Source organism: Streptomyces sp. NPDC032745 (genome assembly GCF_055579465.1).
In genome coordinates, this window is record NZ_JBVING010000007.1 from 173015 (window position 1) to 229637 (window position 56623).

The window sequence follows — 56623 nt, forward strand, 5'->3', positions numbered from 1 at the left end:
TCCACCAGATCACGCGCCCGCCACGGCCCGCGACGGCGACGAGCACGCAGGCCACGGCGACGGGGATGCCGTACACGACGGCCCACTGGCCGGCGCCCTCCACCTTCAGCGGCGGGGTCTGCCGGGCCATCAGGTCGGGCATCAGCACGGGGAACGCGAGCAGGATGCCGACGAGCCCCACCACGTTGAGCAGCAGATAGCCCGCACAGCCGACGCCCGCACAGGACGTGTTGTTGCGACGCGCCACCCGCACTCCCCCCAGATCCCCGGCGGCACGCTAACGCACCCGCCACAGGGGCGCCAGTGGCCCGCCGGACACCCCTACGCCCGGTATCAGGACGCTCCTCCGCCTTGCGGTGCACCGCATCTGACGCCGCGCGCTGATCCACCGGGGATTACGGGACAGCCCTTAGGCCACCCGCTTCCACTCCTCCACCGGCAGCCCCAGGACCACCTCGTCGACGAAGGCCCCCGACACCCACGCGGAGCGCCGCAGGGTGCCCTCCAGGGTGAAGCCCGCTCGGGTCGCGGCGCTGATCATGGCGCCGTTGTCGGCGAGGGTGTCCACCTGGAGCCGGTTCAGCCCGCGCACGGTGAACCCGTAGTGGCACAGCAGCTGGACGACCTCCGCGCCGAACCCCCGGCCTCGGCAGGCGGGCAGCAGGGAGATCCCGAGGTGGGCGCTGCGGTTGTGGGCGTCGATGCCCCACAGCAGGGCATCGCCCGCGAGCGATCCGGAGACGGCGTCGAACACCGAGAAGACCGCCACGTTGTCGGACGGGGCGGCGGGCTCGAACGGGGAGTGCCCGGCGCCGGCGGCGATCGGGCGCCACGGCCCGGATCCGGCGCGCGACCGCGTCGCCACGTCCTCGTACAGCTCCGCGTGGAGCACGGCCACGTCATCGGCGTGCCGGGCGCGCAGCCCGGCCAGGGTTCCCTGGATCACGGGGACTTCCTAGCCGTCGGCGGGACCGCCCCGCAACCGGGTTTCCGGCGCCTGTGCCCGCGTACGGGCCCACAGACGGGTCCGCCCCGGTCGGCGACTGCCGACCGGGGCGGAACCCTTCGAAAACGTCCGGACGTTACGCGAGGGTCGCGATCGCCTGGTTGAAGGTCGCGGACGGCCGCATGACCGCCGAGGCCTTGGCGGCGTCGGGCTGGTAGTACCCGCCGATGTCGGCCGGGGAGCCCTGGACGGCGATGAGCTCGCCGACGATGGTCTCCTCCTGCTCGCCCAGCGTCTTGGCGAGCGCCTCGAACGCGGTGGCCAGCGCGGCGTCGTCGGTCTGCTTGGCCAGCTCCTGCGCCCAGTACAGGGCGAGGTAGAAGTGGCTGCCGCGGTTGTCGATGCCGCCCAGCTTGCGGCTCGGCGACTTGTCCTCGTTGAGGAAGGTGCCGGTCGCGCGGTCCAGGGTGTCGGCCAGCACCTGGGCGCGGGCGTTGCCGGTGGTGGTCGCGAGGTGCTCGAAGGAGACGGCCAGCGCGAGGAACTCACCGAGGGAGTCCCAGCGCAGGTAGTTCTCCTTGACCAGCTGCTGGACGTGCTTCGGGGCGGAGCCGCCGGCGCCCGTCTCGAAGAGGCCGCCGCCGTTCATCAGCGGGACGACCGACAGCATCTTGGCGCTGGTGCCCAGCTCCAGGATCGGGAAGAGGTCGGTCAGGTAGTCGCGCAGCACGTTGCCGGTCACCGAGATGGTGTCCTCGCCGCGGCGGATGCGCTCCAGGGAGTACGCGGTGGCCTCGACCGGGGAGAGGATCTCGATGGTGAGACCGTCGGTGTCGTGCTCGGCGAGGTACGTCTTGACCTTGGCGATCAGCTGCGCGTCGTGGGCGCGGCCCTCGTCGAGCCAGAAGACGGCCGGGACGCCGGTGGCGCGGGCACGGGTGACGGCGAGCTTGACCCAGTCCTGGATCGGCGCGTCCTTGGTCTGGCAGGCGCGGAAGATGTCGCCGGCGGCGACCTCCTGCTCCAGGACGGTGCTGCCCGCGGCGTCGACGAGGCGGACGGTGCCCGCGGCGGCGATCTCGAAGGTCTTGTCGTGGCTGCCGTACTCCTCGGCCTTCTGGGCCATGAGGCCGACGTTCGGCACCGAGCCCATGGTGGACGGGTCGAAGGCGCCGTGCGCGCGGCAGTCGTCGATGACGACCTGGTAGACACCGGCGTAGCTGCTGTCCGGCAGGACGGCCAGGGTGTCGGCCTCGTTGCCGTCCGGGCCCCACATGTGGCCGGAGGTGCGGATCATGGCCGGCATGGAGGCGTCGACGATGACGTCGGACGGGACGTGCAGGTTGGTGATGCCCTTGTCCGAGTCGACCATCGCGAGGGCCGGGCCCTCGGCGATCTCGGCCTCGAAGGAGGCCTTGATCTCGGCGCCGATGTGCGGGACGCCGTCGAGGCCGTTCAGGATCGTGCCGAGGCCGTCGTTCGGGGACAGGCCGGCGGCGACCAGGACTTCGCCGTACTTCGCGAAGGTCTTCGGGAAGAAGGCGCGGACCACGTGGCCGAAGACGATCGGGTCGGAGACCTTCATCATCGTGGCCTTGAGGTGCACGGAGAACAGGACGTCCTCGGCCTTGGCGCGGGCGATCTGCGCGTCCAGGAAGGTGCGCAGCGCGTCGACGTGCAGGACGGACGCGTCCACGACCTCGCCGGCCAGGACCGGTACGGACTCGCGCAGGACGGTGGTGGCGCCGTCGGCGGCGACGTGCTCGATGCGGAGCGTGCCGGCCTCGGCGATCACGGCGGACTTCTCGGTGGAGCGGAAGTCGTCGGCGCCCATGGTGGCGACGTTCGTCTTCGACTCGGAGGTCCAGGCACCCATGCGGTGCGGGTGGGCCTTGGCGTAGTTCTTGACCGAGGCGGGGGCGCGGCGGTCGGAGTTGCCCTCACGCAGGACCGGGTTGACGGCGCTGCCCTTGACCTTGTCGTAGCGGGCGCGGATCTCGCGCTCCTCGTCGGTCTTCGGGTCGTCCGGGTAGTCCGGGAGCGCGTAGCCCTGGCCCTGGAGCTCGGCGACCGCGGCCTTCAGCTGCGGGATCGAAGCCGAGATGTTGGGCAGCTTGATGATGTTCGCTTCCGGCGTCTTCGCCAGCTCGCCGAGCTCGGCGAGGGCATCGGCGATCCGCTGGCCCTCCTCGAGGTGCTCGGGGAAGCTGGCGATGATGCGACCGGCCAGGGAGATGTCACGGGTCTCGACATTCACACCGGCCGTCGACGCGTAGGCCTGGATCACAGGCAGGAAGGAATACGTCGCGAGGGCCGGGGCCTCGTCAGTGTGCGTGTAGATGATGGTCGAGTCAGTCACCGGATGCTCCGCTCCACAGTCTGCGTCTCTCGTCTGCAACATTGCTCGACATCAAGATATCTCGTGATCGGGCCGGTCCGGACAGCCCCCCTGCCCGAGTCCCGGAGAGACGCGCGTCACCCCCGGCCCCGCGCGACCCCTGGAACGGCGAAAACGCCGCCTCCGGCTGTTTCCAGCCGGGGGCGGCGCTCAGGCGCTCAGGCTTGCGGGCCTGGTCAGGCCTGGACGGCCTTCGGGTTCTGGCCGTACTCGTTCGGCTGCGGCTGGCCCTCGGTCGCCATGAGGACGAGGAGCCAGATGCCGCCGATCAGCGGGACGAGGGCGATGAGCATCCACCAGCCGGACTTGCCGGTGTCGTGCAGGCGGCGGACGCCGACGGCCAGGCCCGGGAGGAAGACGGCCAGCGCGTAGATCGCGTAGAGGAGCGGGTAGGTGCCGATCGCGTTGTCGAGGACGGCAACGATGATCAGGGCGATCAGGTTGAAGAGGGTGAACATCCAGTACTCCTGCCGGCGGGCGCGGCCGGAGAAGACGGTGTACTTCTTCAGAACGTCGGTGTAGTAGTGCATGGGTCCCCCCAGAGGACGGTTCGTCGGCCCGTCCTGCTGGAGCAAGCCGAGGCAGAACTTATGCCCCGCTTATGTGGTGGTCAAGCCAGTTCCCGAGCCACCGGAACTACCGCTTTCCTTGAGTTCATCAACCAAGAACACCGATACCGGCCGCCACTTGGGACCCACCGGTGGTGTCAGGTCACACGGGGTGACGAAACAGGGGTGCCGGGGCCCTATTTGTGCGGTTGGAGAGCCTCCTGAGCCGCTCGACGCCGGCACGCGCGAGGCACTGCAACTCCCGGAGCGGGCCCGTCCGCGCTCACATCGTTACGGCTCCGCGACCTGAACCCGCCGCTTCACGCACGGACGTCCCACGCCGGGCAGGGAGCCCGGCACGGGACGCCGTGAACGCATCGGCCGGTTCAGCCGATGTGGAACGAGTCCCCGTAGACCTTCCAGTCGAGCGGGGTGTTGAGGTTCAGGTTCCCCTTCTTGAGGAAGACCCGCTGCGCGGTGTCGACACGGCTGGTGTCACTGTGCGCCTCCTCCTGCTTCATCGCCCAGACACGGGCGTCGAGGAAGGCGTTCAGCCAGGTCGTCTCGTTGCCGCCCTGGGCCGGGGGCTTGGCCTTGGACAGGGCCCGCTTGCGGATGTTGCGGAAGCTGGTGGAGTCGGTGCCGTCGCCGTGCATCACGATGGCGTCGTAGTAGATGAACTGGCCGAGCGCGGCGACCCCGTCGGACTTGCCCTGCTTGACGGCCGGGTTGAAGTAGACCCGGTCGCGCTCGTGGTCCTGCGCCTTCTTGAACTCGCCGTCCTGGGCCGCCTTCGCCCAGTCCTTGGTGAAGTTCGGGTCGAGGCCCGCGTGCGAGTCGGTGCCGTCGACCCTGCGGAGGGCCGGGAGGTACTTGGCCAGCACGTTGCCCGGCTTGACGTCGGTGTAGTACTCGACGAGGTCGAGCATGTCGCCGGTGCCGGAGCAGAAGCCGATGATGCCGGCCGTGTAGCCGCGGCCGTCGTCTATGTCCTCTATGTACTTGTACTGCGCCTTCCAGTCCAGCGAGGAGTTCTCCGCACTGGAGACGATCTGCATGGCGATGTCCTTCTTCGCCGGATCGTCGAGCCCGACGGCCGCGGCCGGCACGGCGGCGGCCGCGGGGACGGAAGCGGGGGCGGGTGCCGCGGTGGCGTGGGCGGTCACCGGCACGGCGAGCAGGGCGCCGCCGAGCAGGGCGCCGACGGCCATTCTCTTGCGGTGGGGGGTGAACACAAGGCCTCCATGGGGGAGTTGAGGCTTACCCGACTTCGTTAGGAAACTTTACTACCAGAGCTCGGGACAGCTCAATACCCGTGCACGCCATGTGTGCCGGTGGGGTCGCCGGTCAATCCGCGGCTCAGAGCCAGCCGTTGCGGCGGAAGCCCCGGTGGATGGCGAAGCAGGCGAGGGCCATGACGCCGACCACGATCGGGTAGCCGTAGGTCCAGTGCAGCTCGGGCATGTTGTCGAAGTTCATGCCGTAGATCCCGCAGACCATGGTCGGCACGGCGACGATGGCCGCCCACGCCGTGATCTTGCGCATGTCCTCGTTCTGCGCGACGGTCACCTGCGCGAGGTGCGCCTGCAGGATGGAGTCGAGCAGGCCGTCGTACGCGCCGATCTGGTCGGTGGCCCGGGTCAGGTGGTCGGCGACGTCGCGGAAGTACGCACGGACCTCCGCCGGGATGACCGGTATCGGCTGCGTGGCCAGGTGCTGCAGCGGCCGGCTCAGCGGGGCCACCGCCCGGCGCAGCTCCAGGAGTTCGCGCTTGAGCTGGTAGATGCGGCCCGCGTCGCCGCGGCCGCCGTACTCGCTGAAGACGGCGGTCTCGACGGCGTCTATGTCGTTCTGCACCGCGTCCGTGACGGCCACGTAGTCGTCGACGACGTGGTCGGCGATGGCGTGCAGAACCGACGCCGGGCCCTTGGCCAGTTGCTCCGGTGCCGCTTCCAGGCTCTCGCGGACGGGGCCGAGCGTGCCGTGGCCGCCGTGCCGGATGGTGATGACGAAGTCTTGGCCGGTGAACGCCATCAGCTCGCCGGTCTCCACGACCTCGCTCGTCGCGGTGAGCTCCTCGTGCTCCACGTAGCGGACGGTCTTGAAGACGGAGAACAGTGTGTCGTCGTACCGCTCCACCTTGGGGCGCTGGTGCGCGTTCACGGCGTCCTCGACGGCGAGGGGGTGCAGGCCGAACAGCTCGGCGAGCCCGGCGAGCTCCTCCTTGGCCGGTTCGTGCAGGCCGATCCAGACGAACCCGTCGCCCGTCTTGCGGACCCGCCGCAGCGCCTCCTCGACCTCGGCGCAGCCCTCCTGCCGTGTGCCGTCCACGTAGACCACGCAGTTGACCACGGCGCTGCCGAGCGGGGAACGGGCCGGATGGCTCAGATCGACGGCCCGCCGGTAGCCGCGGCGCACGGCCCGGCGCAAGTTGCTGAACATGGACAACGGGTTACTTCCCTTCGGCGGATCAGCGGCCAGTCTGCCACCGTCGCCGATCGCCCCCGTCAGACCCGGTCGATGAACACGCTCGTCGACTTCACACGGGCCACGGCCCGTGCGCCCACCTCGAGGCCGAGCTCCTCCACCGCCTCCCGCGTCAGCAGCGACACGACGCGGTGGGGCCCGGCCTGGATCTCGACCTGGGCGTCGACGGTACCGAGCTTGACGGCGGTGACGATACCCGGGAAGGCGTTGCGCGCCGAGGTGTACGGGGCGTCCTCGGCGTCGCCGCCCTCCTGGGCGGCCTCCACGCAGAACGCGGCCAGGTCCGGCCCGTCCACCATCCGCCGCGCGCCCTCCCGGCGCGTGGGGAACCGCTCGGCATCCGCCCAGCGCCGGGCGGTGTCGACGCTCACGCCGAGCAGCCGCGCTGCCTGGCCGATCGTGTAGGACTCCATGACCGCAGCTTAGAGGGCCGTCGGACGCTGATCCGCCGGACACCCCTAGGGGTGCCGGACCCCGTCCTGGCGCAGCGCCCCGGCCGCCGCGGCCGCGATCACCTCCGCCACCGCCGACAGTGCCGGGGAGTCGAGTTTCCACTGCTGCCAGTACAGCGGCACGTCCAGCGGCCGCCCCGGCACCAGCAGCACCAGCCCGCCCGCGCGCACCAGCGGCTCCGCCTGCGGCTCGGGCACCAGTCCCCAGCCCAGCCCGGCCGCCACCGCGTCGCAGAACCCCTCCGAGGTCGGCACGTGGTGGCGCAGCGGCCCCGCCCCGGCGTCCTGATCGCCGGTCAGCGACCGTACGAACACGTCCTGGAGCACGTCGCGCCGGTCGAACACGATCACCGGGGCCTCCCGCAGACCGTCCTCGAGCGCCCCGGCCAGGTACCGCGCCACGAACCCGGGGCTCGCCACCGGCAGGTACCGCGCCAGCCCGAGCCTGCGTACGGTGCACCCCGCGACCGGGTCCGGCGAGGAGGTGACCGCCGCCATCACCTGGCCCTCCCGCAGCAGCGCCGTCGTGTGCGACTCGTCCTCCCGGTGCAGTTCGAAGAAGACCGGCGGATCCTGCGGCACCTGCGTGAGCGCCGGCAGGAACCAGGTCGCCAGCGAGTCCGCGTTGACCGCGATCGGCAGCCGCACCGGGCCGCCCGACTCCCGCGCCATCCCGAGCTCGGCGCGCGCGTCCCGCTCCAGGCGGGCCAGCTGCCGGGCGAACCGGACCACCACCTGCCCGGACTCGGTCGCCCGGACCGGCTTCGTCCGCATCAGCAGCACCCGCCCGGTCCGCTGCTCCAGCGCCTTGACCCGCTGGCTGACCGCGGACGGGGTCACGTGCAGGGCTGCGGCCGCCGCGTCGAAGGTGCCCTCGTCCACCACGGCGAGCAGGGTCCGTACCTGGTCCAGGGGAAGCTCATCCATCACAAACGCTAAGGGTACGTAAAAATCTTTAGCTGTACTGAAACCATGCCGCTGCCTACGGTCGGACACATGACACACGGCATCATCGCGGCGGGACTCGCCGGCTTCGGCACCGGACTCTCCCTCATCGTCGCCATCGGCGCGCAGAACGCCTTCGTGCTGCGGCAGGGGGCCCGTCGGCAGGCCGTCCTCGCCGTGGTCGCGATCTGCGCGGTCTCCGACGCGGTCCTCATCGCCCTCGGAGTCGCCGGGGTCGGCGCCTTCGTCACCGCCTGGCCGGCCGCCCTGACCGCAGTCGCCATCGCCGGCGGCGGGTTCCTGATCTGCTACGGATTCCTCGCCGCCCGCCGGGTGCTGCGGCCCACCCCGGGGGCCGCCCTGGACACCGAGGGGGCCACCGCCGGGTCCCGCCGCCGGGCCGTGCTGACCTGCCTGGCCATGACCTGGCTCAACCCCCACGTCTACCTGGACACCGTCCTGCTGCTCGGCTCCCTCGCCGCCGACCGCGGCGACCTGCGCTGGGCCTTCGGCATCGGGGCCGGGCTGGCCAGCCTGATCTGGTTCGGCACGCTCGGCTACGGCGCCCGGCTGCTCGGCGGTCTGCTGGCGCGCCCCTCGGCCTGGCGGGTGCTGGACGGGCTCGTCGCGGCGACCATGGTCACGATGGGCGGGATGCTCCTGGCCCGGGCCTGACCGCGGAGCGCGGCGGCCCGCGCGGGGAACGGATCCGCCCCGTACCGCCGCACGACCACAGGAGTCCGCAGTGCCCGACCGCCCGGCCGACCGGCCCTCCGACCACCCCTCCCCCGATGAGGTGCGCGCCTACTACGCCGACCGGCCCTCCCCGCTCGTCGCCGCCACCGGGATCGTGCTGAACACCGACGGGCGGGTCCTCGTACTGACGCCCTCGTACAAGGCGGACCTGGAACTGCCGGGCGGCACGGTCGAGGACACCGAGACCCCGGAGGAAGGGCTGGCCCGCGAGCTGAAGGAGGAGCTGGACCTCTCCGTACCGGTCGGCCGGCTGCTCGCCGTGGACTCCCGGCGGCCCGGCGCGCTCGGCCGCTCCCTCATCGTCCACGTCCATCTCGTCGGGCCGCTCTCGCCGGAGCAGGCCGCCGCGATCTCCTTCGCGGACGGCGAGGTCGCCGCGGCCCGCTGGCTCCCGCCGGAGGAGGCGTACGAGGCGCTGCCCGCGCGGATCGCGCCCCGGCTGCGCGCCGGCCTGGACGCCCTGTACTCCGGCTCCCTCGCACACCTCGTCGACGGCGTGGCCCAGCCCGGCTCCCCGGCGGGCCTGGACCCGGCGCGGCGTACGGCCCTCGAACACGCCGGTTCGTTCGACGCCGCGAGCCACCGGGCCGCCCGCCCCAAGGCCGTCACCGCGGCGAGCGTCCTGTTCACCGACTCCGCCGGCGGGATCCTGCTGGTGGAGCCCTCGTACGGCAGGCCGGGCCGCTGGAACCTGCCGGGCGGCGGGGTCGACAGCGACCTGGGCGAGACCCCGCGGGCCGCCGCCCGGCGGGAGGTGCACGAGGAACTCGGCCTCGATCTCGAACCGGGCCGGCTGCTCGGCGTCAACTGGGCCCACAAGCCCGGCTATCCGGCCCGCATCCGCTTCCTCTACGACGGCGGGGTCCTGGACGGCGCCACGCTGGCCCGGATCCGGCTCGCCCCGTTCGAACTGCTCCGCTGGCGGGCGGTGCCGGCCGCGGAGCTGCGCCCCCTGGTCAAACCGTCCCTGCGCCGCCAGATCGAGGCCTGTCTGCGGGCCCGCACCGAGGGCACGGGCCCGCTGGAACTCCACGCCGGACGCCCGGCCGGCACCCCCCGCAAGAGGAAGAAGGGCGCCGAAGGGAAGACGAACAGGGGGAAGCGGTAGCAGAAACGAACGCTCCACTGGTCCATCCGGACGGCATCGTGGCGTGGCGCGCGGGTGACGGGGCCGGCTCACGCATCGTCGAACCAGACAGTCCACGCACACGCATACGCGCACGCACTCTCGCCAGCGAGAACGAGCGGAAGCCATGGAGTACCACCATGTCCGCAGAGCCCACCCGTCCCGGAACCAGTACGACTCCCGCCGTCCCCGACGCCGCCGCGCAGCCCGATCCGCGCCGGTGGTGGATCCTCGCCGTCATCGGCCTCGCCCAGCTCATGGTCGTCCTCGACGCCACCATCGTGAACATCGCCCTGCCCTCCGCCCAGACCGACCTCGGGTTCTCCGACGACCAGCGGCAGTGGGTGGTGACCGCGTACGCGCTCACCTTCGGCAGTCTGCTCCTGCTCGGCGGGCGGCTGGCCGACAAGTTCGGGCGGCGGCGGGCCTTCCTCGTCGGGCAGATCGGCTTCGCCGCGGCCTCCGCGCTCGGCGGGGCCGCCGCCACCTTCGGGATCCTCGTCACGGCCCGCGCCCTGCAAGGCGTGTTCGCAGCGCTGCTGGCTCCGGCCGCGCTCTCGCTGCTGACCACCACGTTCTCCGCCCCCGCCGAACGCGGCAAGGCCTTCGGCGTGTTCGGGGCGCTCGCCGCGTCCGGGGGTGCCGTGGGGCTGCTGCTGGGCGGCGTCCTCACCGAGCACCTGAGCTGGCGCTCGACCATGTACGTGAACCTGCTCTTCGCCGCCGTCGCCGTCATCGGCTGTGTACTGCTGCTCAAGCGGTCCGCGCCGACCACCCCTCCCCGGCTGGACCTGCCGGGTACGGTGCTGGCGTCGTCCGGGCTCTTCTGCCTGGTCTACGGCCTCGCCAAGTCCGGCCCCCACGGCTGGCCGCCCGTGCGGATCCTGGCCTGCCTGGCCACCGGCGCCGTCCTGCTCGCCGCGTTCATCTGGTGGCAGCGCCTCAGCGCACACCCGCTGCTGCCGCTGCGGATCGTGCTCGACCGCGTCCGGGGGACGGCGCTGGCGTCCGTGTTCATCACCGGGGTCGGCATGTTCGGGGTGTTCCTGTTCCTCACGTACTACTTCCAGCACGCCCGCGGATACAGCCCGGCCCAGACCGGCCTGGCCTTCATGCCGATGTCCGGCTGCACCATGATCGGCGCGATCGGCAGCAACATGGGGCTGTTCGGCAGGATCGGCGGGCGCCCGCGCATCGTCACCGGCATGGTGCTGTCGGCGTGCGGCATGGCCTGGCTGGCGAACCTGACGGCGACCGGCTCGTACGTCCTCGACGTGCTGCCGGGCCAGGTGGCCACGGGGCTGGGCATGGGCCTGATCACGGCCGCCGCGATGAACCTCGGCACGGCCGGCATCGACCCGCGGGACGCGGGCGTCGGCTCCGCGACGGTCAACGCCATGCGGCAGACGGGCGGCTCCGTCGGCACGGCGCTCATGAGCGCCCTTGGCGCCGGAGCCGTCGCCCGCTCGCTGGCAGGCCGGCAGCCCACGCCGGAACTGCTGGCGCGGGCTGCTCTGGAGGGTTACCACACGGTCTTCACGGCATCGACGGTGCTCTTCGCCGCCGGCGCGGTGCTGACCCTGATCCTGCTTCCCGGCGGCCTGTCCATGGAGCGCGCACACGGCGCGCCCGGGGGCCGCCGCCCGTCAGCGCGGTGAGTGGGCGCCGGGGGCCATGGGAGCCGCCGGCGAGGCCGGCTTGACGGGAGCCGCCGGGGCGGCGGGAGAGGCCGGGGCCGACGGGGTCGACGGGCCCGCTTCGGTGGACGGGCAGTTCGCCAGCGAGCTGCGGACCCGGTCGCCGGTCGAGAAGTGCCTCACCCGGCAGGAGTTGGTCCCGATCCCGCCGTCGACCTGGCCGTAGCCCGGTCCGATCGTCAGGACGGTGTCGTTCAGGCCTCGGACCGTGTCGTTGCCGGGGCCGCCCTGGACGATGCCCGCGGACTCCGCGCCCACCGACTTGGGCTCGATGATGTCGTTCTCGCTGCCGCCGAGGACCCGGCCGCCGAGGTCGACGTTGCCCGTGCGGATCAGGTCGCTGCCGTCGTTGCCGAAGACCTGGCCGCCGCCGCGCTCGTACTCGCCGGGCTGGCCCATGACGCTGCCCGTGGTGATCTTGTCGTCTCCGTGGTCGCCGTAGACGCTGGCCCCGTGCTCCGCGGTGCCCACGACGAGTGCGGTGATGATGGTGTCGTTGCCCGCACCGCCGCGCACCGAGGCGTTGGCGTTGCGCGGGGAGAGGTTGTTGACCTGGAGCGTGTCGTCGCCCTCGCCGCCGAGCACCTGGGAGTCGATGAGCATGCCCTTGACGCGGATGTTGTCGTTGCCGCCACCGCCGTAGATGATCGCGTTCTCGACGTCGTTCTCGCACAGGATCGTGTCGTCGGCCGACGTGCCTCGCACCTCCTGTCCGGGCGGGGCCTCGACACCGTTGACGTAGCACCAGTGGGACGGCAGGGATTGGGCGGCCTGTGCCGGGCCCACGGCGAACGAGGCGGCCACGGCGACCGTGCCGGCCAGGGTGTACGAGGCGGTGCGTAGGGTGCGGCGAGTGCGCAGCATCGATTTTTCTCCCGAGCATGGGGGTGGGTGGGGATGTGGTGCGGTGTTGGTCGTCAGGACAGCTCGTGGCGCAGCGGCGTGAGCTGTTCGATGTCGTAGCGCATCCGCAGTTCGCGGATGGCTGCGGGATCCGGGGTGGCGCTCATGTCGAGCAGCTCGAGGAGCTCCTCGAAGTACCGCTCGTGATCGGGCGGCGGTGAGGCCTGGAAGAACATCCGGGCCGGTTCGCCGGTGGGGTTCGCGAAGGCGTGCGGACAACCGGGCGGAACCACGATGACGGTTCCGGGCGTGGCACGGACGACCTGACGTCCGTCGAGCGCTTCCCAGTGTCTCCAGTCGTCCCCGGAACGCACGCGCGGCTCGAAGGCCATGACGTCGAGTTCACCCTCCAGGACGTAGAACAGCTCTTCGCTCCGGGTGTGCAGGTGTGCCCCGACGTCGAAACCGGGCGGCACGACGACCTCGAAGCTCGAGGCCACCGAGGAGTGCTCCCCGGTGACCTTGAACGTGACCTGCTGGGCGTCGGTGTGCAGCTTGCGGCCGTGACCCGGTGGTACGAGCAGCCCGTCGCGGGCGATGTGCGCGGTCATGACCAGGTCACGGGCAGACCTTCGGGCCCGCGGATGAGGGCACCGGGCCGCCAGCCCAGTTCGCTCGCGGGGACGCTGAAGCGCAGGTCCGCGAAGCGGTCGAGCAGCGCGTCCACGAGCAGTTCGGACTCGAGGCGGGCCAGCATGTTCCCGGGACAGAAGTGGGGTCCGTACCCGAAGGAGACGTGCGGGTTGGGGCTGCGGTCCAACTGCAGCTCGTGGGGGTCGGGGAAGACGTCCGCGTCGCGGTTGGCCGCGAGGTAGGAAACGTAGATCGCTTCGCCCGCCCGGATGAGCTGGCCGGCCACGGTGACGTCCTCGAGGGCGATCCGGGAGAGGCCGACGGCGTTGCGGTGCGGGATGTAGCGCAGCAGCTCGTTGAGTGCCGAGGGCCGCAGGCCGGGCTCGCTCCTCATCCGTTCCATCAGGTCCGGCCGGGTGAGCAGGATGTAGACCATGTTGCCCACGTTGTTGGTGACGGCCTCGCCCCCGATCTGGATGAGCAGGGCGAGTCCGGTGGCCTCCTCGGCGGTGACCTCGCCGGCCTCGACGGCCTTGACGAGGAGCCCGATGACGCTGTCACCGCCGGCCACTTCCCCGTTGCGCATGCGTCCGCCCAGGTAGGCGCACATGTCGTTCTTCGCCTGCTCGCTGCGTTCGGCGCCCTGGGCAGAGGAGAGGATCAGGCTGGTCCATTCGTGGACCATGGGCCGGTCGCTCTCCGGGACGCCCATCAGCTCGCACACGACGGCGAGCGGGAAGGGCGCGAGCAGTCGCTCGGTCAGGTCCACGGGCGGGCCGTCGCGCAGGATCCCGTCGACGAGGGTGTCGAGCATCTCCTTGGCCCGGGTGCGCAGGGCCTCCACCCCGGTGGTGGTGAAGGCCGCGGCGACGGTGCGCCGCAGCCGGGTGTGGTCGGGCGGGTCCTCGAACCCGACCGCGCCCGGCGCGGGGATGAAGTGGGGGGCCAACCGGGTGACATCGTGTTCCGCGACCAGCTTGCGGCTGAACCGGGGATCGTTGGCCACCATGCGCACGTCGTCGAACCGGCAGACGAGCCAGGCCCACCCGCTTCCGTTCGGCAGGCGGATCCGGGTGATCGGACCCGCCTGCATCAGTTCGGCGAGGACGGGGTCGAAGTCGACCCCGTCCAGGGCCGGGGTGGGCCAGTGCGTGATGGGTGGCCTTGCGGTTGCGGGGCCGTCCTTCAGCATTCTTCGGATTCCTCCCTCACCCGGTCCCTCGGTCCGAGGTCCAGCTGCCCAGTGAGATCTCTGCGGTGATGCCCGGGCCGAAACCGGCCAGCAGGCCCCGCGCGGCGTCGGCGGTGCCGTTCTCGTCGAAGAGCCGGCGCAGTGCGTCCAGGACGACGGCGCTGGCGATGTTGCCGTACTCGGTCAGTGTGGCCCGACTGAAGCGGAATGCCTCGGGTGCCACACCGAGGTACTTGCTCAGGTCATCCAGGATGCGGGGCCCACCGGCGTGGATGATGTAGAAATCCAGTGCTGCGGCGTCCCAGCCATGGGCTTTCGCGAGCTCTTTGAGGGACGGCGCGAGCGGTTCCATGGTCCCGGGCACCCGCCGGTCGAGCTTGAAGTGGAACCCGGTGGACTTGACGTCGTACATGATCCAGTCCTCTGTCTGGGGGATGATGTACGAGCTGTTGCGGTGCAGTTCCATGCCGGTGCCGCCCTTGCCGCGGACGACGGCGGCGCCGACGCCGTCGCCGAACAGGCCGTTGGAGAGCAGGTTGCCGACCTCCAGGTCACTGGGCTGGTAGCAGAGCGAGCAGAACTCGCAGGACACGATCAGCGCGTTCGCCTCGGGGTAGGCGGTGCAGAAGTCGTGGGCCCGGTTGACCGCCGCCCCTCCCGCCGCGCAGCCCAGCTGGGCGATGGGGAGCTGTTTGGTGTCCGTCCTGAAGCCCATCGCGTTGATCATCCAGGCGGTCAGCGAGGGCATCATGAAGCCCGTGCACGACACGTAGATGATCATGTCGATGTCCTTCGCACGCAGCTGCGCGTCCTCCAGCGCCTGCCGCACCACCGCCGGGACCCGCTGCTTGGCCTCGGTCTCGTACACCGCGTTGCGCGATTCGAAACCGGGGTGCTTGAGGGTCTCCTCGATGGGGCGCACGATGTGCCGCTTCGCGACGCCGGTGTTGCGGATCAGACGCAGCGCCAGGTCGAGCTGCGGATGGTCCGCGTGCACCGACCGGCACAGATCCAGGGTCTGCTCCATCGTGATCACGTGCTCGGGCACGCACACCGTTGGCCTGCACAGAGTCGCCATGGGTGGCTCTCCTTTCGTGTCTGACACAGCCTCACGGACCTTTGGCCGATGCGCGCGCGGGACTACGGCGTTGGGGACATGAGCCAATCCGGTGACGCTGCGCCGTGGAGGCAGCGGAGCGTGTGACGAGAGGGAAGGGATGGCTGTGCCGATTTCCCGCGGAATCGCGCCTTGGGGGGTGACATCCACGCAGGGAGATGAACCATGACGTCAGACCCGCACACGGCCCTCGAGCCGGAGACCGACCCGGCCTCGGGCGAACCGGTGCACTGCTGGAACCTGGACGACTTCGAGGCGCTCGACTTCGACCCGTTCCTGCACGACCGCCTGCGGGACAAACGGGCCGCCCGGATCCAGCTGCCGTACGGCCAGGGCAGCGCCTGGCTGATGGCGCGCTACGCCGACGTGAAGGCGGCGACCACCGACCCGCGCTTCAGCAGGCAGGAACTGGTCGGCCGTACGATCACCGCCTCCTCCCCGCACGCCATCGCCTCGCAGCAGGCGTCCATGAACTACGCAGACCCGCCGCGCCTCAACGACATGCGCCGCGTGGTCGCACGGGCCTTCACCGGCAAGAGCATGCAGAAGCTGCGGCCGACCGTGCAGAAGACCGCCGACAGCCTGCTGGACGCCATGGAGCGGCACGGCTCGCCGGCGGACCTGGTCGAGCACCTGCACGGCCCGTTCCCCCTCGCGGCCGTCGCCGACCTGCTGGGGATGCCGCAGGACATGCGCAGGAACATGACCTCCTGGGCCAACGTGATCATGACGCCCGGTCCGGCGCCCGACAAGAGCACGGACGCCCTGAAGACGGTGCGCGAGTGCATCGTCGCCCTGCTCGCCATGCGGCGCGAGAAGCAGAGCGACGACCTGGCCGGGGTCCTCGCCGCGGCCGCCGACGCCGGTGAGATCACCGATCCGGAGGCCGTCTCCATCGCCACCGCGATCCTGGTGAGCGGTGCGCACGCGGTACGCAACAACAGCGCGAACATGATCTTCGCACTGCTCACCCATCCGGAGCACCTCGAACGGCTGCGCAGGGAGCCGGAGCTGATCCCCCAGGCCGTCGACGAGCTGCTGCGCTTCATCCCGCACCGCAGCGGGGTGGGCCTCCCGCGGATCGCCACGCGGGACGTGGACATCGCCGGCGTCACGGTCAAGGCCGGCGAGACGGTGTACTCCTCGTACCTGGCGGCCAACCGCGACCCCGAGGTCTTCCCGAACCCCGACACGCTGGACTTCGACCGCGGGCCCATCGCCCACATGGCCTTCGGGAACGGACCCCACCACTGCGTCGGCTCGATGCTGGCCCGGATGGAGTCCGAGATCATCGTCACCACGCTGCTCGACCGCTACCCGCGCCTGGCCCTGGCCGTGCCGCGCGAGCAGATCGAGTGGCAGGCCGGGGCGCTGATCCGCGGGCCCAAGACCCTGCCGGTGTCCTGGTGATACGCCGGCACCGGATAAGGGTGGTCCGGGGCAGCCCGGACCACATAGAACTGGCGGCCCTCACGGCCGCCCTGGTCGTCCTGGCGCGCACGGCCCATGTGCCCCGCGCGCCGCACTCCGCCCGGCACCGGCGTGCCCACTGGGACCGCAACCTGCCGTCGGTGGTGCACCATCCCGCACACTCGTGGCGCGCCCGCCCGGGCTCCCCCTTCGTCTAGCGGGGCCCGTCGACGCCGACGGGCCCGGCCGGCCGGGCCCGTCGGCGGCAGTCCGTCAGGCGCGGACCGGCTTCGGCGCGGCGGGGGCCGGGGTCGCCGAGGCGGCCGGGGCCGCCGGGCCGGTCGCGGTCGCGGAGCCGGCCGAGGGCGTCGGGGCGGCCGGGCTCGCCGAGGCCTGCGGATCGCAGGTGACCTCGTCACGCGGGGTGTAGTGCGTCCGGTAGGTCTCCCGCTTGACCTCCTGCCCGCCCTGGACGAAGACCCGGTCGACGGCGACGTCGAAGCCTTCCAGCGGGGTCTGCACCTCGCAGGTCGGACCGGAGCCCGTGCGCTTGGCCGGCGGGGTGACGTTCGTCCGCGGGCCCTGGGTCGCGCGTATCTCGTCGTACTTCTTCGTGCCGAGCAGGCTGATGGTCACCGAGGTGTCGGTGGACTCGGCCTGGACGTAGATGGCGTGGCCCGAGTCGTTCTTCCAGCGCAGGTCGAGGGTGCCCCAGGCGACGGTGGCCTCACGGCCCTCGGGGTACCGCTCGATGTAGAACGAGTGGGCACCGTGCTCCAGCGGCTTGACGCCCGCGAAGAACATGGCGTTGTACATGGTCGTCGCGACCGCCGAGACACCGCCGCCGGGCGACTTCACGTACTGACCGTCGTTGATCATGATGCCGTCGACGAAGCCGTTCTCCTTCGTCCGCTCGCCGACCGTCTTGTTGAAGCTCCACGTCTCGCCCGGCAGCACGACGGAGCCGTTGATCCGCTCCACGGCCCGGCCGATGTTGGTGGTGCGGTACGGCGCGGCCGGGAACTTGACGGTGAAGGAGGACACCTTCTCCTTGATGCCGAGGCGCTGTGCGTTCTCGGCGGTCAGACGCGGGTGGACCGTCTTCACGGCGACCTCACCGGTACGGGCGGCGCCCGAGCGCGTCAGCAGCGGGACGACGGCGTCGGCGAAGGCCTTATCGGTGACCTGGATCCCGGAGCGCCCGTCCTGTTCGACGACCGCCCGGCCGGCGGAGTCGACGCGGAAGGTGGCCCCGCGGGAGGGGCTGGTGGCCGCGGCCACCTGCCGGGCGACCGCGGGGTCGGCCAGCAGCCCCTTGGAGTCGAGCTTCGGAACCAGCCGGCCGTGGGCGTCGGGCTCGACCGCCAGGTGCCGGCCGAGCACGGCGGGGGTGAGGGTCACGGTCCTTCCGGCCACGGTCAGGGTGATCGGGCCGGACATCGCGGGCTCGGCGAACTCCTTCAGGGCCCGGGCGGTCTCCTGCTGACCCACCGCGGGCGCCTTCTGGTCCACGGGGAGCGTGACCGGACCGCCCTGCGGGCGCAGGTAGGCGGCGCGGACGGTATCGGCAGCCTGTTCGGCGCGCACGGCGAGACCGGTGACGGGGGCGGTCGCCTTTGCCGTGCCGCCCTCGAAGGTGACGTCGCCGTCGCGGGCCTGTCGTCCGGCGGCGGCGATCCGGTCGACCTCGGCCGTGCTCGTCGGGCCGTCCGTACGGATCACGGGCTCGACCTCGCGGTTCTCGGCCGGGGTGAGCAGCCGCCCGATCACGCTGAAGGGGTCCGCTCCGGTCTGCGCGGCGCGGTCGACGGTGGCGGCGGTGTCCAGGGACAGCCCGAAAGCGGCGGGGGCGGCCTTCTCGGTGCGGTCTCCGATCCGCAGCTCCATCGGGGCGGCCGCGGCCGGACCGAGCGCGCGGTCGAGGGCCGCCCGGGCCTCCGCACGGCTCATGCCGCCGATGTCGACCCCGCGTACCTGGGTGCCGTCGGCGATGGCGTCGCCCGCCACGGCCAGACCGGTGAGGTAGAGGCCGCCGAAGCCGAGGACGGCGGCCCCGCCCACGAGGGGGAGGGCCGTCCGCCGGTTGATCGTGAGGCGGTGTACGCGTCGCATGTGTCTCGTCTCTCCCGGTGCCGGTGGCGCTGGTACGTCGGTGTGGACCGGGAACCAGCATTCACCAATTCGGACTAACCGGGGCAAAAATGTGCCTGTTCTCACGAGGGGGACCAGTCCGAGTGCCACCGGAACCAAGGCCACCGAAGTAAGGCCACTTAGGTTGGATTGGCCCTGTCCGGTCGTCCGGGGAATGCCACATCGTGAGGCCTGTCGGTCTTTGGCTCCCTGAAAGGCTCCACCGGTGCCCCTCGCCCCCGCCCGCCCCGCGCGGCGTCTCACGCGTCGACTCCTGCAGCTCTACGTCGGGCTCGCGCTCTACGGCGCGAGCTCGGCGTTCCTGATCCGCGCGGGTCTGGGGCTGGACCCGTGGGACGTCTTCCACCAGGGGCTCGCCGAGCTCACCGGGTGGAGCATCGGCACGATCTCCGTGGCCGTCGGGGCACTGGTCCTGCTGCTGTGGGTGCCCCTGCGGCAGCGGCCGGGGCTGGGCACCGTCTCCAACGTGTTCGCCGTCGGCCTGTCCATCGACGCCACGCTCGCGGTCATGCCGGACGTGCACGGCACGCTCGCGCAGGCCGCCGTACTGACGGCGGGCATCGTCCTCAACGGTGTCGCGACCGGCCTCTACATCGCCGCCCGCTTCGGGCCGGGGCCCCGCGACGGCCTCATGACCGGGCTGCACCGGCGGACCGGGCGGTCGCTGCGGCTGGTGCGGACCGGGATCGAGCTCACGGTCCTCGCGGCCGGGGTCCTGCTGGGCGGGACGGCCGGCGTCGGCACCGTGGCGTACGCGCTGGCCATCGGCCCGCTCTCGCAGGTCTTCCTGCGCGTGTTCGCCCTGCCCGGCGAGGAGGGCTCCCCGGGCGGCGGCCGGGCCGGAGCGCAGTCCCCGGATGCAGCTCGGGCCACGGATCCGGCGCCCGCCGCCGATCCGGCCCGGTCCGCAGCTGCGACACCGGCAGCGGCAGCGGCAGCGGCAGCGGCACAGGCTCCGGCACAGGCACAGGCACAGGCACAGGCCCCGGATTCGGATCCGGCTCCGGCTCCGGCTGCGGCTCCGGCTCCGGCACAGGCACAGGCCCCGGATCCGGCTCCGGCTGCGGCTGCGGCTGCGGCTGCGGCTCGACGGAACTGACCCGGGCGCATCCGGCGCTGGCCAGGCGGCTCGAGGGCCTGCGGGCCGGTCTGGAGCAGGGGGCCGGCCTGGACTCAGACGGCTTCGGGGACGGCGGCGGGGTCTCGGACGACACCCGGCGGCAGCGCCGGCTGGCGCGGGAGTGGGATGCGCTGGTGACGGAGATCCGGCTCCAGCCGGGTTTCACGTACTTCATGCTCCCGCTCCCCTTCGCCGAGCTGTCGCAGGCGACCGCCGCCGGGCCGGTGGTCCTCGTCAACGTCAGCCGCTACCGCTGCGACGCCCTGGTGGTGACCCCGGGCCGGGTCCGGCTCGTCCCGCTGCCCGGTCTGGACGCGGAGGAGGCGCAGCGCCGTACGGAGCGGTACCTGGCCGCCGTGGACCGCATCGGGCGTCCGGGGGCGCCGACCGGTCCCGTGCAGCAGACGGTCCTGGACACCCTGGAGTGGCTGTGGGACACGGTCGCCTCGCCGGTGCTGGACGCCCCGGAGGCGGCGGACCGGCAGGGGAGGCGCCTGTGGTGGTGCGCCACGGGGCCGCTGGCACTGCTGCCGGTGCATGCCGCTGGCTACCACGATCCCGACGACGAGCGGCCGTACGACGCCGTGGTGGAGCGGGTGGTGTCCTCGTACATGCCGACCCTGCGGGCCCTGGCCCGGGCGCGCAGGCCCGCGGCCGCCCCGGACGGGCCGCGCCGGCTGCTGGTCCCGGCGGTGAGCGGGCGGCCCGGCTACGCGCCCTCGCTGGAACCGCTGCCGGGCGTACGGCGGGAGGCGGAGGCGCTGCGGCGGCGCTTCCCCGGGCGGCACACGGTCCTGGCTGACGCCCAGGCCACCCGGGCGGTGGTGCTGGACCTGCTGCGCTCGCACAGCTGCGTCCACTTCGCCTGCCACGGCGGCCAGGACCTCGCCGACCCGGCTCGGGGAGCCCTGTACCTGTGCGACGGTCCGCTGACGGTGACCGCACTCGCCCGGCTCGACCTGGAGTCGGCGGAGCCGGCGGTCCTGTCCGCCTGCCAGACCGCGGTGGGCGGCACGGAGCTGCCGGACGAGGCGATCCACCTGGCCGGCGCCCTGCTGCTGGGCAGCTTCCGGCAGGTCGTCTCGACGCTGTGGACCGTCGGGGACGACACCGCACGGCGGGTCACGGAGATGCTGTACGGGGTCCTCGGCGACTCCGCGGGCACCCTGCACCCGCGCCGCCCACGCCCTGCACGAGGCGGTCGTCCGCATCCGCCGCGAGGATCCGTACCGGCCGATGGCCTGGGCCTCGTACGTCCACTTCGGGCCGTAGATCCGGTCATCCGACCTGACGGCGGACCAGCTCGTGGAACAGGCCCTGGGTATCGGCGAGCAGTTCGGCGGGCGGCCCCTGCTGGGCGACCCGGCCGTCCGACATCACGATCACCCGGTCGGCGTCCATGACGGTGGACAGCCGGTGGGCGATCACGATGCGGGTGGCGCGCAGGGTGCGGGTGGACTCGATGACCACGCGCTGGGCCTCGTTGTCCAGTGCGCTGGTGGCCTCGTCCAGGAAGAGGATGCGCGGTTTGCCGATGAGCGCCTGGGCGATCATCAGCCGCTGGCGCTGGCCGCCCGAGACGGTGCCGCCGCCGTCGGACAGCACGGTGTGCATGCCCATGGGCATGGCCTTGATGTCCTCGGCGAGGCCCGCCAGGGCGGCGGCCTCCGCCGCCTCCTCGAGGGAGTACGCGCCGGAGCCGCGGATGCAGTCGAGGATCGAGCCGGAGAACGGCTGTGCGTTCTGCAGGACGACACCGCACTGGCGGCGCACGGCCGCCTGGTCGAGTGCGGCCAGGTCCTGGCCGTCGTACAGCACGCTGCCGGAGGCGGGCCGGTCGAAACCGATGAGCAGTCGCAGCAGGGTCGACTTGCCGCAGCCGCTGGCCCCGACGACCGCGACGAACTCACCGGGCCGCACCTGGAAGGACACGTCGTCCAGGACGAGCGGGCCGTCGTCGGCGTACCGGTAGGAGAGGTTCTTCACCTCGACGGCGCCGCTGAGCTCGCCCGGCCGGATGCTGGAGCCGCGTACTTCGGGGGTCGCCTGGAGGAGCGGCTTGACCTGCTCGAACATCGGCTGCACGGCGGCGGCCGAGAGGAGGGCGCCGGTCAGCTGGGTGGCCGAGGACAGCATCATCGTCACGGCGGTGCTGAACGTGAGGAACTCGCCGGCGGACATGCTGCCCCGGGCCGGGCCGGCCAGCAGCATGAACATCACGAGCGTGCACAGCGGCAGATAGACCGCGTTGAGCACCGTGACGACGTTCTTGATCCGGCCGATGCGCTGCTGGAGCTCGCGGGTACGGGCGAACTCCCGTGCCCAGGCGGCGTACGCGAAGCTCTCGGCCGCGGCCACGCGCAGTTTGGGCAGCCCGCGCAGGGTCTGGAACGCCTGGTTGTCGAGCTTGTTGCCGATCCTGATCAGCCGGCGCTGGTAGCGGAGCTGCCACAGTCCCAGGCCCAGGAAGACGACGGCGATGGCGAGCAGCATGGCGACCGCGGCCAGTGCCAGCGGCACGCTGTAGACGAGCAGCAGCACGAGGTTGATCGTGCCGACGGTGCCCGCCTGCAGGGAGACCGAGACGATGCCGGACAGCACGGTGCGGATGGAGCTGATGCCCATGGCCGCGGCGGCCAGTTCCCCGGTGGAGCGGCCGGCGAAGAACGTCACCGGCAGCCGGAGCAGCCGGTCCCAGACGGCCGGCTGCAAGGTGGCCTCGATGCGGCCTTCCATGCGCAGGAGGGAGTTGTTCTGCAGCAGCATGAAGGCGGCCGAGACCACGCTGGTCGCGATGAGCGCCAGCGCGGTCTGCACGATGAGGCTCTCCTCGGCGTGCGGGACGTACGCGCCGAGCACGCGGCCGGTGGCCACGGGGACGACCGCGCCGAGGCCGACGGCGCCCAGCCCGCCCACGACGAGGCTGCGCAGGTCCGCGCCGCTGCCGCGGACGCTGAAGCGGAGCAGGTGCAGCAGGCCCGGCTTCCGGTCGGGCAGCGGGCGGTAGAACATGACGGCGTGCGGCTCGAACGCGTCCGCGCTGCCCTGGCCGAGGCGTTCGCGCGCGCCGGTGGCGGGGTCGACGGCCTCGTACCGGCCGCGCCGCCACAGCAGCGCGACGGGGGTCCCGTCGTCCGCGCGCCGGCCGACCAGGGGGCCGCTGTTCTCCCGCCACCACCGTCCGCCGAGCCGGACGGCGCGGGTGCGGATCCGGGAGGCGAGCGCGATGCGTTCGACGGGGTCCGTCCGCTCGGAGGCTGCGGCGCCGCCGCCCGTCGGCTCGGTCAGGGCGATGCCGCCCGCGGCCGCGACCAGGCGGCACGCGGCGAAGGTCGCGTCGTGGCCCGCATCGCGGCGTGAGCCCCTGCGGGAGCGGCCGATGGAGGCGAGCAGGGTGCGGTCCGCCTGGGTACGGGCTGCCTCGCCGGCCTCGATGCCGGCGGCCGTGCGGTCCTCGTGGGCGCGCTCGTCCTGCTCGATCCAGCGGTCCAGGGCGTCCAGCAGCCGGTACTGCTGGTCCACCATGCCCTGCCACACGGCCCCGTCGACGAGGAGCGTGCCGGCGGGCGCGGGCATGCCGGCCGCGGAGTTGTGGGTCTCGTACACGGCGCCGTACTGCACGCTCCCCGGGGGGACCTGCATCCACAGGATGTCCTCGTCGGCCCCGCCGGGGGCGGCCGTGGCTCGGCCCTCCAGCGGCGCCTGGTACAGCACGCGCAGACCGCGGCCGATGCCGCGGGCGAAGGCGTCCTCGAGGGGGCTGGGCACGGCGTCGGCGAACCCGTTCTGCCAGGGATCGGCGTGCCACCCCCAGGCTCCGTCCGCGGGGACCCCCTGGGCTCCGTACTCGGGGCGGTACAGCTCGCGCAGCTCGATGCGGCGCAGTACGCAGCCCTGCAGCGGGCGCCCGGTCAGCGTGTGGGCGGGGCCCTCGGCCGGGCCGAGCAGCAGCGTGCCCGACTCGAGCCGGCCCAGGAAGTGCCAGTGGCCCGCCTGGGCGGCATCGACGGCGAACAGGTCCAGCTCGCCCTGCACGACGAGCCACAGTACGAGCGGGCCTTCCAGCGACAGGCTGCGCAGGCCCGTGCAGTCGACCGGCGTGCCGAGGCCGCCGAGGGCCGCGACGACCGGATCGGGTGCGGTGTGGGCCTGGTGGGGCTCGTAAGTCTGGTGGACCGGGTGGGTTGGATGGGTCTGGTGGGTCTGGTGGGTCTGGTGGGTTGTGTAAGTCATGTGCGTCTGGTGGGTCTCGTGGGACTGGTGAGGGGATGTCACGTCAGTGCTCCTTCACCAGTCGGGCGTACGCGCCCTGCGCGGCGATCAGGTGCTCGTGCCGTCCGCGTTCCACGACCGTGCCCCGGTCGAGCACGACGATCTCGTCGCTGTCGCGCACGGTGCTCAGCCGGTGGGCGATCACCACGCACGCGCAGCCGCGGCGCCGCAGGTTGTCGATGACGATCTGCTCGGTCGCCGCGTCCAGGGCGCTGGTCACCTCGTCCAGGATCATGACGCTGGGGCGGCGCACCAGGGCGCGGGCGATCTCCAGGCGCTGGCGCTGGCCGCCGGAGAAGTTGCGGCCGTCCTGCTCGACGTGGCTGTGGATGCCGCCGGCGCGGCGCCCGACCACGTCGTACACGGCGGCGTCCTGGAGGGCGGCGATGACGGCCTCGTCCGGGATGGAGGGGTCCCACAGCGCGACGTTGTCGCGGACGGTGCCCTCGAAGAGGAAGACGTCCTGGTCCACGAAGGAGACGGAGGCGGCCAGCGCGCCGCGCGGGATGTCCTCCAGCCGCATCCCGTCGATGCGGATGGCGCCCGCCCAGGGGGTGTGGAGGCCGGATATCAGCCGGGAGACGGTGGATTTGCCGCTGCCGGAGCCGCCGACGAGCGCGACCTGCTGCCCGGGGCCGACCGCGAGCGAGACGTCCTTCAGCAGAGGTGCGTCCAGCGGGCTGTACCCGAAGGTGATGCCGTCCAGTTCCACGTGCCCCTTGAGCCGGCGGGTACCGGCGGCGGCCTCGCCCCGCGCGTGCCGCAGGTAGAGCGGGTCGACGGGGAAGTTCTCGACGTCCTTGAGGCGGGCGACGTCGGCGGCGAAGTCCTGGATCCGGCCGGCCACGCCGCCCAGTCGGGTGATCGGCGCGGTGAAGCTGGTGACCAGGGCCTGGAAGGCGACGAGCAGGCCGACCGAGAGGTGCCCCTCCACCGCCCGCAGGCCGCCGATCATCAGGATCAGCGCACTGTTGAGCGCGGCCAGCGTCGGCGCGACGACGGCCAGCCAGGCGCTGGGGACGCCGAGCCGCTGCTGCACGTCGAGGGTGACCGCGTGCTGGCCGGCCCACCGGCGGAAGAAACCGTTCTCCCCGCCGGTGGCCTTCATCGTCTCGATGAGCTGGAGGCCGCTGTACGAGGTGTTGGTGAGCCGGGCGCTCTCGGCGCGCAGCTTCTGGGTGCCGGTGGCCCGTACCCGCATCACGATGCGCACGGCCGCGATGTTGAGCAGCGCGATGAGTACGCCGACGGCGGTGAGCTGCGGGTCGTACGTCCACAGCAGCACCGCGTAGAGCACGACCACCACGGCGTCGACGCCCGCGGCGGCCAGGTCCCGGGCGAGGGTCTCGGCGACCGCGTCGTTGGACTGGAGGCGCTGGACCAGGTCGGCCGGGTTGCGCTGGGTGAAGAAGGTGACCGGAAGCCGGAGCAGGTGCCGCAGAAAGCGGGCGCTGCCGAGCGTCGAGGAGATGATGCGGCCGCGCAGCAGGTTGGCCTGCTGCAGGGAGGTGAGCACGGCCGTGAGCACCAGGGCCGCCGCCATCGAGGCGAAGAGCACGCCCAGCAGGGACGTCTGCTCGCCGATGAGGAACATGTCGATGTACGTACGGCTCAGCGCGGGCACCGTCGCTCCGACGGCCACCAGCAGGAGGCTGGAGACCACGGCGGCGAGCATGGTGCCCGAAGTGCCGCGCAGGCGGGCCGGCAGGGCGCTCATGACGCCTTGCCGGCGGCCGGTGCGGCGGAAGCCCGGACCGGGCTCGAAGACGAGCGCGATGCCGGTGAAGCCGGTGTCGAACTCCTCCATGGGGACGAACCGGCGGCCCTTGCCGGGGTCGTTGATGTACACGCCCCGGCGGCCGAGGCGGCGGCCCATCCCCTCGTAGACGACGTAGTGGTTGAACTCCCAGAAGAGGATGGCCGGCGGGTTCACCCCGGCGAGCGCGGCCAGGTCCATCTGCATGCCCTTGGCCGTCAGTCCGTAACCGCGCGCGGCCTTGAGGAGGTTGCCGGCGCGGGAGCCGTCCCGGGACACCCCGCACGCGATGCGCAGCTCTTCCAGGGGCACGAAGCGGCCGAAGTGGCCGAGCACCATGGCGAGCGCGGCGGCGCCGCACTCCACCGCCTCCATCTGCAGCACGGTGGGCGTGCGTACGGTACGGGGCGTGCGGCCCCGGGGGACGGCCGGACGGCGGCGCCGGCGCCCGCCGGGCGCGACCCGGCCGGCCGGGGGCCCGGAGCGGGGCCGGTTCGGGGAGGTGTGCTGCGGCACGGTCACGGAAGCAGCCAATCGACGGGGCGCTGTGCGGCGAGGTGGACGGCTCCGGTGACCGGTGTCGTGGAGTCGACGGGGTACGGGGGCCCGCCCGCGGAGGACCACCGGTAGCCGGAGGTGGTCGCGGAGGAGCGTTCGAGCTGCACGAGCACGGCGACGGGGTTGCCCTGGCCGGCGAACTGGGCGGCGAGGCGGGAGTCCCCGAGGAAGCCGGTGAGCTGCGCCTGCGTCTGGGGCGCCCGGCCGACTTCCTTGACGCGCCCGCGCAGCACGCCGAACTGCTGCTGGGGGGCGGACTGGACGGTCAGGTCGACCGGGGCGCCCACGCGGATCTGCGCGGCGTTGCCGGCGGGCAGGTAGAGCACGGCCACCAGCGGGTCGTCCGTGTTCTTCACGCGTTCCACGGTCGCGACGTCCGCGCCCGTCGTGACGACCGAGCCGGTCTTCGCGGCCAGGGTCGTCACCCGCCCTCCGGCGACCACGCGTACGGTCCGCTCACCCTGGTCCGTGGCGAGCTGGAGCAGCGGCGCGCCCGGGGGCAGCAGTTGGCCCTCTTTGGCGAGTACGGCGGTGACCTGTCCGGCGAACGGGCTCTGCAGCAGATAACTGCCCTCGGCGTGCGTGAGGATGCCGGGTGCGGTCAGCTTGGAGGAGACGGATCCGGTGAATGCCCAGAAAGCCGCGGCAGCCATGACGACGACGGTGACGGCGAGAACGAACCGGCCCTGCGGGCGTGCGAAACGTACGGGCAGATCAAGTTCTTCGGGCGATTGCAGCTTGGAGAGCGCCTTTTGACGGAACTGCACGAACTATCCTTCGCCTGCATTCTTCATTCTTGAAACGGGCACCCGTGAACCCCGGAACGATGACGTCCCGGGGTTCACGCGCGCTGCTGGCCGGCTCGGCTCAGAGGCCGGCGACACCGGCACGAACGCCGACGATGCCCTCGACCTGGCCGGGCAGGGCCAGCGCGCCGTGGACCGTGTCGAGCGAGGTCACCGTGTTCACGACCTGGAAGACGTCGCCGGTGACGGCGCCGAGGAGGCCACCGGAAATGCTGACACCGCCGGAAACCGCGTCCAGTTCGTCGTCGGCGATCTCACGGGTCTCGATGTCGTTACGCATGATGTGCGCACCCTTCAGTTGTCTGAATGTTTCTCAAATGGCGTGGGCGGTCTGCGACTAGGCGGTCCGACCACTTCCGAACATCACTTCGGTGGGCAGATGTAAGCACGCGAACGGGTCACCCGGCCAACCGCGTTGACGCCCTCTCCCGCGCCAGGTGACCGTTCACCCGGCGGGCTTTCCGATTGATTCGACGGATCGCCACGGGTTCTCCACAAGATCGAGTAACAAAACGAAATGCCCCACCACCCCCACGCCCCGAACCCACCCAAACCCCCACCACCCGCAAAGGCCGCCACCGCATCCCGGGGGAGAGATGTAACGGGAGGCACCCCCTCCACTTTCACCGCGTGAAGATTTGCGGGAGGGGCACTCCGTGACGGGCCGATCACGATGCGTGCCGATCGGGGCCCTCCGGGCGTATGGTCGGCCCATGGAACGAGTGCGCAGCCGAGTGATCGTCCACGGCGTGGTGCAGGGTGTCTTCTTCCGCGACACCTGCCGCCGCACCGCCCTCGATCACGGCGTGGCCGGCTGGGTGCGCAACCTCCCGGACGGGACCGTCGAGGCGGTGTTCGAGGGACCCTCGGCCTCCGTCGCCCGCATGCTCGACTGGGCCCACCGAGGCCCGCGTGGCGCCGACGTGACCCGCGTCCAGCTCCACGAGGAACGGCCCGAGGGCCTGGAAGGCTTCGAGATCCGCGTCTGAACCCACCCACCGGGAACACACGGAGGCCGTCGTCCCACGAATGGGAGAACGGCCCCCGCGGACCGCATTCGTCCGCCATGCTGGGGCGGACTCCTCCGGCGGGTGCGCCGGCCTCGTGACGCTCGACCGCACAAGACGAACGGAACCCTGTGAGCCTTGCCCGCTCCGGCGGGCGGGTGCAGCCCGCCCGCCCCGGCGACCCCAAGCGGGTCGGCACGTACCGGATCATCGGCCGCCTCGGGTCGGGCGGCATGGGCACGGTTCACGCCGGCCTCGATCCGGCCGGGCTACGGGTCGCGGTCAAGGTCGTCCACCCCGCGCACGCCGAGGACCCCGAGTTCCGGGCCCGCTTCCGCCGCGAGGTGCAGCTCTCCGCCCGGGTCCGGGGGCCATGGCTCATCCCCCTCCTTGCGGCCGATCCCGATGCCGAAACCCCGTGGCTGGCCACCGCCTACGCCCCGGGCCTCACCCTCGACCAGCACCTGGCCGTGCACGGCCCCCTTTCCGGCGGCACCTTGTACGCCTTCGCCACGGGCACCGCCCGGGCCCTCGCCACCGTCCACGCCGCCGGCGTCGTCCACCGGGACGTCAAACCGCAGAACGTCATCCTCACCCCCGCCGGGCCGCGCGTCCTGGACTTCGGGATCGCCCACGCCGCCGACGGCACGTCCGTGACCCGGACCGGCGTGATGACCGGCACTCCGGGCTGGATCAGCCCCGAGCACTACCGCACCGGCACCGCCGGCCCGGAGGGCGACGTGTTCGCCTGGGGCGCGCTCGTCGCCCACGCCGCCACCGGCCGCCTGCCGTTCGGCACGGGAGCCCCGGACGTGGTCGCGTACCGCGTCATGTCCGGTGGTCCCGACCTCGACGGCCTCCCCGGGGAACTGCGCGGGACCGTGGACAAGGCCCTCGCGAAGAACCCCCGCGAACGGATGACCGCCGATTCGGCAGCGCAGGAGTGCGCGCGGCTCCTCGCCGCCCAGGCGACCCACGTACTCACCGTCGGCGCAGGGCCGGGCGCGACGAGGGCCGGCCACCTCGTCACCGGCGAGTGGCACGTGCCGGGCGTGGAGGACCCCGCCTGGCGCACCCCGGCCGCGTCCACCCGCAAGCGCGCGCTCATGGCCGCCGTCGCCGCGGCAGCCGCAGGCACCGCCGTCGCGGGCAGCATCGTCGCTTTCGACACCGAGGACCGCGTCGGTACCGGCGCCGCTCCAAGCAGCGCGGTCGCCGCCTCGCCGCGCCACAGCGAGCCGTCCTCCTCCGTCCCGGCCGGGGCCATGACCGCATCACCCGTCGACGCACGAACCGTCAGGGTTCCCACGGATCCGCTGGCGGGAGTGCCCGGCCCGGCCTACACCCGCTCCGGTGACGAAGCCCAGCCGGACCCGGACGAATGGCGGACCAGCACCACCGCCGCCGGCCCTCGGGAGCGGGAGGCCGAGCAGGCGATCCGCGACCGGATGAGATCCATGCTGGCCACGAAGGACATGGACTTCATGAAGCCCACGATCACGTTCAACCTGCGCGCGCAGACCGTGATCGTGACCGGCGGGCCGGTCCCCCAGCTCCCCGACCACTACCGGGAGGTGTTCCGCCGGGCCGGGCAGATGGCCGCCTGCACCGCGCTCGCACATCGCCTCAAGGACGCCCCCACGACCTGGCCCTACGGCCGCTTCTCCGTCTACTGGAAGACCTCCGACGGTGACGTCAGCGCGGCGGCCATCGGCTACGGGAAGGCCACCGACGGCTGCTTCACGGAGATCGCCGGCCAATGGCGCGGCGACGAATCCGGCATGGCGACGGCCGAGATCCCGAGCAGCGACAAGGCCGAGATCCGCGTGGCCGACGCCACGGCCAAAGCCGTCACGGCCACCTGGAACACCGCCACCGCCGAGACGAACGAAGCCCCCATCGGTACGGCCGACGACATCACCCTCGGCTTCGATCCGGTCGAGAACGCCGCCTACGTATGGACCGACGACCCCAACAACCGTTTTACGAGCCGCGCTTCCCAGTCCAATCTCAAGGGCGCCGCCGAGGAAGCCGTCTGCCGCAAGCTCACCGCCGAGTTCCACAGCAACAGGAGCTGGAACTACACCCGCTGGGCCGTCGCCGTGTACGACCCTTACACGAACGGACGCCAGTTCATCGGCTCGGGCACCTGCACTCCCTGAGCCCCTCGACAGCGGCCTACTGGCCGGCTGCTTCGCCTTCGTGGCTGCGGGCCGCGGGGCGGCTCGTCACGCGCGCCTCCAGCGCTCGCTTCGCCTGCGGCCACTCCGGCCGGGTGATGCTGTACACCGCCGTGTCGCGTATCCAGCCGTCCCGCATGACCATGTGGTGGCGCAGGACACCCTCGTGCGTCGCGCCCAGCCGGGATATCGCCGTCCGCGACTTCGCGTTGCGGACGTCCGTCAGCAGCTCGACCCGGTTCATCCCCATCACCTCGAAGGCATGCGTCAGCATCAGCAGCTTCGCCTCGGTGTTCATGCCGGTCCGCTGCCAGGACTCCGCGAGGAAGGTCCAGCCGATCTCCAGCCGGCGCTGCGCGGTGTTGATCATCATCAGCCGCGTCGAGCCGATGACCCGCCCCGTCGCCGCGTCCACCGTCGCGTACGGGAGCTGCGTGCCCTCGGCGCGGGCCGCCATCGCGTCTTCGATGAAGCCGCGGACATCATCCGGATGCGGGACGGCCGTCACCGCGAGATTCCACAGGCTGCCGTCGCGAACCGCCTCGCACAGCCCGTCGTGGTGCCGGAGCCCCAGCGGCTCGAGCCGCACCCGCTCTCCCGTGAGCGCCACCGGCTCCGCCGACGCCTTCGCCCGCTCCATGCCCGCCCCGTCCGTCCCCCGTGATCACCACTGACGGCCAGACCCTACCCGCCGTCGGCGATCACACCACCGGGTTTTCCCCGGAAAACGATCAAGGGCCTTGCTTCACCGAAGTGAAGCAAGGCCCTGATGTGCGACTACGGAGCCGGCTCCGTCTCCAAGACTCACACGCTCGGCGTCCACCGCATCAGTGACTTCCGAGGGGCGCCGGGCCAGGTCTCACTGGCCCACCCCTTCACAACACCGTTGCCTCGGCGCTCTCCTCCGGCTTGGCATCGACGGGGCGCGCCGCGTCCTCGGCGAGCAGTCTGAGGTATTCGGCCATGCCCTCCTCCGAGTCGTCGAGCACGTAGGGCGCCTCGCCGGAGACGTTCATGAGGTCGGCCTGCTTGCCCGCCGCCGACCAGGCGAGCGCCAGGGCCACGTTCGACCACCAGCAGCTTCCGTCCACCGTCAGCCAGGCTTGGATCTGCTCGCCCTTGCGGACCGGAACCGTGAGGTTGTACTCGGATCCGCCCCCGACCTGACGGAGCATCGGGGCCGCGCAGTAGTGGTAGCGGCCCGCGACGATCAGGGTGAGGTTGGCCTTGTATCCGATGTTCTTCTCCATGCTCGTGGCGTCGAACTGCTTGACCGAGCAGACCAGGACGCCGTCGGTCTGCGCGGTGGAGGTGAACTTGTTGTCGGAGCCCGGGGCTTGCCCCCTGTTCCAGAACCGGATCTGTGCGGGCCTGAAGAGTTGCGTCACCCCCGTGAAGACGGTGGTGCCGGACAGGGTGGTCGCCCCGCTGAAGGTGTTGGCGCCGGTCAACGAGGCAGCCCCTTCCACCAACAGCTTGGCGTCGACCTTGAGCCCGGCGGGCTGGCTCACCCGCAGCGGGTTCGACCCCGAGCCCCGGACCGAGCCCAGCACGGTGAGGGTGGTGCTCTGCGATCCGGCGACGGTGACGTTGTCGTTGAACGTGCTCGCACTGCCGACCGAGAAGGTGCCGGCCACCTCGGCCTTCGCGTCGACCTTGAGGCCGGCGGGCTGGCTGACCCGCAGCGGGTTGCTGCCCGCGCCCCGGACGCTGCCGGCGACGGTGAGGTCCTTGGCCGCGTTGTTGAGGCTGACCGTGTCGGAGAAGACCGCGGGCCCCTGGACGGTCAGGTTCCGCACCACCAGGTCGGGGACGCGGACGGTCACGGCCGTGGTCAGGGTGTGGGTCAGCGTGGTGCCGCCCTCCGACACCTCGGCGCGGAGCATGAAGCCGGTGACGGTGGTGAGCCCGACGGGGGTCGTCCAGGTGCGCTCCTTGTCGAGCGGTACACCGGCGGGCGCGTCCCCCCAGTACATCGTGTACTTCGCCTCGGAGCCCTCCCAGCGCAGGACGGCGGCCTCCCCGTTCTCCACCATGATCTTTTCCGGTGCGAAGTTCCGGAACACGAATCCGGCGGGGAACTTGTCCACCTGCACGGCGGCGGCCTTGTCGGTGAAGTTCCCGTTCGTCGGGGAGGAGTTCTCCACGATCTCGATGGTGACCTGGCCGGGGGCCCGGTTGATCTCGATGTTGGACAGGGTCAGGGACACGATCTGTCCGGTGAACTGGACCGCGCGGGCCGGGGTGAAGGTGATCACGGCGAAGCCGCCGGCCACGCTGGGTGCGGAGGGGGTCCAGCCGGTGCTGGCCCCGGTCCTGATGGCCGCGCCGTTGCCGGTGAGGTGTCCCGCGCCGGAACCGAGCGGGACCCTCACGGTGATCTTGTCGCACCAGGCCGGGGTGGTGATGCCGCCGCCGACGTTGATGTTGATGGAGCCGTACTCCGTCTCCTCCGCCGAGCTCACCCGGAGGGGATGGGGGTCGGTGGACGGCTCGTACGGGAGCAGGTTGGTGGAGTTGACCATCTGGATGCTCATCGGTCTTCCCTTCCCTACAGGGCGTTTCAGGAGGTTTCGGTGGCGTCGAGCACCAGGTAGCCGTACCGCGCCTGGGGCGCTGGATCGCCGGGGTGCGCAGACGCGTCGGCCGGCACGATCGCCAGTTCGGCCCACTCGGTTTCCGCGCCCCGCGGTTCGGCCCAGGACCACGTGCCGTGCCACGAGGCGGGCTGGGGCAGGACCACTCCGCCGACCGGGTTCCCATCGGGGCCGGCGGGGCGCTCGGGGGCGAGCAGCGGGCCCAGTCGGAAGGCGGCGCGGATGCGCCGCACCGCGTCACGGACGAGGTCGTCGGGGAGTGCGACCCGGGTCACCGGCAGGATGTCCGTGGTCGCGTGCACCGGTGCGTACGGGTCCATCAGCAGCGTCAGGTGGTGGGTCACCGGCTGGTCGGGGGTGCGGGCGGGGAGGGCCAGGCCCAGGCCTTCGGCGATGGGCTCGACGTAGCCGTCCCCGCCCCCCGCTCCCAGGATCGTGTGGAAGACCTCGTACGAGGTGTCCTGGTCGGGTCCGGTGGCTGCGCTGAAATAGCCGACGAGCCCGTCCCCGAGCAAGCGTTCGTTGCCCAGCCGGACGGCCCAGCGGTACGTGTCGTACTCCTCCGCGGGCTCCTCCAGGACTGCGTCCCAGCCCGGGCTGCCGACCAGCGGGCCTTCCAGTTCGATGCCCAGGTCGGCGCGGACGAGGGCCAGCGGCCGCCCCAGCAGCCGCAGGGGGGAGCCGTCGTCCTGCGCGGCCGGATCGGAGATGGTGTCCAGGGCTGCGTCGATGGTGTCGAGCAGGCCGGCGAACGCGGTCGCGGGCTTGTCCAGCAGGGGCCGCAGGAAGCCCGCCAGGTGGGGCAGGACGGCGGCGAAGGAGTCCGTCTGCGGGTCGGGGTGCGGGGAGCCGGGCAGGGCGAGCCAGACGGTGTCGTCCTGGCCGGCCGTGTTCCTGACGATGCGGACCTCCCCCAGGGCCTGTCCGTCGGGGGCGTGCACGATGAGCGTCTGGTCGAGGTGGTTGAGCAGGAGCCAGCCGGCCAGGGGGTTCTTCGCCGTGTCGGCCTGGGCCGTGGGGGACTGCCGGCGCCAGTCGGTGGCGCGCACCGTCTCCAGGCGCAGCCGGGCTCCCTGGAGCAGCCGGGGGCCGAGCTGGACGAACCTGGGGCTGCCGATCAGGTCGTCGTCGAGCATGGCGTCGGGTGTGACGCTGTCGCCGAGCGTGAGACTGACCCCCTCCTGGTTCTGGTGGTTGACGATGTCGAAGCTCCGGCCGAAGCGGTCGACGATCCGCAGGTCGTGGAAGAAGAACTGGCCGGCCCGTACGGGCTGGTAGGGGCTGCCGGGGTCCCCGGGCGGGGGTTCGACCGGGCCGGGGTCCGGCACCCGTTGGACGTCGCCGACGAGTCCGGCGGTGTCGGCGGGGACGTGCACGGTCGTGCGGGCGGCGCCGTCCTGCTGGAGCAGCCAGTCGTGGAAGCCGTCGAGCCGCTGGGAGAGCAGATCGGGGTCGGCGAGCTCCTCCTTCAGTGCGAGGAGGCCCTCGGCGGGGGCGTCGGAGTAGGTCTCCAGGTAGCGGTCGATCTGGTGCGCCAGTACGTACGGGGCGGTCGGGGTGAGGAAGGCCCGGTTCTTGAAGGTGAGCCAGCGCAGGTCGCCCTCGCCGTCCCCGGGCTGGGCGCCGTCGCCGGACCATTCGTAGCGGTGCCCGTTGAAGGACCAGTGGGTGTCGTCGCCGGTCTGGTAGGGGGTGGGGCAGTAGCGGAGCTCGAACTCCATGTGCATCGGCAGCCAGGGCTGGCGCCACGGGGCGGTGTACTCGGGGACGGGGCCGGCGGTGCTGTCCGGGTCGGCCAGGGCGGCGGGGAGGTGACCGGACCGAGCGACCTGGTCGAGCAGGGCGAACTCGGCCAGCAGCGTGGCGCAGGCCGGGGGGAGGCCGGTGAGGTCGGGCGCCGGCGGCGCGGTGGGCCGGTCGATCCACTGCCCGCCGGCCTTGATCCGGGTGAGCAGTGCGCCGGGGACGCGGCAGGGCAGCGGAGCGTCGCGGGTCAGCGGCTGGGTGGCGCCGGTGTTCCTGATCAGCACCACCGGGTCGGCCGGCCGGTAGTAGGACTCGCGTGCGGTGCGTTCGAGCACGTACTCGGGGGCGAGGCCATGCACGGTGGCGTAGGCGTCGATGGCCGCCTGGAGCTCCTCGGGCGTGCCGCCGGTGGGCAGTTCGGCGGCGAGGGCGGCCTGTTCGGCCAGGAGTGCCCGGACGCGGGCGGCGACGCTGCCGGCCCGGTCGGGATCGAGTTCCGCGTCGGCCCGGGCGTCGAAGCCGTCGGGGCGCCCGGGGGTGAACGGCGGGACGGGCTTGTTGCGCAGCCACCAGATGTTCCACAGGCGCTCGCGCTGCCGCAGCAGGGTCGGGGTGAGGCCGTCGTACTGCCGCTGGGTTCGGTTGAGCACGGCCAGCCAGTCCGGTTCGGCGGGCCGCGGCGGTGCCGGTACGTCGCCGTCGACGGGCCGCGGGGAGATCCGCCAGTGGTGTCCGCCGCTCGAACCGGAGAACCACGAGTGGTGGGTGATGGTGTCGAGGTCCACCTCCCCGTCCCCGGTGTCGAGCGTCTCCAGGGTGCCGTGGAAGAGGGAGCGGACGAGGTCTCCGGTGCGCGCGGAGCGGCTCTGGCGGGCCGCCAGCCGGCCCATGGCCTCGGCGGTGCTGCTGCCGAGGGTCAGCATCTCGCTCAGTTCTGCGTTGCTCGGCTTTTCCGAGGGTGGGGTGGCGCCCTCCCGCTGCCAGGGGATCCCGAGTGCGGTGCCGTGGTAGAGGGTGGTGCGCAGGCCGGCCCCGGTGCCCTCGGGGGCGGCCCAGTCGAGGGCGGCCAGCAGGTCGGCGACTCCGTCGGCGTCAGGGGGCAGCAGGCCGGGGATGTCCGCGGCGGCACCGAGGAACTCGGGGTTGTTCCCGTACCAGCCGACGACGAGGTAGCTGAGCGTGGCATCGGGCGGGTAGTTGTCGAGTTCGCCCTTCAGGTCCTGGAGGGTGTCGTGGAGGGAGAAGACGTCCTTGTTGTACGGCTGGTAGGCCGCGAACCCGGGCAGTCCCGGTCCGGCCGCGGTCAGGTGCGGCGGCTGGGCGGGCGGTTCGGTCCACGGCCCGTCCGACAGGGAGTGGCGGCGGCCCAGGAAGGTCATGCCCAGCGGTTCGCCGGGCCTCGACTCGGGATCCGGGTAGGGGTTGGTGCCGTACAGCGGATTGCCGTCGGCGTCCTGGACCGGGCGGCTCTCCAGGTAGTCGCTGTGGACGATCCAGCCGGTGACGGAGGGCGCCGCGGCTCCCGGAGCCGTGGCGTAGCGGACCACGAGCCAGCGGTCGGGGGCGTAGGGGAACGCGGTGTCGCCGGTGGCCTGGTCGACGTGGCCGTCGGTCAGGACCTCGGGCAACTGCCAGTGGACGTAGACGCCTTCGGCGTCCGGGCCCATCGTCTCGAGGCCGACGCCGGGGGGCGGTTCGGCGCCCGCCCCTTCCTCGGTCATGGCTGCGAAGTTCGGGGTCCAGCGGTTGAAGGTCTCCGCGGTGCGGGTGAGCCGGTTGACGACGAGGGCGTGCACCTGGACGGGGACGACGAGGTCGGTGGTGCTCATCGGAGGGTCTCCGTCCTGGCGGGGTCGGCGGCGGGGCTGGTGATTTCCTGCTCCAGGGGTGCGTTGACGAGCTCGATGGCGAGTTGGCCCGGGTCGAGGTCGGCCAGCCCGAACGTCCGCGCCAGCGGCGGGACCAGTCCGCCGTCGCCGAAGAACCGCAGCACGGCCGGTCCGTCCTCGGGGCCGGGACGGAGGTGGAGTTCGGTGACGGTTCCCTGTCCGTCGGCCGGGTAGAAGGTCTCCAGTGGTGTGCCGAGCCCGGGGCCCGGGGTGAGGTCTCGGAGGCTGATGCGGTCTCCCGCGTCGATCCCGTAGTGGATGCCCTGGCCGGGTTCGCGCAGGACGACCTTGTCGGGGACGCCGTCCCAGAGCACCATCATGGTCCCGGGGCCGGGCATGGCCCTGCGGAGTTCGGTCAGTTCGCGGTCGCCCGCGCCGGCCGTGATCACGATGTCCGGCCAGGCGGTGACCAGCGCGGAGCGCAGCAGCATCCCGGCCGCGGCCACGGGGGTGGTGGACTTCCGGCGGGCGGAGCGGTTCAGTTCGGGGGCGAGCTGCGCGTCGATGGAGGTGTGGACCGCCACGTCGGCGGCCCCGGCGACCAGGGCTTCGATCCAGGCCGGATCGATGCGGAACATGCGCAGGGATTCGGGCGGGAGCATGCGCGGGTCGGGTACGAGGTGGTGGAACGGCAGTCCGTGGAGCAGGCCGAGGCGGGCCTGCCAGGCGGCGATGGCGTCCGCGTTGCGGTCGGCGGTGGCGCGCAGCACCGCCGCGTTGCGTTCCTCGCCCAGCAGTGCCCGCATCCCGCTCCTGGTACGGGGCGGGGTGGGGGCGCGGCGGCCCTCGGTGTCCGGGAGCTGCGCGCCCTTCAGGCCGTCGGCGAGGGTGCGGCGGAAGTCGGCGGAGGCCAGCTCGCGCAGCGGGCCCAGGGCGGCCGGGCCGTCCTGTACGGCCCGCGCGCCGGACATCAGCGCGGCGGCCTGGTTGGCGAGTTCGCGGCGGGCCCGGGTGACCGCGGTGGTGTAGTCGGGGTCGGCCAGGCCGATGGTCCTGCCCAGGGTCCAGGCGGTGGCGTAGCTCACGTCGAAGAGCCCGTGCCCCGGGTCGTAGACGAGGGCGTGGTCGGCGGTGGTGTGCGGACCGGCCGGCCGTCCGTCGGGCAGGGCGGGGGCCGTGACGGGGGTGCCCGGGCCGCGGTACCACGCGTAGGTCAGTTCCCCGGACAGCAGGCGGTGCGGCACCGCGACGTACCCGAGCCGGAGCCGCTCGTACACGGCGCGCTCGACGGGGTCCGCGCCGTGCGGCGGGTCGGCGGGGAGCCGCAGGGCCAGGCGCTCGGGGTCCGGATCGTCCGGGTCGTCCGGCCCGACGAGGTTCTGGAGCAGGGTGCCGGGGTCGGAGGCGGGGCCGTCGCTGCTGGCGAAGGTCCAGTGGTGGAGGGAGGCCAGGCGGACCGCGGTGGTGCCGGGCGGCAGGGTGCCCGACAGTCGGCCCTCGAAGCCTTCGAAGGAGACGAGGTGGACGACGTACTCCCCGGGGGTGCGGGGGAACCGGTTGGCGGTGACGACCCCGTACTCGCCGGGGGCCAGCACTTCGCCGTCCGCGCGGGCCGTCGGCGCCGCGGCGACCTTGCGGACGTGGGCGAGGTAGTACATCTCGTCGTCGTGCGGGGCGACGGCGGTGAAGAGCTCGGCCGGCACGTCGATGGTGGCGCACTTGCCGGCCGCCTCGGAGTCGGAGACGCCGCCGTCGGGCAGGACCGGCCCGGTGACGCCGGGTTCGGCCGGGTGGCGGAGCTCGTCCACGGTGCGCAGGACGGTCGCGCCGGTCGCACCAGGGTCGTCGGGGAGCTCGCCGGCGCCGAAGACCAGCAGGGCCAGCCACGGCGGCCGGGCCTGGGGACCACTGCGGGTGCCCGCCTGGTTGCGTTCCCACGGCAGGGTGGCCCGGTTGAACGTGATGTGCGGCAGGGTCCGGCCGTACGAGGACCGGCTGCCGGGGGGCGGGTAGAGCGCGTGCACGGTCGTCCGGGCGAGGACGAACCGGGCGGCCCGGATCTCGAAGGTCTCCTCGGTGGTGGGCAGCCGGTCCGAGGAGTCGAGCTCCCCGTCCGCGTCGGTGAGCGTGTTGTGCACCTGGACGCGGTACGTCCCGGGGGTGGCCCGGGGGATCAGGTGGTCGAGGAAGTTGACGCGGAGCGCGGGCTCGCTGGGCAGGGTGGGCACGGTGGCGGTCACCTCGTCGCGGTGGTGGTCAGGGGCGGGGTGGTGAGGCTGCGTCCGGCCAGCCCGGCATAGCCGGTGAGGGGGCTGTCGGCGTCCGCGCCGACGCCCGCACCGAACCGGGCCAGGGCGTCGAGCACGCTGCCGCGCAGCTCGGCCACGTCCGGGTCCGCGACGGTGCGTTCGATGAGGGCGATGCTGTCCGGGTCCAGTCCGGGCTGCGGCCCGTCGGGATCCGGGTCCCGCAGTGGCATGTCCCCGTCCGGGAGGCCTTCGTAATTCAGGGCGTCGGAGGTGACCGTTCCGGTGTCGGTGCCGTAGTCGGGTGCGGGCAGGGTGACCTTGAGGCCGGTGAACCGGCCTTCGAGCAGGTGCTCGCCCTTGAGGGCGTCGCCGGGCTCGGCCAGCGGTTCGCCCCACAGGCCGGGGGCGACGGCACCGGTGACCTCGGTGAGCGTCCAGAAGTGGGCGGCGGGGTCGAAGGACGTGCCGTCCTTGGTGATGGCGACACGGTGTTCGGAGCGGACACCGGTGCGGCGCATCGGGCGGATGTCGATCAGGCCGTGCTGCGACTCCTTCCACAGGACGTCGTTGACGTAGATGTGGGAGGCGGGGATCCCGGCCTCGGTGGTGAAGCTGAAACCGGCGCAGGAGACGAGTACCGGGTCCTTGACGGCGGCCCGGACGGCGGCCTCTCCCGCGTCGACGTCGGCGAGCAGCCCCTCGTTGGGGGTGATCCTGACGGGCGCGGGGATCTGGGTGCGGAACTCGGGCCAGTCCACGCTCGGGGTGTGGTCCCGGGCCGAGCCGAAGCCGAAGCTGAAGGAGACGAACCAGAGTTTGACCGTGGCCCGGCCGCCGAAGGGCGGCAGCCACAGGTGCAGACCCACGCCGACTTCCACGGAGATGCGCACCTTGATGAACGCCACCTTGACCGTGGCGGCCACGCCGATGCTGATCCCGAGGGAGACGTCCATGTAGAAGGGCTTCCACTGGACCAGCACGTCGAGGTGTGCCGTGAACCAGGCCGACAGGATCCCCTTGTCGTAGACGGCGGCCAGCCGGCCGCCGAACATGAGGGCGGCCGGGGTGACGGCCGCGTACGCCTCGGCGCGCACGGTGATGTCGGAGGCCGGGGACCAGACGAACCCGAGGCGCTGCGGGCGCGGGTAGTGGACGGGGGCGTTGTAGGCGGGGTGGTAGCCACCGAGGCTGACGACGAAGTCACCGGCCTTGGCGCCGCCGGTCCACGCGTACACGGCGAGGCCGCCGGTCAGCACGATGGACGGGTCGAGCACGTAGCTGCCGGGTAGCAGCGCGACGTCCATCGAGAGCCGGTGCTCGTCGGAGACGTAGGCCAGGCTCAGCCCGATGTTGACCTTGGCGATGACCCGGGCGGCGGGGTTGGCAGTGCGGGGCAGGGTGACCGAGGTGCGGCCCAGCAGCATCACCTTCACCGAGTCGCCGAGCTCGATCACCGCCAGGGCCTTGGTGTCGATGAAGCCGAAGCTGGTGAACTTCACTCCGGCGGCGATCCAGTGGTTGCCCAGGTCGGGACGGATCCAGCCCGTGGGGCCGGTCAGGGCCTTCAGGGCGTCCTCGGGCGTGTAAGGCTCGGGGGCCGGCATGCCGGGCAGTGCCTGCGCCGCGTCCAGCCGTGCCACCAGGGGGAATTCGGCGATCTCGGTGCCGGTGGGGACCTTCTTGAAGGAGCTGTTGACGCCGAATCCGGCAGAGAATCCGGTGACGGTGAACGGGGGCGGGCCGAACAGGGCGGCTCCCCCGGCCAGGGACGCCTCGCCGTACAGGAAGACCGAGTGCCAGCCCTCGGTGCTGCGCGCCCAGACGGCCTGGGCGCCGACCTCCACCGCCATCGCCCGGACCAGGAGCAGTCCGGCGAGTTCGAAGTCGAGGGAGGGGTCTTCAGGTTCACGGTTGAGCAGGCCGCCGCTGATGGCGATCAGGCCGCTCGCTGCGGTGGCCTCGATGGTCATGCCGTGCAGGAACGGCAGGAGCGGGAAGCCGCCGCTCATGCCGACGTAGAAGCCCAGCCCGGCGACGTCCCAGACCAGCGGGCCGACGGTGGCACTGCCTTCGAACGAGATCAGCAGGCCTTTCTTGAGGTCGTACGTGAGGACGATCTGCTCGAGGTGGACCGGTCCGAGGGTCTTGTCGATCTCGAAGGCGTACTGGAGCTGCCACTTGCGCTTCTCGCTCTCGTCCGCCGAGTCGTCCTTGGGCGGGATCGTGATCACCGCCGCAGGGGCGGGGGTGCCCAGGACCGAGAGGTACACGGCTGCGTTGGGGCCCTTGGTCAGGGGTACCCCTGCCGCCTCGTTGGCCGCCGGGAGCTGCTGGAGGGGACCGAGGTTGTACTCGGTGATGACCTGGTTGATCTTCCGCGCGTCCTCGCCGGACAGGGCGACGGAGACGTAGATGATCTGGAAGGCCGGCAGGGACAGCAGGCCGGAGCCGATCATGGGTCCGACCAGCGGCAGCCCGGACGCGTCCCAGTCGGTGCGCACCCGGACCAGGGCGACGGTGGTGGCCTTCGGCTTCCCGTCGGCGTTCACATGTCCGAGCACGGTGGTGCGCAGCAGCAGCACCTCGACGGGTTCCGGGCCGGTGCCCTGGTCGATCGGGGCGACGGCGGTGACCATCATGTTGTCGGTCTTGCCCATGGGGTGTCGGTGCAGCCGGACTTCCTCCAGCCAGTCGACGAGCGGGCCGGGCAGCTCGACTCCGTGTTCGCCGAGTGCTTCCAGGAGCGGGGCGATCAGGGGGCGCTGGCCTTCCACGGCCTGGGCCGCGCCGATGGAGTCCTTGCGGAGCTCGGCGCGGAACTCGACGGACCTGTCGACGGCGCTGCCGAGGTGGAAGGCCGCCCAGGGGCCGGGGGACGGGCACTGCCCGGCCTGCGCACCGTCAGGGCCGGCGGCGAGGAGGACGCGCAGGCCGCGTCCTCGCTGCGCGAGTTCGGTGAGGTCGACGCGCGCCACGGACGTCTGGAGCAGCCAGGTGGCGGGGGTGGCCTCGAAGACCAGGCCGGTGACCGTACCGCCGGCGGCGGTGAAGCGGGCGGTGGCCGGCATGCTCTCGCCGGCCAGGGTGACGCTGCCGGTGACGGTCAGCGCGGACGGGTCGGCGGTGGCCCCGGTCAGGACCAGCTGGCCTTCGGGTAGATGCTCGAAGGTGGTCGACTCCTCGTGCCAGCCCAGCCTGCTGGTGTCGAGTTCGAAGAGGCCTGACGCCTCGGTGGGGAAGAGTGCGCGCAGTTCGTCAACCGTCAGTGCCATGGGAACAACCCCCGCAGGTGAACACGTCCATACCGGCTTGCGCGGGTGACCTTACGGTGACACATAGTGACGACAGTGGACACGGCAGGCTATTAGGGCGAAAACAGGACTTGCAGTCCTGAAAGGTGCCAGATGGATCGATTCTCCCGGGCGATTTACGCCGAATATCCCCTATACATAGTCCTTTTCTAGCCGACCCAGGCCTGCATTGGGGACGGATTCGCACGAGACCGGGTGCCGCACCCCTCCCCCGGGACGGCAGTGTCCGCCGGAACAACGACCGAACAGCGTTGCTGCATTCGATGCGCCGGCCCAACCGTGAGGTGGTCAGGCGGTACTGGTGGGGGTGCAGAGGATGTTGCCGTAGCCGTGGTTGCGGTTGGCCAGGTGCCCGTTGAAGGCGGCGAAGCCCGCCCGGTCGCGGTTTCGCGGCCGAGGCGGGTCAGGCCGCGGGGCCAGGACCCCACGATCAGGCGCGGGCGGTAGCGGGTGCGGATGCGGTCCGGGGCGAGACCGGTGGCGACGGCGTCGAGGGTGGTGGCGGGTACGTCCATGGGGTCGCCGATCGCGCAGGCGTTGCGCGGGAGGCTGCCGCGGGCGTTGGTGAAGGAGGACAGTTCGAGCTGTGCGGTGCCGGGTCGGCGAGGACGCCGGCCCTGATGACGTCGATGCCGCCGATCTGGTTGAGGGGGGAGCTCGCGGCGCAGGAGGGTGAGGTTGGCGGGGACGGGTTCGATGGCAACCGGCCGGCCGCCGGGGAGGGTGCGCCGGGCGGCGGCCGATCCCCCGCACCCAGGTGATGGCGACGGGGCCACCGACGGCAGCATCATCGCCGCCATCATGACCACCCAAGCAGCAGGAAGACCGGGAGCGCCAGGCCCATGGTGCCGGGCTCCATCCCCATGTGGCGGGCCTGCCCGATCGTGAGCACCCACCCGGATACGGCGATCAGCACCATCAGCATCCAGCCGACCGCCAGATCACGCCGGGGCAGAAGCACTCCGGGCCGGGTCGGCGCGGGCGCTTCGAGATGGACGTGCGGCATGCCGGGCCTCCCAGGGGCCGGACGCCATGGCCCGAGGACACCTCCAGCTCAGCACAGAACCCGCGGGTCAGCCATGCAGCGGCTGGAAGCGGCGCAGGCGCAGGCTGTTGGTGACGACGAAGATTCCCGGCGTCCTCCCGGCCCGCCTGACCTGCCGGGTCTACCGCACCCCAGGCGGCCTCGCGGGCCTGCCGACACCCGCTCAACTACGCAAAGCCCTCGAAGCCGCCGCCGAAGACTCGAGCCACTGGCCTCTGCGCTCGCTGGGCGGCTCGACTGCCGCGCCCAGCGCCGGGCAGCAGGCCGACGCCGCCGCGAGTTCGGACACCGGGCGTGTACCACCAGCACACCAAGAATCTGATGACGCTCTCCGGAGTGAGGCCCTTGGTGCGGTAACAAGGGAAACCTCCTGGCCACGGTGCTGGTGAGAGGCGCAATGGTCGCCTGTGGTCTCAGGCTGGAGGTACCCGCTTCCCTCCGCTTCCTGGAGGCGGTCCCCATGCGTACCAGCGTCGACCGCGGCCGCATCTACCGCCGCTGCGGCTGCAGAGACACCCAGCATCACCAGCTCGGCGCGCACTGTCCTCAGCGTCCAGTGGGCGGAGGGCTCCTGGCCGTCGAGCCGGCCCGCGAATGCATGCGCACTGGCAGCATCCCCGTCGAACGTCTGGAACACTTCCGTACTCTCCTGGCCGTCCGGGCCCCGGCCGCCACCGTCGAGCTGAACCTGGACTGACCCTCGCCTTGAGCGGCGGCTGCTCTTGGTGACGGCCGCGGGCCGCGGACGAAGGTGGCACTGCCAGTGACAGTCTCCGCAGGAGTGCTGTCAAAAGGGATCTGGCTGGGGCGGGGCGGGCGGCCGAGGCTGGGTGCATGACAACCGCCGATACCTCCACGACCGCCGCATCCGCGCCGCCGACCGGTGGCCGCATGACCGGACGCCAAGTCGCCGCCCTGATGGTGCTCCTGGCTTCGCAGTTCATGATGGCCGCAGACTTCTCCGTGCTCAACGTCGCGCTGCCCGAGGTCGGTGTGTCCTTCGGGTTCTCGACGGGGAGCCTGCAGTGGATCACCACGACGTTCGCCCTGTGCGCCGCCGGATGCACCCTCGTCTTCGGCCGCGTCGGCGACTACGTGGGGCGCCGGCGCATCTTCACGGCAGGAATGGTCGTCCTGGCCGTTTCCTCTCTCGTCGGAGGCATCGCCGACTCGGCCGCGATGCTGCTGGTCGCCCGTACACTCCAGGGTCTGGCCACTGCGGCTGTCACGCCCGCGGCGCTCGCCCTGCTCACCACGGCCTTCGCCGAGCCCTCTCTGCGGACCCGGGCGCTCGGCCTCAACAGCGTGATGATGAGCTCCGGTTTCAGCGTCGGCGCGATCCTCGGCGGTGTCCTCACGGATGTGCTCTCCTGGCGCTGGGCCTTCTTCATCAACATCCCCGTGGCCATCGCGGCGATCGCCGTCGTGCCGCTCGTCGTCGACGAGAGCCGGGCTGCGCAGCGCAGCCGCATCGACCTGCCGGGCGCGCTGCTGATCACCCTGGGCCTGTTCGCCGGGATCTACGGCGTCACCCGCGTCGGCGAGCAGGGCTTGGACCTGACGGCCGGCGTCGCGCTGATCGCCGCCGCCGTCCTGCTCAGCGTCTTCTGGACCGTGGAGAGCCGTACCGTCGATGCCCTGGTCCCGGTGAAGGTCCTGAGGAAGCCCGACATCGCCTTCGGCAACGTAGCCGCCCTGTTCATCTTCGGCGGCGAGACCGCACTGATCTTCTTCACCGGTCTGTACGTCCAGAACGTGCTCGGCCTGTCGTCCCTGGTTGCCGGCCTGGTGCTGCTCGGGATCGGAATGGGCCAGATCATCGCCGGCGTCGTCGGTCCGCGCCTCCTCCAGCGCGTCTCGCCGCGCACGATGCTCGGCGTCTCCCTGGCCCTCCAGGGCGCGTTCATGCTCCCCGCGCTGTGGGCGACCGCGGACTCACGCTGGCTGATCCCGCTGATCATCACCCAATTCGTGAACGCGTTCTTCTCCATGATGGCGGCCCTGTGCTTCATGGTCATCGCCACCTCGTCCGTCGATGCCGACGAACAGGGCATGGCGACCGGGATGGCCACACAGAGCCAGCAGGTCGGTATCGCGATCGGCATTCCGCTGGTGAGCGCGGCGTTCGCCACCGTCGTCGGGCAGGGCACCGCGACCACCGCCAAGGAGCTCACCGGCATCCACGTGGCCATCGGCGTGGCCGGTGTCTCGCAGCTCGCCGTCGGCCTGCTCCTGTGGCTGGTGCTGCGCAGCAAGTTCAGCAGTCCGCAGTGACCGCGTAGAGCCGATGTGGCGGCAGCCACGGCCGGGAGAGCGGTCCGCACCGCCCTCCCGGCCGTTGTGGCGCAGGTCACCGCGATCCAAGGCGATATTGCCGATGCCGTTCGGCACTTCATAATGAGAAGGGTGGAACAGATCATGAACACGGACCTCGGTAGCTATCTGCGCCAAATGCGCGAGCGTGTCCGACCGGAGCAGATGGGGCTGCGCACCAGCAACTCCCGCCGCGTTCCTGGACTGCGCCGCGAAGAAGTGGCCGCGCTGGCGGGTGTGAGCCAGACCTACTACACCCGGCTTGAGCAGTCACAGACCGCCCACGCGTCCCCGCAGGTCCTACTCTCCATCGCCCGCGCACTGGATCTCGGCCGCGACGAGCAGGACTACCTGCTCAAGATCGGCACAGCGGTGCAGAACCCGCAGCGGCAAACGCCCGATGACGACCAACTCAGCTTCAGCACCAGGATGCTGATGTCATCACTCGGCAGTGTGGCGGCAGCCGTGCTGAACTACCGTTGCGACATCCTGGCCTGGAACCCCCTGTACCACCAACTGTTCGCACCGCACCTCGAATTCGGCGTCCCCCAGGATGTCGAACAGCGCCCCAACATCATCAAAATGAACTTCCTCGACGAGAACGTCCGGGCTCTGTACGCGGACTGGGCCGCCGAGTCGGAGTCAAACGTGACGTATCTGCGATTCATCTCGGGAAATCACCGACACGATCCGCGGCTTGCCGAGCTGATCGGCGAGCTGACCATCCAGGATGAAGAGTTCGCGGCGCTCTGGTGCCGCCAGCGGGTGGCGAACTGCATCGAGGGCACCAAGCTCTTCGACCATCCGGTGGTGGGCGAGCTGGAGTTGATGTACCAGTCCGCAGGCCTCCAGGACGGCAACATCCTGAAGCTCTACCACGCGGAGCCCGACTCCCCGCACGAGGCGGCCCTGCAGCTTCTGACGGTGGATCTGAACTCCGTTCACCGGAGCTGAAGGACAACTACACAAGGCCCCCGGTCCGTACGGACCGGGGGCCTTCCGTGTGCCGCATGGGCGACTACGTCCGGCGGATCGCTGTCACCCCCCAGGTGAACCCGGATCCCGCCGTCGCCACGATCACCAGGTCGCCTGAGCCGATCCGGCCGTCCCTCTCCAGTTCCTCCAGGGCCAGGAACGGGTCCACGCCCCCGAGGTGACCGTCGAAGTCGTACTGGAAGACGCTGCGGGAGGCGGGCACCCCCAGCGCGGACAAGTACTTGCGGTGGATGTCCTGGTTACCGTGCGTAACCAGGAAGTACGCCACATCGTCCGTCTCCTGTCCGATATCCGCGAGGACCTTGCCGGTCAGGGCGGTGAAGTTGTCAAGGAACGCCTCGCCGAGTCCGTCGAGCTTCTCGCCCCGCTCGACCTTGACCTGGCCCTCCTTGATCTCGCCGTAGTACGAGTCCACCCACTGCGGGTCGGTGTGATGGGCGGCGCCGAGCACCTCGTACGCGGCGTTGGCCGAGACCAGGACCGCGGCCGCGCCGTCCGCGAAGTTGAACAGCTCGATGTACCCGGTGCCGTACTCGACGAGCTGGCTCAGTCGGTCCGCGATGATCACCAGCGCGTACTTGTGTGTGCCTGCCCGCACCTGGTCATCCGCCATCTTCACGGCCACCATGCCCGCGTTGCAGAAGTTCGAGACCTCAAAGCAGTGCGCCTGCTCGATCCCCAGCTCCAGTGCGATCTTGGCTGCGGGCGACCAGAACGGCGTACCCCATTCGCTGGAGCCCGCGTACAGGACGAGACCGATCTCGTCGAGCGGCACCGGGTTCCTGGCCAGGAGCCTGGCTGCGGCCTCCCGTCCCAGCCCCCAGGAACTCTCGCCCTCGACCAATACCGAGAACTTTCCCGAGGGCAAAATCTGCCCGAGCTTCTCAACGCTGTGGCCGGACTCCCGACTTACGTCGTTGACACTCAGCTTTCCGCTCGGTATCGCCACGGCGAAGTCAGCTATTCCCACGATTCCTCCCCTTTCCTGTCAGACGTATTCCACGACGGCGTGCGGCGTATAGGGCTCCTCGAGCCGAGCCAGTTCGGTGGCGTCGAGCACCACGTCGAGAGCAGCCACCGCGTCTTCGAGGTGGTGAGGCCTGGTCGCACCGACGACGGGCGCGGTGACCGCGGGCTGGTGCAGCACCCAGGCGAGGGCCACCTGGGCCATGGGCAGGCCGCGTTCGGCAGCGATCTCGGCGACCACACGGGCAACCGCGCGATCGGCCGGCTCGGTCGGTCCGTAGAAACGCTCCTGTATCGGGTCGCCCGCAGTGCGGGGCGAGGCAGCGTCCCAGTCCCGGGTGAGCCTTCCGCGGGCCAGCGGACTCCACGGGGTGACGCCGACGCCCTCCGCGAGGCAGTACGGGAGCATCTCGCGCTCTTCCTCGCGGTTGACGAGGTTGTAGTGGTTCTGCATGCTCACGAACCGTGTCCACCCGTGCAGGTCGGCGATGTACTGCGCCTTCACGAACTGCCAGGTGTGCATGGACGAGGCTCCGATGTAGCGGACCTTGCCCGCGCGCACCACGTCGTGGAGCGTCTCCATCGTCTCTTCCACCGGAGTTTCGTGGTCCCAGCGGTGGATGATGTAAAGGTCTACGTAGTCGGTGTCCAACCGTCTCAGGCTTGCGTCGAGTTCGCGCATGATTGCCGAGCGTGACAATCCACCGGAGAGGGAAGAGGTGGTCATTCTCTCGTACACCTTGGTGGCGAGGACGACGTCCTCGCGGCGCGTCAGTTTCCGTATCGCGCGGCCGAGGAACTCCTCGCTCGTACCCAGCGAGTAGACGTTCGCGGTATCGAAGAAGTTGATGCCCAGGTCCAGCGCCTGGGCGATGAACGGGAGGCTCTCCTCTTCGGGCAGCGACCAGGGATGGGTGCCACGTCCGGGTTCGCCGTAGCTCATGCATCCCAGCGCCGGTCGTGACACCTTGAGGCCGGACGAGCCCAGCCGGGCGTAGTGCAAGGTTCTTCCTCTCGGATCGGGCGGCGTGCGGGGTTCAGCTCTTGACCTCGTCCTGGACCTCGGTCAGCCGACCCCAGGAGGCAATGCCCTCGTCGAGCGGGATGTCCAGGCTGGCGAGGTACATGGCGGTCATGGCGCTGTGCCCCGCGAGGTGGGTGATCTCAGCGATCTCGTTCTGCGAGTAGTACGCGCGCAGGGTGAAGTAGGCCTCCTCGCTCGCCTTGTGGTCGACCATGCAGTCGGTGACGTAGCGGACCAGGGCGGCGCGGGCGGGAGGCAGTTCGTCGTAGAGGCCTTCCTCGATCGCCTTGATCCCGGTGTCGTCCAGGCCGGCCTTCTTCGCGAGCGGGTAGTGCAGCAGACGCTCGGACTCGCTGTCGCGCAGCCGGGCCACGCGCAGCACAACCACCTCGCGGTCCAGCAGGCTCAGCAGTCCGACGGTGAAGGTGCCGCCGAGCGCGAGGTGGGCGGCTGCCGAATTCTTGGTCAGCAGCAGTGCGCGGGTCAGGTTGGACTGGAACTTCTCGTACACCGCGCGCTGTTCGGGCGTCATGTCGGCGACTTCGGTGAGGGTGACACGGGGGGTGGTGGTACTCATGGCTGGCTCCTTCGGGTTGATTCCGGGACAGGTGTTAGGCGGGCTGCCCGGCGAGTTGCGAAGCGACGGGGTGTGGGATCACATGCCGGGCCAGTGCCTGGCCGACGTTGTGGACAGCGGCGGCGGGGGCGTTGCCGTCCAGGGGGACGAGGCTGTCGAGGTGGCCGTCGGGCCGGATAATCAGGGCGTGTGCCTCGCGGGGGAGTTTGCTCAGCAGCGGGCCTGGCGGGCGGCCGCCCAGATCGGAGACGGCTGCCTCGGTGACCTGCTCACGCAGCCGCTCGACGAGCCCGATCCAGCGCTCGTACCGGTACCGCAGGCCCGGCCAGAGCAACACGGTGTAGCGGTCGACGCGCAGCACCGGCGCCGCGTTCGACTCGCGCCAGCCGAGGGGCAGGCGTTCGCCCGGCACCAGGGAGCGTATTTTCGGCCGAGCGCCGTAGTGGGTGTCGAGCTGGGCCAGCTTGGGCGCGAGCACCTTCTCCAGCATCCGGGTCGTGCTGCCCAGCCGGTAGACGGCGTCCCGGGCGAGGGTCTGGTGCCGGGCCGAGTACAGCCCGATCCGGGCCAGGCGGGTGGAAAGGCCGGCGACCGCGTCGACGGCCGGCCTGCGCTCGGCGTCGTAGCTGTCCAGCAGGTCGGGGCGGTAGTCGCCCCGCACCACACCGGCCAGCTTCCATCCCAGGTTGACCGCGTCCTGGATGCCGGTGTTGAGGCCCTGCGCGCCGGACGGGCTCATCGCGTGCGCCGCGTCGCCGGCGAGGAAGACACGACCGCTGCCGTACGTGCCCGCCGAGCGGACGTGCGCGGTGAAGACGCCGCTGAACTTCATCTCGCCGAGCCTGCGTGCCCCGGGGACCCGTTCGGCGAGCAGCGTCTCGAAGAAGGCGCGGTCAGGGGTGTCGCCCAGGTAGTCGTCGGGCACGCTCGCGCCGACCCGGAAGACCCCGTCGCCCAGTGGCGCCAGCACCATGTTTCCGGACCGGGTCAGGTAGTACGCCGCCTCGCTGCTGGTCGTCTCGCCGAGGATCTCGGCGTCGGTGATGGCCAGCCGGGTGCGCAACGTCCGGCCGGCGAACCGGAAGCCGAACACCTCGCGGACGGTGCTGTTGTAGCCGTCGGCGCCGACCACGTAGTCGTAGGTACGGGTCTCCGACCTCCCGGTGGGCAACTGGAGCCGGCACTCGACCTCGTCCGGACGCTGCACGCCGTCCACGAATGTGGTGTCGTAGTCGATCGTGCTGCCGAGCGTGGTCAGGTGTTCCTCGAGGATCTCCTCGGTGCGCCACTGCGGAAGGGTGATGGCGAAGGGATAGCCGACGCCCCCCAGCCGGTCGAACCGGATCAGGCCGATCATTCTCTTCTGGGAGTAGTAGTTCATCTGATCGAAGTAGTGACCGTTCTCGACCAATTTCCGGCCCACGCCGACGCGGTCCAGGAGTTCCAGGACGCGAGGCCACAGGATCGTGGCGCGCGAGTGTGGGCTCTGCCTGCGGAGCTTGGAGATGACGTCGGCCCGGACCCCGTGCGCCAGCAGCTCGCAGGCAAGGACCATCCCGACGGGACCGCCACCGACGATCAAGACGCGGGGCCGTTGCGTGTCGTTCACCATGGGTCAGGCATCGAGGGGACGCAGGCGGAGAACGTACGGCGGACGGACGTAGGCGCCGTCGACCTTCGCGAGGAAGTCTGCGACGTACCCCTCCTTCATGTGCAGGTTGATGGCTGCTTGGTCGGCCCACTCCTCGACCAGCACGATCACGTTCTCGTGCTCCTCGGACAGGAAGGCGTCGAAGCGCCGTGCGCCCTCCTCCTGCCGGGTCGCGGCGCACAGCTCCTCGAAGGCGGCTGCCGTGTCCGTCAGCCGGTCTGGTACGACGTCGAAGAGGACGGTGATTTCGATGCTCATGTGCGCGTCGCTTCCTTGGGGTTGAGGTCGTCGGTGATCAGGTCGTCGAGGTCGACGAAGGGCAGGGGGTGCACAGGGGTGGGTGGGCCCTCGCACTCATGCGGGGCGACGTTCCACCAGCGCAGAGCGGCGCGCGGACGGCCTGCCGGCGTCCATGCGGTGTCCACGCAGGCGGCGGCGCAGGTGCCGACCAAGACGTCCGGCGCGTCGACGGCGTTGGTCAGGGCCCGGATCAGCAGGTTCAGCACTCCGCCGTGCGTGACGACCAGGATGGGGGGCGCTGCCGGGTCCCGACCGGCCTCGGCGATGCCGGCGAGTGCAGCGACGAAGCGGGAGCGCGCGGCGTAGCCCGACTCACCGCCCGGCGGAGCGTATGCGAGGTCGACGACCAGCTGCCGCATGGTGTGCGGGTGCCGCCTGGCGAACTCGGCGCGGTCCTGGCCATCCAGGGTGCCCAGGTCGCGCTCGCGCAGCCCGTTGACACGCAGGTGCGGGACGCCGAGTCGGCCCGCGGCGTATGCGGCGGTCTGAGCGGCGCGAGCCAGCGACGAGGAGTACACCGCCCCCCACCTGTCCGGCCGCAGTGAGCGGGCGACTTCCTGCGCCTGCCATACCCCGGTGTCGTTCAGGGGGATGTCAGCCTGTCCCTGGAACCTGTCAGTGGCGTTGCGGTCGGTTTCTCCGTGACGGAGAAGGACGATGCGCATGAGGACAGCCGGAGCCGGGTACTCAGGCGGCGGCCGGGCCGGTGGCGGCGGGGGCATCGAGCCCCTCGACCACCCGGGCGGCCTCCTCGATGGTCTGGTGTCCGGTCAGCACGCCCTCCTCGATGGAGACGCCGAGCCGCTTCTCCAGGATCAGCGACATCTCCACCGCGGTCCTGCGCGACGCCACTCATTGGGACGACGTCGTCACGGAGCTCGGCTTCGAACACCTCCGACGGCACGACCTGCGCCACACCGGACTGACCTGGTTCGCCGACGCCGGCGTGGCGCTCCACGTCCTGCGCAAGATCGCCGGACACGGCTCGCTGACCACCACTCAGCGATACCTGCACCCCGACGCCGGCCAGATCACCGCAGCTGGTGCCGCGCTGTCTGCGCACCTCATGGTGCTCCGTGCACCTCGTTCGCTGCCAGTCACGACCGTCACCGCGATCTGACCCGCACTGACCGTCCTGGTCCCCAACTGGTCCCCAAAACGATCAAGGGGCCGTTTTGGATTGCTCCAAAACGGCCCCTGACCTGTGACTCTTTCGAGTCGGGACGACAGGATTTGAACCTGCGACCCCTTGACCCCCAGTCAAGTGCGCTACCAAGCTGCGCCACGTCCCGATGCCCGCTGACCTGGGGTTTCCCCTGGTTGAACGCGCAGGAGAACAATACCGCACTTCGCGGGGTGGTCGCGCGCAGCTTTATCGGGGCCGGGTCACGCCGAGGAGCCGCTTGACCTCAACCTGACTTGAGGTTGCACGATCGGTGCATGACACAGGCAACCGCGGACACGGGGTTCCGCTACCAGGATCTGAGCCGGCTCATGGCACTCATGACCGGGGCCGAGAAGCACGGGCCCGCCGCCACCTCCACGCTCGACGTGCTCTGGGTGCTCTACGACCGGGTGCTCCGCGTCGGGCCGGCGAGCGCCGAGGAGCCCGGGCGGGACCGGTTCCTGCTCTCCAAGGGGCACGGGCCGATGGCGTACTACGCCGTACTCGCCGCCAAGGGGTTCTTCCCGGTGGACTGGCTGAGCGGCTTCGGCTCGTACGGGTCCCCCCTCGGGCACCACCCGGACCGCACCCTGATCCCCGGAGTGGAGATCAGCAGCGGCTCGCTCGGGCACGGGCTGCCGCTCGCCGTCGGCAGTGCGCTCGGGCTGCAGGCGCAGGGGCTGGACGAGCCGGCGGTGTGGGTGCTGATCGGGGACGCCGAGCTCGACGAGGGCAGCAATCACGAGGGCCTCGCCTACGCCGGCGCGGCCGGGCTGGAGCAGCTGCACACCGTGGTGATCGACAACGACTCCGCGACGCACGGCTGGCACGGCGGGATCGCCTCGCGCTTCGAGGCGGCCGGCTGGTCGGCGGTGACCGTCGACGGCCGGGACCACGCGGCGCTGCACGCCGCCTTCACCACACCGCATCCGGGCCGGCCGCACGCCGTCGTCGCCCGTGTCGAGAAGAAGCAGTAGGGCAGGGGGAAACATGGACACCATGCGGGAGCGGTTCGTCTCGGTTACGTCGCGCGCGCTCGACGAGGATCCCCGGCTTGCGCTCGTGCTCGCCGAGATCACCATGGACGGGTTCCGGCCCGACCGGCAGCGCCACCCGGCGCGGGTGATCAACGTCGGGATCAGGGAGCAGCTGCTCGTCGGAGTCGGTGGCGGGCTGGCCCTCACCGGGCTGCGGCCGATCATGCACACCTTCGCCAGCTTCCTGGTGGAGCGGCCGTTCGAGCAGGTCAAGCTTGACTTCGGGCACCAGGGCACCGGCGGGGTCCTGGTCAGTGCGAGCGCCAGCTACGACTGGCCGGCCGCCGGGTTCACGCACATGGCGCCGGGTGACGTGGCCCTGATGGACACCCTCGACGGCTGGACGGTCCACGTGCCGGGGCACCCGGACGAGGCCGAGGCGCTGCTGCGCCACGCGTACGCCGCCGGGGACGACAAGGTGTACGTCCGGCTCTCGCAGCAGTCGAACGCCGCCCCGCGCCCGGTGGACGGCCTGCGCCTGCGGACCGTACGGGAGGGCAGCGCCGGGGCCGGTGTCGTCGTCGCGGTCGGCCCGCTGCTGGACAACGTCCTCGCCGCGACGGCGGGGCTGGACGTGACCGTCCTGTACGCCACCACCGTGCGGCCCTTCGACGACGCGGCCCTGCGCGAGGCCGTCGGACGCGCCACGACCGATGTCGTCCTCGTCGAGCCGTACCTGGCCGGCACCTCCACCGCGGCCGCCGCCCAGGCCCTCTCCGACGTCCCGCACCGGGTCCTCGGCCTCGGCGTCGGGCGCGCCGAGCTCCGCCGCTACGGCACGCTCGAGGAGCACACCGCCGCGCACGGTCTGGACCCGCACTCCCTTCGCGAGCGGATCGGCACCTTCCTCCGGTGAGGCCCCCGCCGGTCGCCCGTCAGTTCCCCGCCAGTTCCGGATGGGCCGCGGCCAGGCGTCCGGGGGCCGCCTGGAGCCAGGAGTCGACCAGGATCGCGCGCAGCTCGGCGGCGCCCTCCAGCGCCGCCAGGCGGACGCGGAGCCAGGCGTAGTTGTCGTCGTGGCCTTCCCGGACGAAGAACTTGTCCGGCTCGGCGGCGATCAGCTCCGCCCGGTCCTCCTTCGGGCATTTCACCCCGATCGAGGTGTCGTCCTCGCCGAGGGCGGCGAATATCTTCCCGCCCACCCGGAACGTGGGCATGCCCCAGGCGAGCTTCTCGCTGCTGTCGGGGAGCGACAGCGCGGTCGTACGGACGTCCTCGGCGGTCACGGCCATCCCGCGACTCCTCTCCGGCCACCGGTCGGGCTTCGGGCTGATGTCGTCGACCGTAACGCCCGGCACTGACAGCCGCCCCCGGGCAGCGGTCCCTGCGTACGGCCTCAGCCCGCCCTCATCCCGCCCGCAGGCCGTCCTCGCGTGCGTGGATGACCTCCAGCAGCTCCGCGGCCAGGGATTTGGCCGTCGCCAGACCCGCCGTCCCCCACCTGCGCGGCTCAAGGTCCACGGCGCACACCGTGCCGAGCACGATCCCCTGCCGGTCGGTCAGCGGCGCCCCCAGGTACGACCGCACCCCGCTCTCGTCCACGACCGCGTTGCCCGCGAAGCGCGCGAAGTCCCGTACGTCCTCCAGCGCCAGCGCCCGGCGCCGCACCACCACATGCGGGCAGTACCCGTGGTCCCGGGGCAGCACCCGCGCCGGGTACCCGCTCGCGGGGGCGTCCGGAGCGTGGTGCAGACCGGCGAAGAACTGCCGCTCCTCGCCGATGAAGTTGACCCCCGCGAACGGGGCCTCCAGTACGTCGGCGATCTGTCGGGCGAAGCCGTCGAGCTCCGTGTCCGCCCGTTCCCCCAGGCCCAGTTCGCGCAGCCGGACGGTGCGGGCGGGCGCCTCCCGGTCCACCGGCGTGAGCAGCAGGTGTCCGGTCGACTCGTAGTACGTCATCGCGGGTTCCCCCCATCCCAGGACTTCGCTGAAGTCGCTGAAGTCGCTGAATTCGGTGCGTTCAGTGCGTTCGGTGCATTCACTGGGTTCGCTGAAATCGCCGACCTCGCCGACCTGTCCGCCGCCGCCGTGAAGAGGAGGTGGTGGACCAGCGCGGCCAGGGCCCCCGTCCCGGAGCTCGTCAGCCGCGCGTCGCACCGTACGACGGGCACCTCGGGCCCGAGCCCCACCGCCTCGCGGACCTCGCCGGCGGTGTAGCGGTGGCCTTCGTCGAACTCGTTGACGGCGACGATGAACCCGATGCCGCGCCGCTCGAAGAAATCCACGGCCGGGAAGCAGTCGGCGAGCCGGCGGGTGTCCGCGAGCACCACCGCGCCGAGCGCGCCCGCACACAGCTCCTCCCACAGGAACCAGAAGCGCTGCTGCCCCGGCGTGCCGAAGAGGTACAGGACGTGCCGCTCGTCCAGGGTGATCCGGCCGAAGTCGAGCGCGACGGTCGTCGACGTCTTCGCCTCGACCCCGTCGAGCGGGTCGGGGCCCTCGCTCAGACCGCTGAGCAGCTCCTCCGTGCACAGCGGCTCGATCTCGCTGACCGCGCCCACGAAAGTCGTCTTGCCCGCCCCGAACCCGCCCGCGACCAGGATCTTCAGCGTCGCGGGCAGGACGGCGGCGGGGCGGGTGTCACAGTCGTCGGCGTAGGCCATCGAGCACCGCCCGGAGCAGGTTCTGGTCGTCGGCGGCGAGGTACCCGGCGCCCGGGAACCGCGGCGCCTGCGCCGTGACGGCCCCGTATTCCATCAGGTCGGACAGCAGCACCTTCACCACCACCGCCGGCAGCCGCAGCTGTCCGGCCACCTCGGCGACGGTGACGGCCGCGGAGCCCGCGCACAGGCGCAGCGCCAGGGTGTGCTCCGCGCCGAGGGGGCCGCGCGGACGCACTCCCGTCGCGGTCACCAGGGACAGCAGGTCGAGTGCGACGGCGGACCGGGTGCGCCCGCCGCTGGCCGTGTACGGGCGCATCACCCGGCCCGCCGAGTCGTCGAGCCAGGGTGTGTCGCGCGGGACCCCCATGCCGTACGCGGCGCGGGCGGCGCGCATCACTCCGGGTCGCCGGCGGGCCGCCGCGGCGGAGCCGCCAGGTACGGGCGGACGCTCTTGACCAGCATCGCCATCTCGTAGCCGAGCACGCCCGCGTCGGCCTCCCGGTCGGCCAGGACCGCCAGGCAGGTGCCCGCCCCGGCGGCCGACACGAACACGAGCGCGGTGTCGAGCTCGACCACGACCTGCCGGACCTCCGCGCCGTCCCCGAACCGGGATCCGGCGCTCCGCCCGAGCGAGTACAGCCCGGACGCGAGTGCCGCCAGGTGGTCGGCGCTGTCGTTGTCGAGGCCGTGCACGCAGGTGACGAGGCCGTCCGCGGTGAGGAGTACCGCACTGCGCGTGTAGGGGACCCGCTGGACCAGGCCGCTGAGCAGCCAGTCGAGATCCGAGAGCCGACTGGTCTTCGTCGCCGCTTCG

47 protein-coding genes, 1 tRNA gene and 3 pseudogenes (2 of these 51 cut by a window edge) are annotated in these 56623 nt (G+C 71.4%); 15 read left to right on the top strand and 36 right to left on the bottom strand.

The features are described 5' to 3' along the window. The 8 genes from ACZ5WG_RS19930 to ACZ5WG_RS19965 all read right to left on the bottom strand — a co-directional run. Positions 1 to 247 carry the 5' portion of a hypothetical protein gene (locus ACZ5WG_RS19930; RefSeq protein WP_468724734.1) on the bottom strand. It extends 86 nt beyond the left edge of the window, so only the first 247 of its 333 coding nucleotides appear in the window; it begins with the start codon at positions 245 to 247; its stop codon lies off the left edge, out of view. Positions 248 to 409: 162 nt separating this feature from the next. Next, positions 410 to 946, bottom strand: coding sequence for a GNAT family N-acetyltransferase (locus ACZ5WG_RS19935; RefSeq protein WP_468724735.1), 537 nt, complete (start codon positions 944 to 946; stop codon positions 410 to 412). A 136-nt stretch (positions 947 to 1082) separates the two neighbouring features. Further along, positions 1083 to 3305, bottom strand: coding sequence for an NADP-dependent isocitrate dehydrogenase (locus tag ACZ5WG_RS19940; protein ID WP_468724736.1), 2223 nt, complete (start codon positions 3303 to 3305; stop codon positions 1083 to 1085). A gap of 215 nt (positions 3306 to 3520) precedes the next feature. Then, a complete protein-coding gene (locus tag ACZ5WG_RS19945; RefSeq protein ID WP_468724737.1) occupies positions 3521 to 3874 on the bottom strand; it encodes a DUF805 domain-containing protein in 354 nt (117 codons plus the stop codon). A 404-nt stretch (positions 3875 to 4278) separates the two neighbouring features. After that, entirely contained in the window at positions 4279 to 5103 is an 825-nt protein-coding gene (locus ACZ5WG_RS19950) for a chitosanase (RefSeq protein WP_468725058.1), read from the bottom strand. Positions 5104 to 5251: 148 nt separating this feature from the next. Next, positions 5252 to 6334 (bottom strand): magnesium/cobalt transporter CorA, encoded by a 1083-nt coding sequence (gene corA, locus ACZ5WG_RS19955; protein WP_468724738.1) that lies wholly within the window; start codon positions 6332 to 6334, stop codon positions 5252 to 5254. 65 nt (positions 6335 to 6399) lie between these two features. Continuing rightward, the gene (locus tag ACZ5WG_RS19960) at positions 6400 to 6792 is read right to left on the bottom strand and encodes a TOBE domain-containing protein (RefSeq protein WP_468724739.1); all 393 of its coding nucleotides are present in this window, start codon (positions 6790 to 6792) and stop codon (positions 6400 to 6402) included. 45 nt (positions 6793 to 6837) lie between these two features. Then, the gene (locus tag ACZ5WG_RS19965) at positions 6838 to 7758 is read right to left on the bottom strand and encodes a LysR family transcriptional regulator ArgP (protein ID WP_468724740.1); all 921 of its coding nucleotides are present in this window, start codon (positions 7756 to 7758) and stop codon (positions 6838 to 6840) included. A gap of 69 nt (positions 7759 to 7827) precedes the next feature. On the opposite strand from ACZ5WG_RS19965, the gene ACZ5WG_RS19970 reads away from it, so the two are divergent. From ACZ5WG_RS19970 to ACZ5WG_RS19980, 3 genes are all read left to right on the top strand, one after another. Then, the gene (locus ACZ5WG_RS19970; RefSeq protein ID WP_468724742.1) at positions 7828 to 8451 is read left to right on the top strand and encodes a LysE/ArgO family amino acid transporter; all 624 of its coding nucleotides are present in this window, start codon (positions 7828 to 7830) and stop codon (positions 8449 to 8451) included. 70 nt (positions 8452 to 8521) lie between these two features. Next, positions 8522 to 9640: an NUDIX domain-containing protein gene (locus ACZ5WG_RS19975; RefSeq protein WP_468724743.1), complete on the top strand. Its 1119-nt coding sequence runs from the start codon at positions 8522 to 8524 to the stop codon at positions 9638 to 9640. A gap of 158 nt (positions 9641 to 9798) precedes the next feature. Continuing rightward, the gene (locus tag ACZ5WG_RS19980; protein WP_468724745.1) at positions 9799 to 11316 is read left to right on the top strand and encodes a DHA2 family efflux MFS transporter permease subunit; all 1518 of its coding nucleotides are present in this window, start codon (positions 9799 to 9801) and stop codon (positions 11314 to 11316) included. Here ACZ5WG_RS19980 and ACZ5WG_RS19985 read toward each other — a convergent pair. Genes ACZ5WG_RS19985 through ACZ5WG_RS20000 form a run of 4 tightly spaced genes read right to left on the bottom strand, consistent with a single transcriptional unit; the run spans position 11305 to position 15101 of the window. Continuing rightward, positions 11305 to 12219 carry a hypothetical protein gene (locus tag ACZ5WG_RS19985; protein WP_468724747.1) on the bottom strand — a complete coding sequence of 305 codons (915 nt, stop codon included), beginning with the start codon at positions 12217 to 12219 and terminating at the stop codon, positions 11305 to 11307. The genes ACZ5WG_RS19980 and ACZ5WG_RS19985 overlap by 12 nt on opposite strands. A gap of 53 nt (positions 12220 to 12272) precedes the next feature. After that, positions 12273 to 12809, bottom strand: a complete 537-nt coding sequence (locus ACZ5WG_RS19990) for a cupin domain-containing protein (protein WP_468724748.1) — start codon at positions 12807 to 12809, stop codon at positions 12273 to 12275. Next, positions 12806 to 14023 (bottom strand): cytochrome P450, encoded by a 1218-nt coding sequence (locus tag ACZ5WG_RS19995; RefSeq protein ID WP_468724749.1) that lies wholly within the window; start codon positions 14021 to 14023, stop codon positions 12806 to 12808. Before ACZ5WG_RS19995 ends, ACZ5WG_RS19990 begins: the two co-directional genes overlap by 4 nt. Positions 14024 to 14039: 16 nt before the next feature. Then, a complete protein-coding gene (locus ACZ5WG_RS20000; RefSeq protein ID WP_468724751.1) occupies positions 14040 to 15101 on the bottom strand; it encodes a type III polyketide synthase in 1062 nt (353 codons plus the stop codon). A gap of 204 nt (positions 15102 to 15305) precedes the next feature. Between ACZ5WG_RS20000 and ACZ5WG_RS20005 the strand changes: the two genes are divergently transcribed. Both ACZ5WG_RS20005 and ACZ5WG_RS20010 read left to right on the top strand, forming a co-directional pair. Continuing rightward, positions 15306 to 16550, top strand: coding sequence for a cytochrome P450 (locus ACZ5WG_RS20005; RefSeq protein WP_468724752.1), 1245 nt, complete (start codon positions 15306 to 15308; stop codon positions 16548 to 16550). Then, positions 16547 to 16768 (top strand): acyl-CoA carboxylase epsilon subunit, encoded by a 222-nt coding sequence (locus tag ACZ5WG_RS20010; protein WP_468724754.1) that lies wholly within the window; start codon positions 16547 to 16549, stop codon positions 16766 to 16768. The genes ACZ5WG_RS20005 and ACZ5WG_RS20010 overlap by 4 nt, the downstream gene beginning before the upstream one ends. A gap of 55 nt (positions 16769 to 16823) precedes the next feature. On the opposite strand, the gene ACZ5WG_RS20015 is transcribed toward ACZ5WG_RS20010, so the two are convergent. Beyond that, positions 16824 to 18662: a VanW family protein gene (locus tag ACZ5WG_RS20015; protein WP_468724756.1), complete on the bottom strand. Its 1839-nt coding sequence runs from the start codon at positions 18660 to 18662 to the stop codon at positions 16824 to 16826. 244 nt (positions 18663 to 18906) lie between these two features. Between ACZ5WG_RS20015 and yczE the strand changes: the two are divergent. Beyond that, positions 18907 to 19524: pseudogene (gene yczE, locus ACZ5WG_RS20020) on the top strand (membrane protein YczE); the annotation flags it as partial. Positions 19525 to 19994: 470 nt separating this feature from the next. Next, positions 19995 to 20948: pseudogene (locus ACZ5WG_RS20025) on the top strand (CHAT domain-containing protein); the annotation flags it as partial. Between the two features lie 151 nt (positions 20949 to 21099). Here the strand turns inward: ACZ5WG_RS20025 and ACZ5WG_RS20030 are convergent. The 4 genes from ACZ5WG_RS20030 to ACZ5WG_RS20045 form a co-directional block, all read right to left on the bottom strand. Then, positions 21100 to 24054, bottom strand: coding sequence for an NHLP bacteriocin export ABC transporter permease/ATPase subunit (locus ACZ5WG_RS20030; RefSeq protein ID WP_468724757.1), 2955 nt, complete (start codon positions 24052 to 24054; stop codon positions 21100 to 21102). 43 nt (positions 24055 to 24097) lie between these two features. Beyond that, positions 24098 to 26224: an NHLP family bacteriocin export ABC transporter peptidase/permease/ATPase subunit gene (locus tag ACZ5WG_RS20035; RefSeq protein WP_468725059.1), complete on the bottom strand. Its 2127-nt coding sequence runs from the start codon at positions 26222 to 26224 to the stop codon at positions 24098 to 24100. A gap of 143 nt (positions 26225 to 26367) precedes the next feature. Beyond that, entirely contained in the window at positions 26368 to 27174 is an 807-nt protein-coding gene (locus ACZ5WG_RS20040) for a hypothetical protein (protein WP_468724758.1), read from the bottom strand. A gap of 100 nt (positions 27175 to 27274) precedes the next feature. Next, entirely contained in the window at positions 27275 to 27493 is a 219-nt protein-coding gene (locus ACZ5WG_RS20045) for a hypothetical protein (RefSeq protein WP_030297568.1), read from the bottom strand. Between the two features lie 433 nt (positions 27494 to 27926). Between ACZ5WG_RS20045 and ACZ5WG_RS20050 the strand changes: the two genes are divergently transcribed. Both ACZ5WG_RS20050 and ACZ5WG_RS20055 read left to right on the top strand, forming a co-directional pair. Continuing rightward, the gene (locus ACZ5WG_RS20050; protein ID WP_468724760.1) at positions 27927 to 28202 is read left to right on the top strand and encodes an acylphosphatase; all 276 of its coding nucleotides are present in this window, start codon (positions 27927 to 27929) and stop codon (positions 28200 to 28202) included. Between the two features lie 149 nt (positions 28203 to 28351). Beyond that, positions 28352 to 30382: a serine/threonine-protein kinase gene (locus ACZ5WG_RS20055; RefSeq protein WP_468724762.1), complete on the top strand. Its 2031-nt coding sequence runs from the start codon at positions 28352 to 28354 to the stop codon at positions 30380 to 30382. Positions 30383 to 30398: 16 nt separating this feature from the next. Here ACZ5WG_RS20055 and ACZ5WG_RS20060 read toward each other — a convergent pair whose 3' ends face one another. The 6 genes from ACZ5WG_RS20060 to ACZ5WG_RS20085 all read right to left on the bottom strand — a co-directional run bounded on the left by ACZ5WG_RS20060 (position 30399) and on the right by ACZ5WG_RS20085 (position 43138). Continuing rightward, positions 30399 to 31040, bottom strand: coding sequence for a GNAT family N-acetyltransferase (locus ACZ5WG_RS20060; RefSeq protein WP_468724763.1), 642 nt, complete (start codon positions 31038 to 31040; stop codon positions 30399 to 30401). Positions 31041 to 31275: 235 nt separating this feature from the next. Further along, positions 31276 to 32937, bottom strand: a complete 1662-nt coding sequence (locus tag ACZ5WG_RS20065) for a hypothetical protein (RefSeq protein WP_468724764.1) — start codon at positions 32935 to 32937, stop codon at positions 31276 to 31278. 26 nt (positions 32938 to 32963) lie between these two features. Further along, positions 32964 to 36572 (bottom strand): hypothetical protein, encoded by a 3609-nt coding sequence (locus tag ACZ5WG_RS20070; protein ID WP_468724766.1) that lies wholly within the window; start codon positions 36570 to 36572, stop codon positions 32964 to 32966. After that, complete coding sequence (locus tag ACZ5WG_RS20075; RefSeq protein ID WP_468724768.1) at positions 36569 to 38812, bottom strand: hypothetical protein; 2244 nt, start codon at positions 38810 to 38812, stop codon at positions 36569 to 36571. Before ACZ5WG_RS20075 ends, ACZ5WG_RS20070 begins: the two co-directional genes overlap by 4 nt. Continuing rightward, complete coding sequence (locus ACZ5WG_RS20080; protein ID WP_468724770.1) at positions 38809 to 42093, bottom strand: DUF6603 domain-containing protein; 3285 nt, start codon at positions 42091 to 42093, stop codon at positions 38809 to 38811. Before ACZ5WG_RS20080 ends, ACZ5WG_RS20075 begins: the two co-directional genes overlap by 4 nt. Before the next feature lie 838 nt (positions 42094 to 42931). Then, positions 42932 to 43138 (bottom strand): hypothetical protein, encoded by a 207-nt coding sequence (locus ACZ5WG_RS20085; protein WP_468724772.1) that lies wholly within the window; start codon positions 43136 to 43138, stop codon positions 42932 to 42934. A gap of 499 nt (positions 43139 to 43637) precedes the next feature. Here ACZ5WG_RS20085 and ACZ5WG_RS20090 point away from each other — a divergent pair, with 499 nt between their 5' ends. The 3 genes from ACZ5WG_RS20090 (at position 43638) to ACZ5WG_RS20100 (ending at position 46444) form a co-directional block, all read left to right on the top strand. Continuing rightward, positions 43638 to 43874 (top strand): hypothetical protein, encoded by a 237-nt coding sequence (locus ACZ5WG_RS20090; RefSeq protein ID WP_468724774.1) that lies wholly within the window; start codon positions 43638 to 43640, stop codon positions 43872 to 43874. A 137-nt stretch (positions 43875 to 44011) separates the two neighbouring features. After that, positions 44012 to 45451 carry an MFS transporter gene (locus tag ACZ5WG_RS20095; RefSeq protein WP_468724775.1) on the top strand — a complete coding sequence of 480 codons (1440 nt, stop codon included), beginning with the start codon at positions 44012 to 44014 and terminating at the stop codon, positions 45449 to 45451. 132 nt (positions 45452 to 45583) lie between these two features. Beyond that, on the top strand, positions 45584 to 46444 hold the full coding sequence (locus tag ACZ5WG_RS20100) for a helix-turn-helix transcriptional regulator (protein WP_442270908.1): 861 nt from the start codon (positions 45584 to 45586) through the stop codon (positions 46442 to 46444). Positions 46445 to 46508: 64 nt separating this feature from the next. Here ACZ5WG_RS20100 and ACZ5WG_RS20105 read toward each other — a convergent pair whose 3' ends face one another. From ACZ5WG_RS20105 to ACZ5WG_RS20135, 7 genes are read right to left on the bottom strand one after another with little or no spacing between them, the layout of a single operon-like run. Then, positions 46509 to 47456, bottom strand: a complete 948-nt coding sequence (locus ACZ5WG_RS20105; RefSeq protein WP_468724777.1) for a 3-oxoacyl-ACP synthase III family protein — start codon at positions 47454 to 47456, stop codon at positions 46509 to 46511. An 18-nt stretch (positions 47457 to 47474) separates the two neighbouring features. Next, the gene (locus ACZ5WG_RS20110) at positions 47475 to 48455 is read right to left on the bottom strand and encodes an aldo/keto reductase (protein WP_468724779.1); all 981 of its coding nucleotides are present in this window, start codon (positions 48453 to 48455) and stop codon (positions 47475 to 47477) included. A 34-nt stretch (positions 48456 to 48489) separates the two neighbouring features. Next, positions 48490 to 49053 carry a carboxymuconolactone decarboxylase family protein gene (locus ACZ5WG_RS20115; RefSeq protein WP_468724781.1) on the bottom strand — a complete coding sequence of 188 codons (564 nt, stop codon included), beginning with the start codon at positions 49051 to 49053 and terminating at the stop codon, positions 48490 to 48492. A 34-nt stretch (positions 49054 to 49087) separates the two neighbouring features. Then, complete coding sequence (locus tag ACZ5WG_RS20120; protein WP_468724783.1) at positions 49088 to 50665, bottom strand: FAD-dependent oxidoreductase; 1578 nt, start codon at positions 50663 to 50665, stop codon at positions 49088 to 49090. A 3-nt stretch (positions 50666 to 50668) separates the two neighbouring features. Further along, complete coding sequence (locus ACZ5WG_RS20125; protein WP_468724784.1) at positions 50669 to 50962, bottom strand: putative quinol monooxygenase; 294 nt, start codon at positions 50960 to 50962, stop codon at positions 50669 to 50671. Then, positions 50959 to 51726 carry a histidine phosphatase family protein gene (locus tag ACZ5WG_RS20130; protein ID WP_468724785.1) on the bottom strand — a complete coding sequence of 256 codons (768 nt, stop codon included), beginning with the start codon at positions 51724 to 51726 and terminating at the stop codon, positions 50959 to 50961. Before ACZ5WG_RS20130 ends, ACZ5WG_RS20125 begins: the two co-directional genes overlap by 4 nt. Beyond that, positions 51692 to 51829 carry a hypothetical protein gene (locus ACZ5WG_RS20135; protein WP_468724787.1) on the bottom strand — a complete coding sequence of 46 codons (138 nt, stop codon included), beginning with the start codon at positions 51827 to 51829 and terminating at the stop codon, positions 51692 to 51694. The genes ACZ5WG_RS20130 and ACZ5WG_RS20135 overlap by 35 nt, the downstream gene beginning before the upstream one ends. Here ACZ5WG_RS20135 and ACZ5WG_RS20140 point away from each other — a divergent pair. Next, a pseudogene (locus tag ACZ5WG_RS20140) lies at positions 51828 to 52124 on the top strand (tyrosine-type recombinase/integrase); the annotation flags it as partial. The gene ACZ5WG_RS20135 and the pseudogene ACZ5WG_RS20140 overlap by 2 nt on opposite strands. A 98-nt stretch (positions 52125 to 52222) precedes the next feature. Here ACZ5WG_RS20140 and ACZ5WG_RS20145 read toward each other — a convergent pair. Further along, positions 52223 to 52296 (bottom strand) — tRNA-Pro (locus ACZ5WG_RS20145). Between the two features lie 148 nt (positions 52297 to 52444). On the opposite strand from ACZ5WG_RS20145, the gene ACZ5WG_RS20150 reads away from it, so the two are divergent. Continuing rightward, entirely contained in the window at positions 52445 to 53146 is a 702-nt protein-coding gene (locus tag ACZ5WG_RS20150; protein ID WP_468724789.1) for a transketolase, read from the top strand. A 13-nt stretch (positions 53147 to 53159) separates the two neighbouring features. Beyond that, positions 53160 to 54062, top strand: a complete 903-nt coding sequence (locus ACZ5WG_RS20155) for a transketolase family protein (RefSeq protein ID WP_468724791.1) — start codon at positions 53160 to 53162, stop codon at positions 54060 to 54062. A 19-nt stretch (positions 54063 to 54081) separates the two neighbouring features. On the opposite strand, the gene ACZ5WG_RS20160 is transcribed toward ACZ5WG_RS20155, so the two are convergent. The 5 genes from ACZ5WG_RS20160 to ACZ5WG_RS20180 form a co-directional block, all read right to left on the bottom strand. Beyond that, positions 54082 to 54438: an MmcQ/YjbR family DNA-binding protein gene (locus ACZ5WG_RS20160; RefSeq protein ID WP_468724793.1), complete on the bottom strand. Its 357-nt coding sequence runs from the start codon at positions 54436 to 54438 to the stop codon at positions 54082 to 54084. A 115-nt stretch (positions 54439 to 54553) separates the two neighbouring features. Beyond that, complete coding sequence (locus tag ACZ5WG_RS20165) at positions 54554 to 55105, bottom strand: GAF domain-containing protein (protein ID WP_468724794.1); 552 nt, start codon at positions 55103 to 55105, stop codon at positions 54554 to 54556. Next, positions 55102 to 55809: a GTP-binding protein gene (locus tag ACZ5WG_RS20170; protein WP_468724796.1), complete on the bottom strand. Its 708-nt coding sequence runs from the start codon at positions 55807 to 55809 to the stop codon at positions 55102 to 55104. Before ACZ5WG_RS20170 ends, ACZ5WG_RS20165 begins: the two co-directional genes overlap by 4 nt. Then, positions 55787 to 56176, bottom strand: coding sequence for a DUF742 domain-containing protein (locus ACZ5WG_RS20175; RefSeq protein ID WP_468725060.1), 390 nt, complete (start codon positions 56174 to 56176; stop codon positions 55787 to 55789). Before ACZ5WG_RS20175 ends, ACZ5WG_RS20170 begins: the two co-directional genes overlap by 23 nt. Before the next feature lie 26 nt (positions 56177 to 56202). After that, on the bottom strand, positions 56203 to 56623 hold the 3' portion of the coding sequence (locus ACZ5WG_RS20180; RefSeq protein WP_383510688.1) for a roadblock/LC7 domain-containing protein. The gene runs 8 nt beyond the window's last position; only the last 421 of its 429 coding nucleotides appear in the window; its start codon lies off the right edge, out of view — the gene reads right to left on this strand; its stop codon occupies positions 56203 to 56205.

Excerpts from the sequence above, each read along its gene's own strand:
- ACZ5WG_RS19945 (WP_468724737.1), bottom strand. The coding sequence starts at position 3,874 with ATGCACTACTACACCGACGTTCTGAAGAAGTACACCGTCTTCTCCGGC.
- ACZ5WG_RS19950 (WP_468725058.1), bottom strand. The coding sequence starts at position 5,103 with ATGGCCGTCGGCGCCCTGCTCGGCGGCGCCCTGCTCGCCGTGCCGGTG.
- corA (WP_468724738.1), bottom strand. The coding sequence starts at position 6,334 with ATGTTCAGCAACTTGCGCCGGGCCGTGCGCCGCGGCTACCGGCGGGCC.
- ACZ5WG_RS19960 (WP_468724739.1), bottom strand. The coding sequence starts at position 6,792 with ATGGAGTCCTACACGATCGGCCAGGCAGCGCGGCTGCTCGGCGTGAGC.
- ACZ5WG_RS19965 (WP_468724740.1), bottom strand. The coding sequence starts at position 7,758 with ATGGATGAGCTTCCCCTGGACCAGGTACGGACCCTGCTCGCCGTGGTG.
- ACZ5WG_RS19970 (WP_468724742.1), top strand. The coding sequence starts at position 7,828 with ATGACACACGGCATCATCGCGGCGGGACTCGCCGGCTTCGGCACCGGA.
- ACZ5WG_RS19980 (WP_468724745.1), top strand. The coding sequence starts at position 9,799 with ATGTCCGCAGAGCCCACCCGTCCCGGAACCAGTACGACTCCCGCCGTC.
- ACZ5WG_RS19985 (WP_468724747.1), bottom strand. The coding sequence starts at position 12,219 with ATGCTGCGCACTCGCCGCACCCTACGCACCGCCTCGTACACCCTGGCC.
- ACZ5WG_RS19990 (WP_468724748.1), bottom strand. The coding sequence starts at position 12,809 with ATGACCGCGCACATCGCCCGCGACGGGCTGCTCGTACCACCGGGTCAC.
- ACZ5WG_RS19995 (WP_468724749.1), bottom strand. The coding sequence starts at position 14,023 with ATGCTGAAGGACGGCCCCGCAACCGCAAGGCCACCCATCACGCACTGG.
- ACZ5WG_RS20000 (WP_468724751.1), bottom strand. The coding sequence starts at position 15,101 with ATGGCGACTCTGTGCAGGCCAACGGTGTGCGTGCCCGAGCACGTGATC.
- ACZ5WG_RS20005 (WP_468724752.1), top strand. The coding sequence starts at position 15,306 with ATGACGTCAGACCCGCACACGGCCCTCGAGCCGGAGACCGACCCGGCC.
- ACZ5WG_RS20015 (WP_468724756.1), bottom strand. The coding sequence starts at position 18,662 with ATGCGACGCGTACACCGCCTCACGATCAACCGGCGGACGGCCCTCCCC.
- ACZ5WG_RS20030 (WP_468724757.1), bottom strand. The coding sequence starts at position 24,054 with ATGACTTACACAACCCACCAGACCCACCAGACCCACCAGACCCATCCA.
- ACZ5WG_RS20035 (WP_468725059.1), bottom strand. The coding sequence starts at position 26,224 with ATGGAGGCGGTGGAGTGCGGCGCCGCCGCGCTCGCCATGGTGCTCGGC.
- ACZ5WG_RS20045 (WP_030297568.1), bottom strand. The coding sequence starts at position 27,493 with ATGCGTAACGACATCGAGACCCGTGAGATCGCCGACGACGAACTGGAC.
- ACZ5WG_RS20050 (WP_468724760.1), top strand. The coding sequence starts at position 27,927 with ATGGAACGAGTGCGCAGCCGAGTGATCGTCCACGGCGTGGTGCAGGGT.
- ACZ5WG_RS20060 (WP_468724763.1), bottom strand. The coding sequence starts at position 31,040 with ATGGAGCGGGCGAAGGCGTCGGCGGAGCCGGTGGCGCTCACGGGAGAG.
- ACZ5WG_RS20065 (WP_468724764.1), bottom strand. The coding sequence starts at position 32,937 with ATGAGCATCCAGATGGTCAACTCCACCAACCTGCTCCCGTACGAGCCG.
- ACZ5WG_RS20070 (WP_468724766.1), bottom strand. The coding sequence starts at position 36,572 with ATGAGCACCACCGACCTCGTCGTCCCCGTCCAGGTGCACGCCCTCGTC.
- ACZ5WG_RS20080 (WP_468724770.1), bottom strand. The coding sequence starts at position 42,093 with ATGGCACTGACGGTTGACGAACTGCGCGCACTCTTCCCCACCGAGGCG.
- ACZ5WG_RS20085 (WP_468724772.1), bottom strand. The coding sequence starts at position 43,138 with ATGCCGCACGTCCATCTCGAAGCGCCCGCGCCGACCCGGCCCGGAGTG.
- ACZ5WG_RS20090 (WP_468724774.1), top strand. The coding sequence starts at position 43,638 with ATGCGTACCAGCGTCGACCGCGGCCGCATCTACCGCCGCTGCGGCTGC.
- ACZ5WG_RS20095 (WP_468724775.1), top strand. The coding sequence starts at position 44,012 with ATGACAACCGCCGATACCTCCACGACCGCCGCATCCGCGCCGCCGACC.
- ACZ5WG_RS20115 (WP_468724781.1), bottom strand. The coding sequence starts at position 49,053 with ATGAGTACCACCACCCCCCGTGTCACCCTCACCGAAGTCGCCGACATG.
- ACZ5WG_RS20120 (WP_468724783.1), bottom strand. The coding sequence starts at position 50,665 with ATGGTGAACGACACGCAACGGCCCCGCGTCTTGATCGTCGGTGGCGGT.
- ACZ5WG_RS20125 (WP_468724784.1), bottom strand. The coding sequence starts at position 50,962 with ATGAGCATCGAAATCACCGTCCTCTTCGACGTCGTACCAGACCGGCTG.
- ACZ5WG_RS20130 (WP_468724785.1), bottom strand. The coding sequence starts at position 51,726 with ATGCCCCCGCCGCCACCGGCCCGGCCGCCGCCTGAGTACCCGGCTCCG.
- ACZ5WG_RS20135 (WP_468724787.1), bottom strand. The coding sequence starts at position 51,829 with ATGTCGCTGATCCTGGAGAAGCGGCTCGGCGTCTCCATCGAGGAGGGC.
- ACZ5WG_RS20150 (WP_468724789.1), top strand. The coding sequence starts at position 52,445 with ATGACACAGGCAACCGCGGACACGGGGTTCCGCTACCAGGATCTGAGC.
- ACZ5WG_RS20155 (WP_468724791.1), top strand. The coding sequence starts at position 53,160 with ATGGACACCATGCGGGAGCGGTTCGTCTCGGTTACGTCGCGCGCGCTC.
- ACZ5WG_RS20160 (WP_468724793.1), bottom strand. The coding sequence starts at position 54,438 with ATGGCCGTGACCGCCGAGGACGTCCGTACGACCGCGCTGTCGCTCCCC.
- ACZ5WG_RS20165 (WP_468724794.1), bottom strand. The coding sequence starts at position 55,105 with ATGACGTACTACGAGTCGACCGGACACCTGCTGCTCACGCCGGTGGAC.
- ACZ5WG_RS20170 (WP_468724796.1), bottom strand. The coding sequence starts at position 55,809 with ATGGCCTACGCCGACGACTGTGACACCCGCCCCGCCGCCGTCCTGCCC.
- ACZ5WG_RS20175 (WP_468725060.1), bottom strand. The coding sequence starts at position 56,176 with ATGGGGGTCCCGCGCGACACACCCTGGCTCGACGACTCGGCGGGCCGG.